The following is a 57,671-nucleotide window of genomic DNA, read 5'->3' as shown; positions in this document are numbered from 1 at the left end:
TGTATCTTTACCATCTGAAAGAAAGGGCAGACGAATTGAAAAAGGTTTATGAGAATTCCGAGTTTAAAATAACCGATGCATTTCCTCCGGAAAAAAGTCAGGAAGCACTGATCCCATTTATAGAATCGATCGTAAGTAAAAAAGCGTCAAGACTTATATTAAATGTGCCAAACAAAGGATCGATAGAAGGTTTGCCTGACGATGTGATGGTTGAGATTCCTGTTAAGGTTGATGGCAAAGGTATATCCAATGAAAAGATAGGCAAATTGCCCTCTAAAGTCATGATCCATATCATGATGCCAAGATGGCAAAGAATGGAATGGATACTTCAGGCATTCAAAGATGGAGACAAGCAAAGTCTGATTCTCGGGCTTATGGAGGATCATAGGACGGAAACTTATGAACAGGCTAAAGCACTTGTGGATGATCTACTTTCACGGGAATGGAATTCGGAGTTAAAAAAGCACTATTCCTGAAGTGTATTTGAAAGTGTAACACATATTTTGAGGGAGGTATAAAATGAAAAAAGTAGGGATTTTGGTAGTGGTTTCCATGCTGATTTTAGGAATGTTCATCTTTGCAGACAACGTGAAGTACGGTGGAGTTGTAAATCTCGGGGGAAGCGCTCCAACTTACATGGCGGCAAATTTCAATCCATTTTTGCTGTTTTCCGGTGCCGCAGATCCAGGAACGGTCTTTGTGTATGAACCTTTGATGTATGTGAATCCATTGAATGGGGCCGTAACTCCTTTGCTCGGCACCGCATATCAATGGAAAGACAACAATCTTAAGATGGTCGTCACGATAAGAAAGGGTGTGAAATGGAATGACGGCGTACCTTTTACACCCGAAGACGTGGTCTTTACATTTAATTTGATAAAAAAATATCCCGCTCTTGATGCCAATGGAATATGGTCAGACATCTCTGGCCTTCAAAGCGTTGAAGCAAGTGGTGACGATGTGGTTTTCACATTCTCAAAGCCAGATACTCCTATGGATTATTATATCTTGCGTAACACACGCATAGTACCTGAACATGTCTGGTCTACTGTCGAAGATCCGACTACTTACATAAACGCCGATAATCCCGTTGGAACAGGACCTTTTTTGAGAACAAATTACAGCGTATCGAATAACACGGAGTATTTTTCTAAGAACCCAAATTACTGGTGGCAAGGAAGGCCTTACATCGATGGAATAAGGATGATCGGCAATGTTTCTAACGAGGCGGCATTCTTGCAAATGCTTAAAGGCGAAACTGACGAAAATGATATAGCAATAGCAGATCCTATGCGTACATGGATTAACAAAGATCCTCAAAACAATCTTATGTTCTGGCCAACTTATTCTTCAAATATTCTCCTCATGAATGATGCAAAAACTCCATTTAACAATGCCACTTTCAGGAAGGCCCTTTCTTTAGCAATAGACAAAAAACTGCTTGAAGATAGAGCGTACTGGGGAACCGGTGGATATGATATAAGCCAAACTCAGATAATACCGGCACAAAGATCTGAATGGTATGACACTAATTTGGCGTCAGAGGATGCCTATCTTAACAGTTACAATCCTAACGAGGCACAAAAATTTCTTGAATCCGTAGGGTACAAGAAAAATAGTGCCGGTGTACTTGTGGGTCCAGATGGGAAAACATTACCCACTTTCAATATACTTGTGGGTACCGGATGGACTGACTTCATAACGATGGCCCAAAACATTTCTCAGGAACTTAAATCAATAGGTATAAACACAACTATAGTTCAGCAATCTTACTCCACTTATATGACCCTGTTGATGACAGGCAATTTTGATATGGTGATATTAAACGGAACTCCTCAAATAGGACCAAATCCATTTAACGCCTACTATTCTGAATTTTACCCGGGTTTTTCAGCACCATTAGGTCAATCTGCGATCTCTGATTACAGTCGATACACCAATTCTGACATAACAAAAGCACTGAATGATTTCATGGCTTCATCTGATCCATCCGTTCAAAGACAGGCAATGTACACGATAGAGAAGGTACTGCTTGATGATTTACCTATGATAGTACTCACAAACAGAACCGGCTTCGATCTTTACAGTCAAAAAACCTTCGTCGGTTGGCCAACTATTGAAAATCCTTACAGCAATGGTTGGAATACCGACGGAATCGACATGGAATTAGTTGTTTTGAACATTCATCTTAAATGAATTAAGAAAATGGGGAGGGGTAATTTAGCCCCTCTCCTCTTATACTTTGAAAGGAAGCGATCTTGATTGAAGTACATTCTTAGGAAAGTTTTGATATTCATTGTAACTTTGTGGGTAGCCATGACAATAAATTTCATCTTACCAAGAATGATGCCGGGTAATCCGGCAGAGGCTTTAATTGCGAGATCTAAGGGTCGTATAAGTGCTCAGGCTTTGCAATCACTTGAGATCGCTTTTGGCGTTAACGTTCATCAAAATATATTCGTTCAATATTTTGAATATCTTGGCCGTACTTTAACTGGCAATTTCGGTATCTCAATAACGTATTACCCTTCTACCGTCATGTACGAAATAGAGATACACATGCCATGGACCCTTGCACTTATAGGAATAACGACTGTCCTTGCTTTTGCATTTGGAACGATACTTGGGATAAGCACCGCATGGAAGCGTGAATCTCTTGCAAGTACGATTAGTCTGCCTGTAAGCATTTTCTTCAACAGTGTGCCTTATTTCTGGCTTGCTTTATTATTTCAATATTTGCTGGCTTTTATACTTGGCTGGTTTCCAATCTCGGGGGCCTTTTCAGCCACAGGGCCTCAGGGAATCGCTCTTATCGGTTCAATTTTATACCATGCGATTTTGCCTGCTTCAACGATATTCGTAACGGCTTTGGGAGGATGGGTTTTGACGATGAGAAATAACATGATAAGCGTACTTTCAGAAGATTTTGTGACATTTGCCTACGCTGGTGGTTTACCGGATAGCGTTATAGAGTACAATTATGCAGCACGAAATGCAATTTTGCCAAATTTCACAGGTTTTGCAATGGCAATAGGGTTTGTCGTGAGCGGTGCTTTACTTGTTGAAATGGTATTTTCATATCCAGGAATTGGATATCTACTCTATCAATCCGTCGTAAATCTTGATTATCCTTTGATGCAAGCGCTCTTTTTCTTCATAACCGTGACTGTACTTGTCGCAAATTTCATAGCGGATATGACATACGTCTTTGTCGATCCAAGAGTAAGGGTGTGATGAAATGAATTATTTAAAATTATTTTTTAAAGATAAAAAAGCAGCGGTTGGCACGATCATGCTTTTATTCTTTGCCGTTTTGGCTATCTTTGCACCGTACATAGCCCCCTATTCCCCGACGTATATGGGCTTCACGCCTATGGAAGGATCGTCTTGGAGGCATATTTTGGGAACGACGGCAAATGGACAGGATGTTTTTTCTCAGATTATTTGGGGAACGAGAATATCCCTTGTGGTTGGTTTGATAGTCGGAGCCTTAACCACCGTTATCTCTGTGGTAATAGGCTTTCTTGCTGGATATTTCCCGGGTGCGATAGATGAAACCCTTAATTTGCTTACCAATGTGTTTTTAATAATTCCAGGACTTCCTTTGATGATAGTGCTTGCCGCTTACATGCCGAGCAGGGGAATGTGGACAATCATCTTTGTAATCACCGTCACAGGCTGGGCCTGGGGGGCAAGGGTTTTACGCCCTCAGGTGATGAGCCTCAAAAGCCGCGAGTTTGTCAATGCGTCAATTGTTGTTGGCGAAAGTTCATTTCACATAATCTTTTACGATATACTTCCTAACACGGCAGGATTGATAGCCGCAAACTTTTTTGGCTCGGCAATTTACGGAGTTTTAAGTGAGGCAGGTCTTGAATTCATAGGCCTTGGTAATGCCAATGCCATTTCATGGGGTACGGTACTTTATTGGGCACAAAACGATCAGGCGCTATTTTTTGGATTATGGGGATGGTTATTGGTGCCGGGATTGCTTATAGCATTACTCGGGACATCATTTGCCCTTATGAATTTTGCAGTTGACGAGATAACGAATCCAAGGTTGAGGAAGCGATAAGATGAGATCAATAGGAATAGATGGTGGAGGCACGCACACGAAATTTGTGCTTTACGATGAAGATAAAGGAGTTCTCGATTTTAAAGAGATAAATTCTCCGACAAATTATCATTCTGTTGGCATTGAAAAAGCAAAAAAAGTGCTTTTGAACGGTATCAAAGACGTCGGTAAAAATGGTTTTGATATCGTTGGTGCAGGATTGAGCAGCGTTGATACCAAAAAAGATCTTGAGATCATGAAAAAGATATTCAAAGATATCGGAATCAAAAATGCTGTCATCGCAAATGACGGAGTCGCTGCTTTATGGGGGGCTACCGGAGGAGTTGGCATTCTCATGGTGGCCGGCACCGGTTCGATAGTCATAGGAAGAAATTTTGATGGAACTATGGCAAGGGGCGGTGGATGGGGATACATTTTTGAAGAATATTGCGGTGGCTTTTGGCTTACAAAACAGGCAACCATTGCAATTCTAAACCATAAAGACGGTATAGGCCCATTCACAAAGTTAGAAGAGGACCTGTTGAAGTACTTCAACCTGAAAACAAATGATGAGATCATAAGTCTTTATTACCCTCATACGGATGTTTCAAAAATTTCTTCTGCCGCAAAGATCGTGTTGGACGATGCCGAATCAGGAGACAAAATTGCCATGTCAATAGTAAAAAAAGGCATAAAAAAATCCATGAAAATCATCAAATCGGTAAAATCGAGATGCAAACTCGAAGATGATTTTACATTTTCTTACACGGGAGGAATTTTCAGTTCAAAATATTTTTTTGAAGAATTCAAAGCGGATTTCAAAAAAATTTTTCCGCAGGCGAATTTCGTAAATCCCAAATTTCAACCTGAAATAGGAGCAGCACTTATGGCCATTAAATCTGAAAAGGAGTGCATCCATGGAAGAATACATAAATGAGATTAAAGAGATACTTCAACTTCCCAAAATAGAAGATTGTCAAAATGTGTTATGCGTTCAACCTCATCCGGATGACGGAGATATATCATCAGGTGCAACCATTGCAAAATTAACCTCTTTAGGGAAAAAAGTTACATACCTGTTCGTAACAGATGGAAGTGCGGGAATAAATGGAAAAAGCAGATCGGAAACGGCCAAAATTAGAAAAAATGAAGAAATCAACGCCGCAAAGATACTTGGCGTTAGAGATTTAATCTGGCTGGATCATCCGGATGCCGGAGAGTATTCCGTATCCGATCTCAAAAGTGAGATAATAGCAGTGATAAGAAAATTGAAGCCGGATCTCATCATGACCGTTGATCCTTTTTTACCCTACGAATTTCATCCAGATCACATTTCAACAGGCATCGCAACAGCGCAAGCCGCTTTGTTTTACAACAATTCAATCGTCAAAGCGACCGATAAAGATTACGATCCATATGCACTTAGGGCAATAGCGTTTTTCTTTACGGCCTTTCCGAATCAATTCGTTTGCGTTGATGATCAATGGGAAACTAAATTTCAAGCCATCTTCGAGCACAAAAGCCAGATCAATCCCGAAACTTTCAAATTGTACAGAAAATACTTTGATATCAAAGGAAAATTTTACGGAGAAAAGATAGGATGCAAGTATGCAGAGGGTTTCAAAGTTTTGATTCCTGAGATGTTTCACGCTTTTGCCGAAAATTTGTGGATTTAAAAACAGTGTTGAGGAGGGAAATGGTATGAAAAAATTTTTGGTGTTGTTCGTCGTGATAGTCTTTGTTTTAAATCTATCCGCACTTGGAGAAAATATAAAATATGGAGGGACGCTAAGAGTCGTTAACGCCATAGGAGGGAATTTGGTTCCCAATTTTAATCCATTTAGTCCGTCTGCCGTCAGTATACTACCTGTGATATATGAAACGTTGTTTTCTGTTAACATTTTAAATGGCGAAATAGTGCCGATGCTTGGTACATCTTACAAATGGGAAGATAATAACCTTAAACTTGTCATTACGACAAGAAACGGTGTGAAATGGTCGGATGGAACGCCTTTTACGGCAAAAGATGTGGCCTTCACTTTCAACTATCTTAAAGAAAATCCGGCTCTCGATCAAAGTGGCATATGGTCACCGTTGTCAGGCCTTCAAAGTGTTGAAGCAAGCGGAGACAGTGTGGTTGTTTTTACCTTTGCAAAGCAAAATACGCCTGTGTTCTTTTACATCGTCGAACAATCTATAATTCCTGCACATATATGGTCTGACGTTAAAGACCCTTCTACATGGACAAATCCAAATCCGGTTGGAACCGGACCATTTGAACTTGAAAGTATCAACATACCAAACAACACTCTAACTCTTACCAAAAATACGAATTATTGGATGAAGGACAAACCCTACATAGACAAAATATCTTACTCGGCCGTTTTATCCAACACCACGGCTTTTGAAATGTTGCTCAGCGATAAAGCAGATATGGTAGGCGCATTTCTTCCAAACATTCAAAAAGCATGGGCAGATAAAAATCCATCTGTAAACAAATACTGGTGGCTTGTTTACGATACAAATGTTTTGCTTTTCAATACGCTAAAATATCCATTCGACAATCCGGACTTGAGAAAAGCGATCGCACTCTCCATAGACAAAAATTCGCTTGAAGAAAAGGCTTATTACAACGTTGGTGGCGTTGCAAATCAACTGGGTATAGTTCCGACCCAATTGGATGAGTGGCTGGATCCCACACTTAAAGATCTTCTAAATTCATTTACTTACAATCCCGCAGTCGCTCAAAAACTTTTGGAATCGGCCGGATTCAAAGAAAATACTCAAGGCCAACTTTGTGATTTGTCCGGTAAACCTTTCCCGACGTTCAAAATACTCGTTCCGGCAGGTGCAACTGATTTTATAACGATGGCCCAGATAATATCTGAAAATCTCAAAGCGATAGGTCTTAGCACGGTTATAGATCAAGAAGCCGGAAATACGTATATGTCTTCCGTGATGAGCGGAACTTATGATATAGCCGTATGCTGGGGCACAGGCTTTGGACCAACCCCTTACTATTTTTATTACGGTGAATTCAATCCTTTCTTTTCTGCACCAATCGGGAAAATGGCCATTTCGGATTATGGCCGATACACAAACCCACTTATAACATCTGCCCTTGATGTTTATTCCCAGACAAGCGATACAAATTTGCAAAAACAGGCTATATACACGATAGAGCGTATATTTTTGATGGATACGCCTTTTGTTCCTTTGACAAATAGAACCATGTTTGGCGAATGGTCTGAAAGCAGATTTACCGGATGGCCATCTGATTCAAATCCTTATTGCGGATACAGTGAATTTGGCTATGCCGGTGGTTTGAGTGCCGGAGAACTTATATCTTTAAACGTGCATTTAAAATAAAGAAAGGAGATTTTTCTGTGAAAATTCTAAAATTGCCAGAAAACAGGATACAGGAATCTATCGACCTTGCAAACAGGGTATTCAGAAAAGACGGAGGAGACATGGGCAAAGATTATCCTGCACTTTTTTCGGTCGAGAATGCCCAAAACGTTTTATGTATCGAAGAGGATGGGAAGATAGTCTCTATCTTTGGCCTTTTGTTCAAAGATGTGCAGATCTTCTCGGCGAGGATAAAAACATCGCTTGTCGGCTCCGTTTGCACCGATGAGAGATATCGCGGGCGTGGATATTCAACCCTTTTGATGAATGAGGCTGGCAACTATTCAAGAAAAAAAGGTGCTTCTCTTATGATGATCTCCGGCGATAATTCGATATACAGAAAGTTCGGAGCAGTTGATGCCGGAGTTTATTACGCACATTTTGTCGATGGAGATAGCACCGTCGAATATCATGAGGCTACCCTTGATGATCTCGATAATTTGATGATCTTCCACGCAAAAGATCCCATCAGGTTTGTAAGAGATAAAAAAACTTTCAAGATGATGTTAGAAACGTCGAAGGCAGACAACATGCCGGCCAAAATATTTGTCTCCGATAAGGCTTACATCGTTGTAACTGAAGGAGTTGTCGAAAAAGACAACGAGAACAGATACCACTGTGTTGATCACGGTGGATGTCAGATCGATGTTGCAAATCTTGTAAGAGCGGTTGCGAATCGGATGAAGCCCATGATAATTCACACAACATCTGCCGATTGCATCTTGAACGACATATTTGCATCTGAGAAAAGTATCAGAAGGAGATTTATCGGCACCGTCAAAATTTTGGACTCTAAACTCTTTTTAAATCAGTTAAAGCCGTACCTTGAAGAATTGCCATACGATGTAAAAATCACAGATGATTTAAGCGAGATGACAAAATACGTCTTTGGATCGACAGAATACGAAAGTTCTAAATCTTTGCAAATACCTCTTCCGGACTATGGTCTGGACTACGTTTAGGGTGTGATAAAAATGATGATAGTTCCCGAACCTAAAATGATTAAGATTGGCAAGAAACGTTATTTCTTTGATGGATTTTCAAATCTACCGGCATTTTTGAAACGAGAATTCGAAATAAAAAGCGGAAAATGGAAGATAGAAAAGATAGACAAAGCCGGAAACGGTCTGAAGATAACCGACGGTAAAGTCCAGATCTGGGGAGACGAGTTTACCTCTTATGCGACCTTGATCCAGATCGTGCGTCAGTCTGGTGATGTGCTTCCCGAAATTGAGATGGAAGAATCTTTCAATTTCAAATTCAGAGGATACCATCTTGACATAGCGCGCGGGGGAGTGCCAAATCTCAACACCTTAAAATCATTGCTCAGATGGCTGTTTTTGACAAAATACAATTACTTTGCGATATACTTTGAAGATTTATTCCCATGGAAAATAGATCCGGAGATAGGAAAGCGCAGAGGAAGGCTGACGGCAGATGAGGTTGAAGAGATCATCGATTACGGTAAATCTTTGGGCATAGAGGTTTTCCCGTCACTGGAATTAACCGGTCATATGGAGCATATATTATCGCTTCCAAAATATCGTGACTTCAGCGAATGGCACAGACCTTCGGAAGGATGCCTTGACCTTTCAAACAAATCGGCATCTGATTTTGCGATGAAATTACTCGAAGAGGTCGTTGAATTTTTTCCGTCAAAGCACATCCACATAGGCGGAGATGAGACATGGGCTTTGGGACGCGGGAAAAGTTTGAACAAAAACTGGGAATTCCAGGGCCACAAATTGTACGAGTCCCATTACGATCGCATGATAAAAGTTGTAAAGTCTCACGGCAAGACGCCCATGATGTGGGGAGACATGCTGACGGGGATGTATCTAAGCAAGGCCGAAAGTGAAAAATGGCAAGAAGTTTTGAAAAGCAAGATCTGGGATGAAGTGGATATCGCAAACTGGGATTATTCATCAAATAAAAAAACATTTTTCAAAGACAAGATAAATTCTTTTGGGAAGAGAACTCAAATAGCATGTCCAGGCCTTTCAGATTGGAATACATTTTATCCGGATTTTAAGACTGCCATCTCAAACGTTAAAAACTTCATAGGTGCTGCCAAAGATGAAAATCTGCCCGGCTTTATGGTAACATCATGGGGAGACGACGGCCAGGAATGCCTTTTCTCATTTTTAAATCCTTTGATTTTGGCAACTATGGATATTGCCGAAGGAAATGGAAGATGGGAAGAAAAATGGATCGCCTTAAGCGGTGAGAATGAAAAGATAACAAATGTCAGAAAGATCTTTGGCAATTCTGAAATTTCAACCATGACGCTTAAGCGTGTACTTTTTGGAGACCTTTATCCTCTTTACAAAATCAAAGATGAAGATCGAAAGATAAAAGATGGATTTGAAAGAGTGCTTGATGAGACAAAAGATATCATCCTTCCGGACGATCTTGAATTCGTAAGGCAGATGATCGAAGTTGCAATATCGGTAATGAACAACAAATCACGCGCCTCTGACTTCATATCTCTGTTTAACACGTACTCAAAATTATGGCTTAAAGAAAGAAAGCCTGAAGGATTGGAATACCTGCTTCCGAGATTCTGGGGAATGGCGGGTGTAGTTGACTTAACGGATAACGGTTGATTTATCGATTATCGATTTTATCAGGGATATACCCCAAGGCGATCATTTTCTTGGGATCCAAAGCATTTTCGACCATATCTTTGGATAACCCTGATTCGATAAGCAATTCTTTAACGTCGCGATTCGTATCGATTGATTTTTTGACTATTTCGGCAACTTTTTCGTATCCAAGTATTGGCACAAAGCAAGTGGCGAGCATGGCGCTTTTTTCAAGGTTTTCTCTGCATCTTTGAGAATTCGCCTTAAGATCATCAACGCAATTTCTAAGTGCTTTTACGGCCAAGATAAGGTCGTCGAAAGAATCGTAAAGTGTATATTGTATCAGAGGCAAAAAAGCGTTTAATTCGAGATTTCCTGAAAAAACAGCCAGGTTAATGGCCACGTCGTTTGCAATTGCCTTCATCGCCAACTGAATCGCATATTCCAAAAGTACCGGATTTGCCTTTCCTGCCATTATGGAACTACCCGCCTGGACAGTTTTTAAAGTTATCTCTCCTATTCCGCCGGCAGGACCGCTTGACAGAAATCTCAGATCATTTGATATCTTTACGATGTTTGTTGCAAGCGTTTTTAAAAGTCCATGAACTTCGGCAAATACATCTGTATTCTGCGTTGACTCTATTAAGTTTTCGGCACGAACGAGTCCAATTTTAACGCGTTCGGAAAGTTTTCTGATAACCACGAAAGAAAATTTCTGCGGTGCATCTATGCCTGTGCCAATCGCCGTACCTCCAAGATTAACAAAGCGAATTCTTTCTTCAACTTTGTAAAGTCTCCATCTATCTCTTGCTATTGCTTCGGCATAGGCGCCAAATTCCTGGCCGAGTGTCATCGGGACGGCATCCTGCATTTCAGTCCTTCCAACTTTTATAACATCATCGAAGGCTTTTTCTTTCAACTGTAAACTTTGTTGAAGATTTGCAACTTCATCTACAAGTGTCCTCAGAAGTTTTATCGCTCCAACCTTTATCGCGGTCGGATAAACATCGTTCGTCGACTGAGATCTGTTGACATGATCCAATGGATTCACCAGATAATCTCCGATCTTTCCACCGAGAATTTCAGTTGCCCTGTTGGCTATTATCTCGTTTATGTTCATGTTCAAAGATGTTCCTGCCCCACCGGACAGCGGATCAACAACGAACCATTTTGAAAATACCTCTATATCATCGCAAGATTTTTTTATGGCCTCGGCAATTTTGGGTGCTATCATCCCAAGTTCCGCATTTGTGGACGCGCAAGCCCATTTCACATCCACAAGAGCATTTAAAAGCATAGGATGTACAGATCTTTTTGGTGGAAAATTTAAAATCGTTCTTGCCGTAAAAGCACCGTAATAGGCATCGTCAGGAACTTCGATTTCTCCCAATGAATCAAACTCTTTGCGCATTTACATCATCCCATGCCATTTTAGCCTCAGGAAAAGGTTCCAACACCCTTGGAATAGCCCCATGAAGGTAAGAAATTATTACACCGTAATTCACAATTGGAATTCCAAGTGTTTTTGCCTGTCTTATACGCTCGATCATCATTCTCCTTGTTATAACACATCCACCGCAGTGAAGAATCAATTTGTATTTTTGAAGATTTTCGGGATATTCACGTCCGGAGTGCACTTCGAAATTCAAATGTTTTCCCGTGAAATTTTCCAGCCATCTTGGAATTTTTACACGTGCGATATCGTCGGCAAGTGTCCTATGGCTACATGCTTCAGAAATCAATACGTTATCGCCATCTTCAAGGTGTCTTATTATCCTTAGACCATTGACAAGTTCGGCGATATCTCCCTTATGCCTTGCCTCAAGAATCGAAAAGGTTGTAAGAGGTATATCTGCTGGCACATCGGCCATGACCTTCATCACAGCCTGAGAATCCGTTACAACAAGTTTTGGCTTTGATTTAAGTCCATCCAATGTCCATCTCAATTCTCTTTCTTTGGTAACGATTGGAATTGCCTCAGCATCTAAACATTCTCTTATGGCTTCAACCTGAGGCGTTATAAGCCTTCCCTTAGGCGCTTCGAGATCTATTGGAACTACAAGCACAACAAAATCCCCACCATCGACAAGGTCTTCGATAAGAGGAGGTTCATATGGTTTTTGTGCCACACTGCCTACCGTTTTTCTTAAATCATCGATAGATTGTTCATCATCTACGCAGACAACTTTATATGGATAATTTTTAGATTGTATGAATTTTATAAGCGATTCGTTGATACCAAGATCTGATTTTGACAAAACGATCAAGAACGGGACTTCTCTGTTTTCCAGATCGACGATCAACTTTTCCTCGTAATCGCTCCAATCGCCGTTTGCCTCTATCACGATGCAAACGATGTCTGCTTTGTAGAGGGTTGAAAGTGTCTTTGAGACTCTTAATTTTCCGATCTGATCTTCATCATCAAGGCCCGCTGTGTCAATCAAAGTCACGGGACCGATTGGCAGGAGTTCCATCGATTTGTAAACGGGATCTGTCGTTGTGCCAGGGCGATCTGAAACTATGGCAATTTTGGATCCAACAAAAGCGTTGAAAAGAGATGATTTTCCGGCATTCCTTCTTCCGGCAAAGATCACATGCGTTCTGGATGATTCTGGAGTTTTCATTTTTGCCTCCTTGATGTCAGTAAACCTCCATCTCAGATATACTATCTTTTAAAAGTGAAATGCAAATTTAAGCAAGTACACATGTGAATTATAGCACAATATGACAAAAAATAAAACCTCAAATTTAAAATGTGGCAGAGACGGTGAAAATCAAAAAGCAAGGTGCCCATGAAAAAGCCTGCACTTTGCACGGACAGACCAATGGGCACCTGCCTAAAAAATTATTGCGAAACTTTAGTATTTTGGAACAATTATAACTTCACCTGTTTGAAGTGTATTGTTTTTCAATGCATTTAAACCGATTATCTTCTGAACGCTTGTGTTGAATTTGATTGCCAAATTTTCCAATGTATCTCCCTGTGAAATTGTGTATGTTTGGAAGAGATCCTCAAATGGTTGGGTTATCACTTCCCAGTTTTGATCTACAGAAGGACATATCATCTTTTGATTTCTAATGTAATCGGCCATCAATTCAGAAACTTCCATCATAACGCTTTTAACAACAGGCTTACCTTTGAACATCATGTAATTACCGCCACCACCTGCCCTGTAATTGTTTAAGACGATTTCATAAGTTGCTTCATCGCTTAAAGGTTTTCCATCGTATGCAAGCCACACAATTCTATGACCAACGGGCTTTGTAAGATCAATCACGTAAGAAATTCCCTCGTACATATCGTAATTGTATGCAGGCATATTGGATACTCCAACTTTACCGTTTTCAAATGTAAAGTAAGAAGCCGTTTGTTCCAGGGCGGCACGTAAATCTTTTCCATTAACCGTTATCACGTTAAGCGTATTTGGATATATGTAAACTGCCATGACATCTCTCATCGTGACCGGTCCTTTTTTCCATCCCCGAACATCGTTACTGAAAAGGGCAGTTGATGAAATCTGAGATCCTGTGTAATACATTTGAACGGTGTTGACAAATTGAATCAACGCGTTATCTCTCATACGAGTGTACATAGGATTTGACACGTAAAAATCTCCGAGTGATTGTCCAAGCGGCTGATCAAGCCATTTTTGGGTTGCATCTTCCTCACTTTGCGCTATTGCCATCACAGTGGCATCCGGCGTCACACCTTTTGCAGAAATCAGAGTTGCATCGCTCGATGTGATGACCCATTTACCATTTTCATTCGAGATGTTCAAAGTTATCTTTCCGAGAGCATTACCCCAGTAAGAAGCCATCACAACGGGAAGATTTCCGATTTTAAGCGCATATGAAAGATGTTGATGCCCCAACAAAAGCGCTGATATACCATTGACCTGTGTTGCTATGGCATACCCTTCGTTTTCTCCCGTCAATTCCTCTGTTGGCTTTCCATTTGCTGGATTTCTTTCAAGTCCTCCATGGTAACCGACTATTATCACATCCACACCCATTGATTTCAGTAAATCAACGTATTTTTGCGCGGTATTTACTGCATCAAGAAAGTCAAGACCTTTGATATGACTTGGTTCTTCCCAGTTTGGTATATATTGGGTTGTAAGTGCTATATATCCGACCCTTGGTCCATCCTTCATGTTGAATATCACATAGCCGTTGCCATATTCAGGTTTCATCGTCTCAGAATTCACTACATTAGCGGAAGTTATCGGGAAGTTTGCTTCTTTTATGGCTTTTCTGAGAACATCTTGTCCGTAATTGAATTCATGATTTCCAAGCGTCATAGCGTTGTAGTTGAGATAATTCATGATGGCTATCATAGGATCAATCCCGCTGTTGTCTATCGCTGCGTGGTAATATTCAAGGGGCGATCCTTGAATGAGATCTCCGTCATCAAAGAGCAAAACATTCGGTTGCTGTGATCTGATCTTCTGGATCAGAGTGGCGATTCTTGCCAAGCCGTAATTGGTTGTCATGTTGTTGGAATAGTCCACCGGGTAGATATGACCGTGAAGATCCGTTGTTTCGAGAATTGTGAGCGTGTAAGCGCTGACGACAGAAAGCACAAAAGCAAGCACGAGAAAAAGTACCAGAAACTTTTTCATACAAAATCCCCTCCTATCTGTGTCAAAAATTATATCATTTTTAGTCAAAGAATGATCTATATCATCGCTCTGGCAGGCGCCCTGAATTATAAGGGGTAGTTGACTTTAATGTGATTATGTGTTATAGTTAGGTATAACACTATAACAAGAGGTGGGAGCATGGTGAAATATCCGATTATCTTTAGAACATCTTTGGCAATTGCGTTAGGCCTGTTGGCAGTTTTGATTCCATTTCTGCCGTTGAAAATAATCTTTGGCGTGAGCGCTTTGATAATTTTTGCCATCAACATGAGAAGGTACGCTGCCTTTCTGATTGTGATATCCGTGATATTCGCAGTTGTCGTTGCGATAAGAGTTGCGGTGCCTTACGATGTTTCTTCAAATTTTAACTTCTTTCCATCGATCGCACCTTCACAAACTCTTTATCCTGACAAATACATCCAGGGTGCCGGATACCTTTCTGTAAATGTCACCGGCCTTGATATGACCTTCGATCCATCGACAAGCACGATATACATACCATCTTCTTTGAAGATCACAAGAAGCGGAAACACACTCGATATATCGTCTCAAGGCCAAAATAACGCTACTTTCAGGATTGTCGTGGGTACGAAAGACAAATTTGTCGATGCAAGTTTTCACACGACTGGCCTTAAGGTTAACGGAAATATATCGGGAGAGGAAATTACCTTCAATTCTGTCGGTATAGACATGAATTCATCGATAAGTGCAAGGACGCTTTCGATAAACGGCGTTGGAATAAATTTAAATGGCACCCTTAACGCATCAAGTGTGGAAATAAATGGTACGGGGGACAAAATAGATCTTATGGTCTCTGCAAACACGATGAAAATAAACGGCGTTTCTGTTGATGGCAATTTGAAATACACCGATGAATGGACCGGATCAAGATCGCTTTTTGTAAACGCGATAGGTGGAAATTTATCCGTTTACACGGTAACGTCGAATCAAGGAAGTCTCGACATTCAAAATACCGGCGGGTTTTTGAAGATCAACAGGATAAGGTATTGACATGTTTGAGAAAGTGAATAAGCACAACGGCATTCCGGCATACATTCAGGTTATAGACATAATAAAAAAAGAAATATTGCTTGGAAATTTAAAATCAGAAGATCAACTTCCACCGGTGAGAGAATTACAGGAAATTTTTGATGTCAACGTCAACACAATTTTAAAGGCACTTGAACGCTTGCAATTAGAAGGGATAGTTGAATCCAAGCATGGCATCGGATATTTTGTGACATCTGTCAAAAGCGCGAAAGCAGATGTGATAAAACTTTTGAACGAGACCGTCGAAAAACTAAAAACGATGGGCATAGATTTAAATACAGCCATTTTAATAATGGAGGAGGTTTGGAAAAATGATTCAAAAACTTGAAGCGTATTTCATGAAAGATTTCATAGAAAGAGGAGGCGCTCTCGCCGTCTTCGCAATTCTCATGTTCATACCCGTTAGTTTTGTAAGAAGCATTTTCATGATTCTGATGATAACCGTCATTTTGTCACACATGGATCCGCACAGGCACCACAGAGAATCAATTTCGGAGTTGACGGCATTGCCTTTTTCTTACTCACAAATATTCTGGTTTCCTTTCGTCTCTTTGATCACGATAGTGACAATCGTACAACTCGCCGTTAGCGGCATAATTGGACTTTCAATTTACATCGCTTTTTCCCAAATTGCGTACTCTCTGATTTTTCTTACGGCCTACTACGGACTTTTCAACATCTTTGCAGTTGCCGGACTAAGCGGCAGTGGTTTCATATGGCTTTTCTGGGTTGCGGATATAATTTTCGGATCTATAGAGCCGCAATCTCAAAATTTGTACCGTATGATAAGTCCAATTTATCAGGAAAATGAGATCGCGGCTCTTTTATTTGCCGTGGCAATTGTGGCCATATCTTCGTACCTGTTTTCAAAGAAAGGAGTGACGAAAAAATGGCAGAAAAGATTGTCGATGTGAAAAACATCGTAAAAAGATTCGGTGAAAAAACAGTCTTAAACAACGTGAATTTTTCCGTCGACTATGGAGAAATATTCTCTTTGATAGGTCCAAACGGTGCGGGTAAAACGACGACTTTGAGATGTTTGTACGGAGATATCTTTCCGAATCAGGGGACAATAGATATCTTTGGCGTTAAATTCAGTCAACATTTAAAGGATAGAATAGCAGTCCTAACAGAAAACAGAATCTCATTTTCAAGATTCAAAGGCGAAGATTACAGAAGACTATGGAGCATGCTTTACCCTGAATGGAATGATGAGATCTTCAACAAATTCATAATGCATTATAACCTTGATCTCAGAGAACGCGTTGAAAATTATTCAACAGGCATGAAAGTCATAATGAACTTGGCCTTAACGGTGTCAAGCGGTGCCGAACTTCTGATTCTCGATGAACCGACGCTTAACCTTGATCCCGTTGTCAGAACAGACGTGTTGAGAGTTTTGAAAGATTTTGTCAAACAGGACAAAAGATCGATTGTCATCTCTTCACACGAAATATACGAATTGGAAGAGATCGCGGACGCATTCGCGATAATAAAAGAGGGCAGGATAATTTACACCGATACCGTCGATGATGCCAAATCAAAGCACAGAATAGGTGGAAGAAATGAAAAGATAGGCGGTGAAATTATAGGTGCCGTCGGCGATGAAATTCTTTACAGAACGGATAAAGACGAAGGAAGATATCCCACTTTGATGGAGATATCGATTGCATATATTCAAGGACAAAGGCGATTTAGCCCATTTGAAAGGAGTGATTTGTGATGTACTACGGAGGACCTTACTGGTTTGGCTGGGGTTTTGGCTGGATACAGGCAATAATCGGCATTCTGGTTTTCGTATTTTTTTTGTGGATCATCTTCCATGTGATAAGATCATTTAGATGGAATAATGTCTATCGCCACTATCACAGATGGTGGTATGATGATGAAGATGCGTTTGAAATACTCAGGAAAAGATACGCAAAAGGTGAGATTTCCAAAGAAGAATACGAAAAGATAAAAGCAGATCTCGAAAAAGATTTAAAGAGGTAAAAAATGAAGGGATCAATTTTAGAAGTTGAAAATCTCAAGAAATACTATGCGGATGTCAAAGCCGTCGATGGAATTTCCTTTAAAGTCCTGGAGGGTGAAGTTTTCACCCTCCTTGGTCCAAATGGTGCGGGAAAGACAACCACACTTGAAATTTTGGAAGGATTAAAAGATTACGACGATGGACAGATAACGCTTTTTGGAGAAAAAGTTGAAAAGAAAGTGCCCAGAAACCTCCGAGAAAGAATCGGAGTTATGCTTCAGGAAAATAATTTCATAGACCATCTTACCACTTTGGAAATTTTGAAGATGTTCAGATCTCTTTACCAAAAAGGTCTGGATGTCAAAGATGTGCTAAAAGAGATAAGTCTTGAAGATAAATCAAGTGCAAAAGTTGAGAAACTCTCAGGAGGGCAAAAGCAAAGACTTGCCATAGGGACAGCGCTCGTTGGCGATCCGGAGATGATCTTCATGGATGAACCAACCACGGGTCTTGATCCTCAGGCAAGAAGAAATGTCTGGGACATGATAGATAAACTCAGAAATAGCGGAAAAACGGTTTTTTTGACGACGCATTACATGGAAGAGGCTCAATACCTTTCAGATTACATATACGTCATGGATCACGGAAAGATAATCGCAAAGGGTACGCCGGAAGAACTCATCTCGACTTTTGGCGGTGAGAAGATCATAGAGATCGATTTAGGATCGGAAAAATTCGATCTATCGTCTTTCAAGTCGGAATTTCAAAAAGTCAACGCGGAAGGTTCAAAGATCATGATAGTGACATCATCTTTGCCGTCCGACATGAAAAAGGCACTTGACCTTTTCGATCAAAAATTCATAAAAGTCAATGATATAATTGTAAGACAGCCGAATCTTGAAGATGTCTTTTTGAATCTTACGGGAAGAAAATTGAGGGATTGAAGTGAAAAGAATTGTTTCCATTTTCAAAGCGCTTATGATTTCTTCCATAAGATCGCCATCTGTGATCTTCTGGAATATTTTCTTTCCCGTTATTTTGCTTCTCATACTTGCGTCTATATTCACAAATATCGGAAAGGGCGTTTCGGTCAAAATCGCGCTTGTGAATGAAGCAACGACTTTTCAAAATACCAACATGAACTTTGCTTCCTACATCTCCGATGCTTTTAAATCTTTGTCTGTTGCGACAGACGGGAAAACTCCGATCTTGACTTTGGAGGCGGGATCGACACAGCAATTTCTCAACGAATCGCTTGAGAAATTGAAAAACGGAAAGATAAACGCGGTTGTTGTCATACCGCAACTTTTCAACACACAAGTTTACACAACTTTACTTCAGCAAAAAAGTGGATTAAGTCTTTTCTCAAAGCCTCAAGTTGAGATATACACACTTCAAAACAGTCAGACTTCAGACGTGGCATTTACGATTTTGTCGTCCGTTTTGGAATCTTTTAACTCGGAATTCCTCAAAAGTTCAGGAAATAATTCTGACTTCGTTTCTCCTGTCACAGAATACATTTCAAAAAGCGGACAAAATTTCTCTTACGTCGATTTCGTGGTGCCAGGGATTTTGATAATGGCCGTTATGACGGTTTCACTTTTCGGAATAACCGACGATTTGCTCGTTCAAAGGGAAAAGAAAGTTTTGAGGAAACTTTTTGTTGCCCCTTTAAACAAGAGTGAATACTTTTTTGCCATGATCTTTTCAAACATCGTCATAGAGATAATTCAGATAAGCATAATAATCGCAATAGGCTTTTGGTTGGGAGCAACGCTTAATTTCAACGGATGGTCTATCTTTTACGTGATTTTCACGATAGTCGCAACCCTGCCACTTGGATTTTTCATAGCGAGTTTTGCGAAAAGTGCCGATAGCGGAAATGCAATGGCAAATATCTTCAATTTTCTTTTCATGTTTTTGGGTGGGCTTTTCTTTCCGATAACCAGCGTACCTTTTGCTGTAAAGGCCGTCGCTTACGCACTTCCGACAACCTATCTCGGTAACGGCCTGAGATCGGCAATGGGAATAATGTCATCTCCGACGCCGGCCTATCTTAACGTGATCGTACCGGCAGCATGGGCAATCGTGATGGGAATATACAGCATTAAGACATTCAAATGGGAGGCATGAAATGAGATTTTCGGCAATTTTAAAGGCCATGACTTTTCATTCCGTTAGAGATAGAATGAATCTTTTTTTCAACCTCTTTTTTCCCCTTGTGACTTTGCTTGTCTTTGGCTATGTCTTTTCAGGCATATACTCTCCTCAAGGTTCAATGAACGTTGGATATTACGGACAGGTCCTTCCGGCCGTTTCAGGTGTAAAATACGTTGAATATCCGACACTGTCATCACTTCAGGAGGCTGTCAATTCCGGTAAAATCGATCTTGGACTTACCTTAGACGGCACCTCGCTCATCACGTATGTGAGCCCTGCAAACCTTCAATCTTCAGATTACTACACCTCCATATCCAAAAGTGTTGCAGACGAGATAAACAAATCAAAAGGCATAACAAATATCATAAATGTGAAAAGAAACGACGTCTCATTTTCCGGAAAGCAAATAAATTATCTTGACAATTTGATTCCGGGCATACTCGCATTGAGTATCTTCTCTGCCGGTATATTTTCTATAACGGCATCTCTTGCCCACTTCAGAGACAAAAAGGTGATTAAAAAATTCTGGACAACTCCACTTGCAAAATGGGAATTTTACGCCGCTTTCTTATTCGAAAAGATGATCGAGAGTTTTCTTTCCATAATTTTACTTTTTTTCGTTGCGATGGTATTCTTTCATCCACCTTATTCCATAGATTGGTTGAGATTCATAGTGACAACTTTAGCAGGCACCTTCGGCATGATGGGTATAGGCATGATCATCCTTTTACTCTCTCCGAGTGCAAGGGTGGCAAGTGAAATCTCATCGGTACTTTACACCGTTATAATGTTTTTCTCGGGAGTTTATTTTCCGCTGGATCTTTTGCCCAAATTTTTGCAGGATATAGCATATGGATTGCCACTTACCTACATAGTCATAGCCATGAAATCAGCCATGGGCATAGCGCCCATGTCTGTACTTTCGTATTGGCTTACGATTGCCATAATGTTTTTCGGTGCAGTACTGGTTCTGCTTGGATTTAGTAGAATTTTTAAAATAGACTGAACTCATACTAAGTTCACTTTAGATTCCGAATGATTTTCAGTTCCGGCAGGCGTCCCCTCGATGTCTGGTCCTCGCTGCGCAGCGTCGGCCACCTTGAGGCATCCTGCCCTCCGCTATGATAAATAGACGTTCAATTTTTGAAGTAAATTTAGCATATTAACTTATGTGCTTAAGATCTTCTATCATTTTCAGAATATCTTTGAAATGTCTTTTCTCCTCTTCAACGATCTTTTGAATCGTTTCTTTTTGAGGTGCGTATTTCGCCAGTTCTTCGTAAAAGACGACGCTGTCTTTTTCAACATCAAGGGCAACCTGAAGTGCTTCTTCAAGATCTTCAGGTACATCTTGTTCTATCTCTGGAAAGATCGACGTTTCGGCAAAAATTTTCAGATATCCAACTGCCTCTTCGTTCAAAGGTTGCAATCCGCTTTTTTCTTTTGACTGCGCCACTATCTTTTCAAATGTCTTCATGTGGTCTCTTTCTTGTTCGGCAAGTTTTTTAAACAATTCTTTGTTTTTGGTGCTTCGATTTGCAAGAGTGGTGTAGAATTCATATCCGCTACCTTCGATCTTCAAAGCAACACCTAAAAGTTCTTCGAGACTGACCATTTCATTCACCTCCAGAATTTGTGAAAAGAATCACATTCATTCAAAATTCAATGCCTCTAAAGCACTCGATATCACACATATTATACCAAACAAAGTTCAAATTCCAAGATGTAATCTGTAATCAGAAAAAGGGCATGCTGCCCTCCGCAGCGGTTAACGATATTTTTTGAAGTTGACATTTTTTGAATCAAGTTGTATATTTGATAAAAGCGATTGAAAGAAAAGAGGGAAATAATGACAGAAACGGATAGGTATTCTGCACAGGATGGTTTTATGAACTACGCAAAAAGCAACAACGTGACGATCAAATTTTACCTGATCGAGAATATTCAAATGAAGGGAAAGATAAAGCATTTTGATATGTACTCCGTGATACTTGAAAATGAAGAAACTGGAAATGATAACCTGATATTCAAACATGCCATAATTGCCATGATACCTTCCGGTAAATTTTCAATAGAGTACACAGCCCAAACTGCCAAGCATAGTTAGAAAAATTCATGGCTGAAGCAAAGATATCGATCATAGCCGATACCGGCTGCGATCTCGATGAAAAATTTGTTTCCGATCACAACGTAAAACTCATTCCTTTCAGGATCATATCGGATGACGGCCACGAATACAGAGATCGATTTGATATAAGCGCACCCGATGTTGTAAAGTTGCTCGAAAATCACGATTTAAAAACATCTTTGCCTGCAATCGGAGACATAAAAAAAACCTTTGACGAGGTAAAAGCGGAAGGTTATGATCAGGCGATAGTTATAACGATATCTTCTAAACTCAGCGGAACCTATTCAGCCATAAGCATGACCGCAAAAGATTACAAAGATATGAAAATATCGGTTGTGGATTCTCTAACTTTGTCTATGGCCGAAGGATTTCTTGTCATGGATGCGTGCGATATGGTGAAATCCATGAACTTTGATGATATCGTTAAAAAAATAGAGTCGAGAAGAGCATCTGTCAAGGCTCATTTTGTTTTAGACACGATTAAGTACCTCAAAAAAAGCGGGAGAATGCCCGAAGCGGCTTTGAGTTTGAGCGAAATCTTGAACCTTAAGCCTGTTTTCACGATAAAAGAAGGTCACATAAGTTTAGAATCTATATCTTTAGGGAAGAAACATGCACTTAAAGTGCTTGAGAAAAAATTAGATCCTAACGCCACAAAATGTGCCATTGCTTACACAGGATCGAAAGATGAATCGGAACTTTTTGCAAATCGATTTTCAAATTTCAAAGATATCATAGTTTACTATCTTGGCCCTGCGCTTTCTCTTCATGGAGGGAAAGGAACAATAGGATTAATTTATACTTGATGTGTAAAGTACGGTAAATGACAAAAACACAGAGAGGGCAGGATGCCTCAAGGTGGCCTCCGCAGCGGAGCAATGAAATTGATAAACTGTAAATGAGGTGATGAGATGGGTAGGTTACGTGTGGCTCTTGTGGCTCATGATAAAAAGAAAATAGACATGGTCATTTTTGTCAAAGAGCATCTCGATGTCCTGTCAAAATGCGAACTTTACGCGACGAATACAACCGGAACAGTTTTAGAAGACAAATTGAAGATAAAAGTGAACAAAATGCTCTCCGGCCCTCTTGGAGGAGATCTTCAAATAGGTGCCATGATAGCGTCTTCCAAAATAGATTACGTGATATTTTTGAGAGATCCGCTCACGGCACAACCACATGAACCAGATGTATCCGCACTCTTGAGAGTTTGCGATGTTCATAACGTCCCTTTGGCGACAAATCTCGCCAGCGCAACGGCGATAATTGAAAAGATAATAACGGATCTCAATGAAGAAAATTCCACAAATAATAGCCCAAAACCTTGATGACCTTTTTGTCGTCGGTGGTGCTGTAAGAGACACAATTTTAGGCACGGAACCAAAAGAGTACGATCTCATAACCACAACTGCTTTTGAGAAGATCAAATTCAAAACCTTTAAAGAATCGAAAACCGGCGAAACCGTAGGAACCTTCATAAAAGGTGTTAAGTACGATATTTCAAGATATGAATCTCTCGATTACGATCTCAAAAGGCGTGATTTTACAATAAATTCAATGGCTTTTCCGGTTCAAAAGAACGGTGAAATTCTGATTTCTCACGTTGTTGATCCAACCAACGGCATTGAAGATCTCAAAAACAAAATTCTGCGATCATTCAATCCATACGAAAATATCAAATCAGATCCCGTCAGAATTTTACGTGGTTTGAGGTTCATCTCGAATTACGATCTTGACGTGGAAGAAAAGACTTTAACTGCAATGAAAACTTTCATGCCTCTTGTACAAAGAATTTCAAAAGAAAGGCTTTTTATGCCTTTGGATGGTTTCGTTAAGGGCAAATATTTTTCGAAAGCATCTCAAATAGCAAAAGCATTGAATTTGGAAGCATACCTTGGAATACCATCTGTGAATTTTGAAATTGCCGATAAGGTAGATCATCAATGCAGATGGCAGGCAATTTTTGCCAGAACAAAATCAGCGGACACTTTCAAAGAAAAAGCCTTTCCGCCATCAAAAATCATAAAGTCTATCATGAGAATGAATGATTTTGTCGATCAAATAGAGAATCAAAGGTATGATTGGACGATAAAGATAAAAGATGAAGAGGCAGAATGCCTTTGTCAAATTCTGTCCATATTAAAAATAGATTCCGGCATCGTGAGAAAAAGAATGAGCACAAAACTCGAAGTTACTCCGGAAATGCTTAAAAAAAGGAATATTGAAGGAAAAGAAATAGCAAAGAAAATGATCGAGATGTGGAAAGACATTCTCAATCAACCTTAGATTTCGAATGGACTATTTCTCCAAAGACGGTAAATTCTCAAGATCAATTTCGTTGCCATCTTTAGACTTTAGATGTTTTCGGCTCAGCCAGACAAAACCTTTATCAAATGTTATAACTGCAACATCAACATGGCCCCCAACGCCGGTTATGCCACCCGGATCCATGAGTACCCCATCGCTGAAACGTTGAATGGCGGTGGTGGTATCGATGGCAAGTTGGCAGAAGTCGACGGCATCCTGCATGGTCATGGTACCCCATTGAATGCTGTATTCCATACCCCGTAATTGTTGCTGAATTGCGCTCTCACCGATCTTGGCCGATGCTTCGCGAACGAAGGGAATTCCCTGCATGTGTGGATCAAAACCTAAGACAATGCGTGTTACGACATCTGTTTGACCGATCCAGCCTGCACCGAATTCTTTACCTTGTTGGCGGCTGTCCCGAACCTGTTCGACGGTGCCGGGAATGTATATCATGTAAACTTCGCTGCTTCTGTTTTTGTTGTAACCTGCGAGGATGAACTGCAATCCGTCCGGTGCGGCAATTGCTTCCTGTAACTGACCTTCCCGATTTTTGAAATGAAATACGACTCTTGTCGGTTCTTCTTTGAGATCTACCAACTCCATTCCCTGTCTCGCTAAATCTGTTTTTATGCTTTCAGGCATGTGCTTGATCTGTTCACGATAAGGAACAATGGTATCAAAATACTGGGAAATTTCTTTTGCGACATCTCCAACCGACATTTTATCAACTGGCTTTGTCTGACGAAATTCATCGATAAAACCGCTGACGTTCTTCATAACACCTTGCTGCGGCAAAAACGCAAGGCCTGAAATGACCAATCCCATGCGTGAACCGATACGAAATACCTTCGAGGCCGAATCTGAACCGATGCGTGCCATTCCCTTTTGATTTCTGTAAGTCTGGCGACTGTCTGCTGCAAGCACAATTCCTTCCGGGATCATAACGCTAATTCCAAGCGACATGGTGAACCTCCCTTGCGAAATATACTAACTTAAAACAATTTTATACCAAACAAAATTCAAATTCCGAATCATCGCTCCAGCAGGTGCCCCACTCGATGTCTGGTCCTCGCAGGCTGCGGAGGCCATCTCGAGGGCATCCTGCTCTCCGCTCATGGTAAATAAGCATTCGGCTTTTAAAGTGAGTTAAGTATAGTATATCAAATCACTTGTAAAAATGTAAAAATCGAATTCCTAATGACTATAATCTTCCAATTGTGCTAAAATATTAAAGGGTGAGTATGTTGTCTGGTCTTTTGATGATCGTAGACATGCAAAATGATTTTGTGACGAAAAACGGATCGCTTTACTTTCCTCAAGCGGAAAAGGTTAAACCTGTCGTTATTGATATCGTTAAAGACAGGATGAAAAGAGAATACGATTTAATCTTCACAAAAGATTGGCACGATCCGAATGATCTTGAGTTTAAGCGCTTTCCGGTACATTGCATCAAAGAAACCTATGGTGCGGAGATTTTCGATGATCTGAAGTTTATCATCAGAGATTACTCAAAGATCAATTTTGTCATGAAAAAAAGATTTTCAGCCTTTTACGGAACGAATTTTGATGATATTTTGAAAAATTTATCTCCAAAGCATGTGGAAATTTGCGGCGTTGATACAAACATATGCGTCATGTACACGGTCGAAGAGTTGAAAAACAGAGATTACGATGTTGTAATTTACGAAAACGGTGTTGCCTCTTACGATGAAAAGTTACATGAATTTGCAATTTCCCAAATGAGAGATGTGTTGGGGGCTAAGATCGAAAAATGGAGGTCTTTTAATGCGCAGCATTAGACTTGATCCGAGAGTGTTTAAGGTTCCGATAGACAGAATTCGTGCGGGATATTATTCAGATAAATATTTCACGAGATACACCGAGGTATTGAAAAAAGACAATTATCATCCAAATGTACTTTATCAATTCTTTCCGAGAAAAGATGCTGTAGTTGTTGGCATTGATGAAGCACTTGCGATCTTAAAACTTTGCACGGGGTACTTTAAGGATGAAGAAAAGGCACAATCTTTGTTTCAGGAACTACTTGTGGCGGAAAGAGATTTGCAAAATTCCGTGTTTGACATGGACAGAAAAAATATAGAAAGCATAAACAGGAAGAGATGGGATTTGCGCGATGCCATGAATGCACTTTGGGTTGATAAATTTTCAGAGATCGAGGTAAAAGCCCTTTACGATGGAGAAGAGGCAAAGGATATGGAACCCATAATGACGATAGAAGGCGACCCGATTTATTTTGGTTACCTCGAAACGGTTCTGCTTGGCGTAATAGCCCGCGGCACTTCTTCGGCAACTGCCGTCAAACGTGTCGTTAAGGCTGCAAACGGAAAACAAATACTTTATTTTTCTGCAAGATTTGATCACTACTGGGTTCAGGCAACTGATGGTTACGCGGCTTTCAAAGCCGGCGCTGAAGTAGTTTCAACAGACGCCAATGCCGATTACTGGGGAGCAAAAGGCATTGGGACTGTGCCTCACGCTTTGATAGCGGCATATCATGGATCAACATCTATGGCGGCGATAAAGTTTGACGAGTATGTACCTTCCGATGTCAACAGAATAATTCTTGTCGATTGGGACAACGATGTGATAGGCACGACGAAACGTATGATGATAGATTTTTACGAACATCTGACAGGCAAAAAATATTCTGTTTCTTCGTCAAATATCGATTCCGTCATAGGATCAGGCAAAGGTAAAATATGGGGAGTGAGATTTGACACGTCCGGAACGCTTAGAGACACATCTGTTACTCCCATCAATGAAAATTCTTTGGGAGTGTGTCCGGAACTTGTCTGGAAAGCAAGACGTGAATTTGATGAGATGGGAATGAAAAATTTAAAGATAGTCGTTTCGGGAGGGTTCAATTCAGAGAAGATATCTTTATTCGAGAAGTTAGGAGTGCCCGTCGACGCTTACGGAGTTGGATCATCCCTTTTGAGAGAAAAAATTGATATAACTGCGGATATAGTCGAAGTTGATGGAGAACCATGCGCAAAAGTTGGAAGAAAAAAAGGAAATCTTTCAAGACTTGAAAAGGTTAATTTGTGAGGAGGTGTTTTAAATGGCAGAAAAAGGTACCTGGGTTATAAAAGAAGGATTTGCGGACATGTTCAAAAATGGCGTCATAATGGACGTGACGACGCCGGAACAGGCAAAGATCGCTGAAGATGCCGGAGCAGTTGCGGTGATGGCGCTCGAAAGAGTACCGGCGGACATAAGGAAGGCTGGCGGTGTCGCGAGAATGGCAGATGTCGGTTTGATACGACGTATAATGGAAACGGTCTCGATACCTGTTATGGCAAAGGTCAGAATAGGCCACATAGCGGAAGCAAGAATTTTGGAGGCACTTGGAGTTGACTTTATAGATGAAAGTGAAGTTTTAACTCCGGCAGATGATAAGTTTCACATAAACAAACATGATTTTAAAGTTCCATTCGTGTGTGGCGCAAGGGATCTCGGAGAAGCGTTGAGAAGAATCGCAGAAGGCGCCGCGATGATAAGGACAAAGGGCGAGGCTGGAACCGGAAACATCGTCGAGGCCGTCAAGCATATGCGCACTGTCATGGATGCCATAAGACGTGTCAAAACGATGGCCGAGGAAGAACTCGTGGGTTACTCAAAAGAAATAGCGTCTCCAGTGGAAATAGTAAGAATGGTCAAAGAACGTGGCAGACTGCCGGTCGTGAATTTTGCCGCCGGTGGCGTTGCGACTCCTGCCGACGCTGCGCTCATGATGATTTTGGGTGCCGATGGAGTTTTCGTCGGATCCGGAATTTTCAAATCATCAAATCCGGCCAAAATGGCAAACGCGATAGTTCAATCTGTTTTGCATTACGATGATCCTGAAGAACTTGTCAGAATAAGCGAAGATATAGGCACGGCCATGGAAGGCCAGGAAATTGCCACTTTGACTGAGAAATTACAGGAAAGAGGCTGGTGAAAGAGCGTAGATCATGAAAATAGGCATACTTGGAATGCAAGGTGATATAGAAGAACACCTTGCAATTATGGAAAAGATCGGTGTAGATTCCATACGCGTGAAATCCGTTAAAACGCTCGAAGCAGTTGATGGCCTCATAATGCCGGGCGGCGAAAGCACCACGATGTTAAAACTCTTAAAATTGACAGGCCTTTTTGATGTGTTAAAGGCAAAAATAGAAAAAGGGTTTCCGGTTTATGGAACGTGTGCCGGCTTGATATTGTTAGCAAACGAAGTTGAACACCCAGCACAGGATTCTTTGGATGTTTTAGACCTTTCTGTCAGCAGAAATGGATACGGAAGGCAGATAAATTCTTTTCATGCCGAAATTTCCATTCCTGTCATCGGAGACAAACCTTTTGATGCGGTCTTCATAAGGGCACCTGTGATAACTAAAGTTGGAAAGATCGATGTGCTTGCAAGTTACAACCACGCACCTGTTTTTGTAAGGCATGAAAATATCATTGCCTCAACTTTTCATCCAGAACTTTCTGACGATACGAGAATTCATGAATTTTTTGTGGAGATGGTCAAAAATGCTACTCGCAATTGATGTCGGTAATACAACCGTCGTGATGGGATTCATGAACGGCAACAAATCTTTCGATGTATGGAGGATAAGCACAAAAAACATCTCCACGGAAGATGAATTGTCCGTCCACATAAAAAATTTTCTTGATTTTTCAGGTTACAAACCATCAAGCATAGATGATATTTGCGTGGCCTCCGTTGTGCCGAGTATGAACGATGTTTTCAAATACTATGCAAGAAAGTACATGAATAAAAACCCGACTTTTGTGAAGATCAAAGATGTAAACTGGATCGAGTGGGATGTCTGGACTCCGAACGAACTCGGAGCGGACAGGATCGCAAATGTTATAAGTGCCAAAGCAAATTACGGAGAAAATGTCATCGTGGTGGATTTTGGGACGGCAATAACGATCGATATTTTGACCGATAAATATGAAGGTGGCGTTATCTTACCCGGTCCGAGGACGGCAATTCAGTCACTTTTCACAAACACCGCAAAATTGCCTTCCGTTGAGGCTAAGTTCCCCGATTCACCCGTTGGTAAAGATACGATAACAAACATTCAATCCGGTATCATGCTTGGAACGATGTTTGCGATAGATGGTCTTGTCTCACTCTTTGAAGATCAATTTTCTAAGCGCTTCAAAGTCATATCAACAGGCGGATACGGTGCTGAAATTTCCAAAAGTTCTACAAAGATAGAAGAATACATTCCGGATCTCACGCTTATCGGAATATCCATTTTTTACTCTCGAAAAAATGAAAGCGCTTTTAGTTAATCCTTACATACATGACGTTTCGGCTTACGATTTTTGGTTAAAACCCGTAGGACTTTTGTACATCGCGAAGGCTCTGCGGGTTTCAAATTTTGATGTTAAATTGCTCGATCTGCTTGACAGGAATTTGCCCGGCAACGACGCACACGATGGGCCTTATGGAACCGGAAAATTTCATTCCGAAATAATCGGAAGTTTAAAAACTTACGGCATTCCGAGATACATGAAAAGGTACGGCGCACCGCTTTCCATTTTCGACGAAATCGATTTTGATCCCGATGTGATTCTCGTAACTTCTATGATGACATACTGGTACGGTGGCGTTTTCGAAACGATAAAACTTCTAAAAGAAAGATTTAAGGTACCTGTAATCCTCGGTGGAAATTACGTCACGCTGCTTCCGGATCACGCGAAGAAATCTGGTGCGGATTTCGTAATTTCTGGAGATGGAATTCCGAAAATTTACGAAGTTTTAGAGAAGATATTTCGAAAAAAAATACCCGAACCTGTAGGAATAGATTGGTTTGAAAAGATCACGCCTGATTACTCACTTTATGACAAATTGGATGCCGCCGTTGTACACACAACTTATGGATGCCCTTTCAGATGCACATACTGTGTGGCATGGCAAAGAGGATTCAAATCAAGAAGTGTCGGTTCCGTGATAGAAGAAATAGAATCTTTGAAAAAGATGGGCATCAAAGACCTTGCCTTTTACGATGATGCCATCCTTGTCGATAAAGTAAGATTCAAAGAGATATTGAAAGCATTGCCGTCCGGCATAAGGTATCATCTTCCCAACGGCATTCATGCAATTTACGTTGACGAAGAAATAGCCGCTTTGATGATGAAAAAGAATTTCAAAACGATAAGAATCGGATATGAAACCGGAGATCCATACCTTCAAAAGCAGACGGGTGGAAAGGTTACAAATGCGGCCTTCGAAAAAGCCGTCGATATTCTCAAAAACAATGGATTTACCAATAAAGAATTGGGAGCATACCTGATAATCGGTCTGCCGGGTCAGACCTTTGAATCTGCAATGGAAGACGTAAAATCCGTTATAGACCTTGGAGTAAAACCTTTTTTGAACGAATACACTCTCATCCCCGGTTCCGTTGACTGGGAAGAGGCGGTTTCGAAAGGCGAGGTTTCAAAAGACTTAGATCCGCTTGTTTTGAAGGGTGCTCTCATACATTACTGGTGGAAGAATTCCATGGGCATAAAGCACATAGAAAAAATAAAAAGAAAAGTTCAAGAATTTTACCTATCAGATCGTTTATAGTTATACCACACAAAGTTCAAATTCCGACTCTCCGCCTCCGTCTGTCATTCCAGTCGAAGAACTGGAATCGCTTTTTGTTTTTGACTGCTTACTCGTTACCGATCACACGTTACTATTTTTTCTACATGCTACCCGCTACCCGCCACATGCCGTTTTACTGATTACGCATCACCCGTTACAGATCATTGCTTTTCCTCTAATGTCTAATTCCTAATCTCTGTTTTTGCCATTGTCAATTCGGGTTATTTCACCTTTCCATTTTTATGGTATAATTTCAGAAATAACTGGCAAGGGAGGTACGGGCAATGAAAAAGATTGTATTGGTTATGCTGGTATTTCTTTTTGCTCTTGTTGGATTTGCATTCTCCAAAACCTACATAGTCGGAACTTCTGCTGATTTTCCACCATTTGAATACGTACAAAACGGACAGTACGTTGGTTTTGACGTGGATCTTATACAGGCAATAGGTAAAGTCGAGGGTTTTCAGGTTCAGATAAGAGATATGTCATTTGATTCTCTTATACCTGCTTTGAAATCCGGAATAATTGACATTGCCATTGCCGGTATGACCATAACCCCTGATAGGCTTCAGGTTGTCGATTTTTCAGATCCTTACTGGTCTGCAGATCAAGACGTGATAGTCAAAAAAGATTCAAATTACAACCTTACAGTGCTTTTTGGAAATAACAAAATTGGCGTGCAAACAGGTACGACCGGAGATTTATGGGTAAGCGATAATCTCATTAAAACCGGCATTCTCAAGAATATAGTCAGATATGAAAGTTTTATCTACGCGCTTCAGGCTCTCATCAACGGTGAGGTTAACGCTGTCGTACTGGACAGTCCCGTTGCGCAAAGATTTGCCCAGACACAACCTGTGTCAATAGTCGGAGTGATAATAACAAATGAAAATTACGGAATAGCCGTTAACAAAGGAAATAAAACGCTGCTTGATATGATCAACGACGGTCTGGCCAAAGTCAAAGCATCGGGTCAATTGTCTCAACTTGTAGATAAATATTTTGGTAAATGAAGATGGATCTTGTATCCACCTTGAAAGTTTTACTTGACGGTACCATCGTGACGGTCGAACTGACCGTCATCTCATTTGTGATCGCTTTTTCGATCGCAATTGTCGTATCACTTGCACAGATTTATGGAAATATTCCTCTGAAGATAATTGCCACAGTTTACGAAAGAGTTTTGAGGAGCATACCTTTGCTCGTCGTGATGTTCATATTGTTTTTTGGTCTTCCTTCTTTTGGGATCAGATTCAACCCATTTATGGCAGCGATCTTGTCTTTGGGCCTTTGCAGTTCAGCATATCAATCGCAGATATTCCGCGGTGCCATACTTTCTGTCCCGAAAGGTCAGACACTTGCCGCTCAATCGATAGGAATGAATGGCACGCAAATATTCCTTCATGTTACACTTCCTCAGGCTTTAAGATTTGCCGTTGCTCCTCTTACAAATGAATTCACGATAGTGCTAAAAGACACGTCTTTCGCTTACGCACTTGGAGTTACGGAATTGCTTCGAGAAGGCACCTATATAGTATCCACAACTTATGAGCCTTTGTTGATTTATCTGTTTTGCGCCGCCATTTATTTTACTGTAACCTTCTCAACGAACACGGTTGTAAGAAGAATCGAAAAGCGATTCGCACTTCCGGGCTTTGAGTTCAGAGGTGAAAGGGCATGAAGGTACTGCAAATAAAAAATTTGAAGAAGCGTTACGGAGAAAAAGAGATAATCAAAGGCATTTCTTTTGAGATGGAAAAAGGTGAAACAGTCGTCGTTATAGGTCCTTCAGGCACAGGTAAATCTACGATGTTGATGTGCATAAACAGACTTACAGAGCCCGATGGCGGAGAAATTTATCTTAACGAGAGTCAGATAACAGGATCAAAGCATCCTGAAATTTTCAGACAAAAAATAGGGATGGTTTTTCAAGAATTCAATTTGTTCAACCATTTGACGGTTTTGAACAACGTAATGATAGGTCCTATGAGGGTGAAAAAATTTTCTCGCGAAAAAGCCGAAAGTATAGCCAAAGAAAATCTCAAAAAAGTGGGGCTCGAATTGCAAATGCATGCCTATCCGGCGCAACTTTCCGGAGGCCAAAAGCAACGTGTCGGAATTGCAAGGGCACTTGCCATGGAACCGGATCTCATTCTTTTTGATGAGCCCACATCGGCACTCGACCCGGAACTTGTCGGCGAAGTGTTAGAGGTTATAAAGAAACTCGCGCGCGAAGGCATGACGATGCTCATAGTCACACATGAGATAGGTTTTGCGAAAGATGTCGCGGATAGAATTATTTTCATGGAAAATGGCGAGATAATAGAAGAAGGAATTCCATCTTTGATCTTGAATAATCCTTCGCAAGAAAGAACACGTCAGTTTTTGGCCAAATTCATGGAGGGAAGATGATCCGTTTCATAAATGTCTTCGTGAACGCTTTTCCGTTTTTGATGGACGGACTTGTTTTCACCGTAGAACTTGCGCTTTCTTCAATAGCGATTGGCTTTGTGATAGGAATCATCGTCGGCATATCGAGGAGTTATGGCAAAAAATGGTCTTACACCATATCGACGGCCTTTGTCGAGGTGATAAGAGGTACGCCTTTGCTTGTTCAACTTTTCATCTTTTACTTTGCACTCCCTCAGATCGGAATACGCCTTTCTCCGATAATCGCTTCGATAATAAGTTTTTCCATAAACAGCGGCGCCTATCAGGCAGAATACATAAGAGGGTCCATTCAATCCGTCGATACAGGTCAGATGAAAGCCGCACTTTCGATCGGGATGACGAAATGGCAGGCAATAACAAGGGTCATCATGCCTCAAGCACTTATAAAAGTCATACCGTCGTGGACAAATGAATTCGTCTATCTCATAAAATACACGTCTGTCGCATACCTTGTTGGGGTTCCGGAACTCATGGCTCAAGGGGAATTCATCGCAAGCAGGAACTTTGAATTTATGAATGTTTTTCTCAGCGTTGCGATTATCTACCTTGTAATTGTCATGGTTATAACATGGGGTTTTTCAAGAATTGAGAAGATGGTAAGAATGCCAGGCGTATGATATTTTTTAAACAGAATTATTATATAATTGATTGACAACATATAAAATACGTTAACCATTAGGAGGCAGTCGTGGAAAAAATTCTTGACAAATACGCAAAATTTTTGCCCGTAAATGAAAATACTCCTGTTATAACTTTAGGAGAAGGTTTCACACCGCTTATAAAGACAAAGCATCTCGGAAAGATGTTAGGTATCGATCTCTATCTAAAATATGAAGGTATGAATCCAACCGGCTCTTTCAAAGATAGAGGGATGGTCGTTGCCATTGCAAAATCCATTGAAGAAGGGGCAAAAACCGTTATATGTGCGTCAACGGGCAATACCTCTGCTTCTGCCGCTGCATACGCGACGGCTTTTGATTTGAAGGCCATTGTTGTCATACCTTCGGGCAAAATTGCGATAGGCAAACTTGCCCAGTCTTTGATATACGGGGCAAAGGTCGTTCAGATAAACGGAAACTTCGATGATTGTCTTAAAATGGTCAGACTTGCAAGTGAAAAATTTCCTGTGACAGTTGTCAATTCGATAAATCCTTACAGACTTCAAGGACAAAAAACCGCGGCCTTTGAGATCGTCGACGAACTTGGAGAGGCACCCGATTACCATTTTCTTCCGGTTGGAAATGCCGGTAACATAACCGCATACTGGATGGGATACAAAGAGTACAGATCATACGGTAAATCGTCTAAATTACCACACATGATGGGGTTTCAGGCCGAAGGTGCTGCGCCCATTGTCAAAGGATACCCCATAGAAAATCCTGAAACCATAGCGACCGCTATAAGGATAGGAAATCCTGCAAGTTGGCAAAAGGCCATCTCGGCAAGGGATGAATCCAAAGGCATGATAGGCACTGTCACGGACAAAGAAATACTGCACGCTCAGCAATTGATCGCCGTGAATGAAGGCATATTCTGCGAACCGGCGTCGGCAGCGTCCGTTGCCGGCATTTTGAAGATGAAAGACATGTTCAGGGGTGGGGAAACAATTGTCGCGACGTTGACAGGTAATGGACTTAAAGATCCAAACGTCGTTGATCACGAATACGCAGATAGAATAAAAACAATACCTGTTGACTTCGAAATATTTTCGAGGGAGGTGAGTTCATGAAACTTTTAGTTTCGGTGCCCGCATCGATAGCAAATCTCGGAAGCGGATTCGATACTTTTGGCCTTGCCATAGATCTCCGAAACGAAGTTGAGATAGAGTACGACACAGAACTCTCTATCACCGAAATGGGTATAAAAGTTGAAGGAGAAGATCTGTTTTTTAAAGCCTTCAAAGAAGTGATGGAAAGTAACGGCATAGACTGGAGATACAAGATAAAAAAAATATCGATGATACCACCTCAGAAAGGTCTCGGTTCAAGTGCCGCCTCTATAATTCTCGGTATAGCAGCCGCGATGGAAATAAATAGACATTTTTCAAGGCAACAGATATTTGAAATGGCGACTAAAATAGAAGGTCATCCGGATAACGTGGCCGCTTCAGTTTTCGGTGGCTTTACGGTGAGCGCGCATCTCAAAAGCGGTTACGGCGCCGTTTCGATGCAACCCATGTGCAGAGAGATTACAATTGTGATTCCACCATTTTCAACTCCAACTCAAGAAGCAAGAAAAATTTTACCCAAAATGGTGCCTCTTGAAGATGCCGTTTTTAACCTTCAACGTGCCACAATGGTGCTTGCAAATTACAGAGACAGAAGGATGCTTCAAGAGTTTTTTGAAGATAGACTTCATCAGGATTTAAGGCTTTCTCTTCATCCTGAATTGAAGGCTTTTTTTGAGGAAACGAAATCCAAGGTTGAAGATCCGATCTTTCTTTGCGGTTCCGGTACGGCAATCGCCATCATGGGCACACACGATATAGCGGTCCCACAGGGATGGCAACTGCTTCACAAAAAAACATCCATAGAAGGCATCATCGTTCGATATCTGTAAAGTACTCCAAAATTCTCACAGCGTTTGTCGCAGCGCCTACTCTGACGTTGTCCGCAACGTTCCAGAACATCAGAGCGCCGTTTGAAGAGATTCTGGGTCTTCCGATGTGAGAAAGATCACTTCCTTTTATCTCTATCGGGGTGGGATAGTCGTCCCATACTTTCAAGTATGGAGATGCTTTCCAGGCTTTTAAAACCGTTCCCAAATCCACCTTGCTTTTAAATTCGGCAAGCACTGACTCCGAATGCCCATAAAACACAGGAACTCTTACGGTAGTCGCTTCAACGATGCAATCACATTCCATTATCTTCCTTGTTTCGTTGAACATTTTCATCTCTTCTTCCGAAAAGCCGTTATCGAAGATGGGACCAATTTGAGGAATGCAATTGTAAGCGATTTCTCGGGGATAAACTTTCGGAGATCCTGTACCTTTCATTTCCATTTCGAGTTCTTCTATTCCTTTATGCCCGCTTCCCGAAACTGCTTGCATCGTCGTCACGACAACCCTTTTAAGGTTGTAAATATCGTGAATAGGCTTAAGTGCCATCACAAGTTGTATCGTCGAACAATTCGGATTCGCAATTATCCCTTTGTATCCTTTCAAAACGTGAGGGTTGACATCTGGAACGACAAGTGGAATTTTCGGATCCATTCTGAAGGCAGAAGAATTGTCTATGATAGTTGTTCCATGCGCCGATGCTATCGGTGCAAAATGTTTGGATATATCCTTTCCGGCGGAAAAGAGTAAAAAATCAAAGCCAGCCTTCATCGACTCTTCCGTCAAAGTCTCAACTTCTATCTCTTTGCCATGAAATGGGATTTTAACGCCGCGCGACCTTTCGGAAGCAAAAAGTCTTAAACTGCCAAATTCATGATTCCTCTCTTCAAGCACTTTTACCATCGTTCTGCCAACTTCGCCAGTGGCACCAACAACTCCTATTTTCATCTTATTCCTCCAATCCGAATCTTTTTGAAACGACCTTTGCCACTTCTCTTAATTTTTCCCTTTTTATCACGCAAGATATCCTGCTGTTGGAAGTGCTTATCATGTCTATGTTGACTCCTATCGAGGCTATGGCATCGAACATGTTGTAAACTATTTCAGATGATCCTATTATGTTCACTCCAACGATCGATATCTTTGCCATCGTATCGTCTGAATGGATATTACCTGCTTTAATCTCCTCTTTCACATGATTGACGGCTTCCAAAGCATCTTTGAATTCTTCTTTCGAGACGGTGAATGCGATATCATTTTTTCCGTCTCTATGCATGCTTTGAACTATCATGTCCAAAGAGACATGCCCGTCCGAAAGTTGTTTAAAGGTTCTGGCCGCTATTCCGGGTATGTCAGGCACATCTTCTATGACTATTTTCACTATGCCTTCATCGACAGTTAAAGATCTAACCAAAGGTTCTTCCAATCGTCCAACCTCCTCTATGATCGTACCTTCAGATTTCATGTGAGCATGTTTAACGACAAGTTTCACGTGATACCTGCGCGCAAGTTCAACGGACCTTAGGTGAAGTACCTTTGCACCGTGCGCTGCCATTTCTATCATCTCGTCGTAAGAAATTTTATCGATTTTCTTGGGTTTGTCAACGTATCTCGGATCGGCGGCATACACCCCGTCAACATCCGTGTATATCTCACACAGATCGGCACCTATGCCATAGGCAACGGCGACGGCAGTCGTGTCAGAACCACCGCGTCCAAGCGTCGTGATATCTCCCGACGGGCTAATCCCTTGGAAACCGGCAACTACCGGTATGATTCCATCATCTATGAGAGACATCAACTTCCCTCTGTACACCCTTTTCAAAGCAGCCCTCGAGTAAGTCGAATCGGTATCTATTCCCGCTTGGAAGCCCGTTAAAGACACGGATCTTTTCCCGTACCTCGAAAGTGCCGAGGCCATAAGCGCAATGGATATTTGCTCGCCTGTTGACGCTATCATATCGTATTCCCTCGAATTGGCATTTGGATTGACCTGATCGAGCAAATTTATAAGATAGTTTGTCGTCTTACCCATGGCCGAAACGACGACGACGATTTTATCGCCGCGATCGTAATCCTGAGCAATTTTTTCGGCTATCTTGAGTATCTTTTCGGTAGTCTCAACAGATGTACCGCCGTATTTTTGAACTACAAGCATCTTATCCTCCGCCTCCGTCCGTCTTTTCCACGTGCTACCGGCTACCCGCTGTTTTACTGATTACCGATTACGTGTCACCCGTTACTGTTTTTTTCTCTAATCTCCAATTTCTAATGTCTCTTCCTTGCCATGCGCTTTTTTGTACGTCGGCTCCAGCATTCGCCCTTCGGTGTCTGGTCCTCGCCTTGCTGCGGAGGCCACCTCTCGGCATCATGCTCTCCGCCTCCGTCTGTCATTCCAGTCGAAGAACTGGAATCGCCTTTTGTTTTTGACTGCTTACTCGTTACCGATCACACGTTACTATTTTTTCCACGTGCTACCCGCTACGCGCTGTTTTAAATGAATTTTATCATCTATTTTTTAAATAAAAACTGTCAATCAAATTACAAAAAGAAAACTTATCAAACAATTTTTTCAATTCAGAAAAATTTGCGACTGTGAGCGCAGGGCAGGATGCCCTCGAGATGGCCTCCGCAGCAGCGCGAGGACCAGACATCGAGTAGGGCCGCGCCTGCCATCGCTACGATTCGGAATTTGAACTTTGTTTGGTATATAATTCTAATGAAAAACTTTAAAAGAAAAGGTGAAAGAAATGATAGCCGTTATAACAGATCATGGATCAGACGAATTATTCATGGGGGTGTTGAAGGGAAATTTTTCTGCCCTTGCTCCAAAGGAAGAAATCATAGAGGTAACGCGTCCAATTGAATTCGGAGATGTGTACACTGCGTCGTGCATAGCGGAACGTCTTGCGTGCCATCTTCCAAAATCAACGATATTCATGATAATCGTCGATGGCCAAAACGAAAGCGCGCGCAGACCGATAGGCCTAAGAACCAAAGATGACCGTTTGTTCATAGGATTCGATAACGGGACATTCACGTTGCCGATTGAAAGGTTCGGTATCAAACAAATAAGAGAGATGAACATTTCAAAAACCAAATTTTCTTTGTCTTTCACAAGATCCGTGCTTGATATACTCATACCCGTGGCCATTGAATTTTCAAATGGAAAAACTTTTGAGAGTATCGGAAGTGTTTACATGACTTTTTACGATTTAAAGCATAAAAAGGCAATCATAGATGATAAAAAAATAGATGGCGAAATTTCTTTTGTAAACGATCTTGGAGATCTTTCAACCAACATCCCCTTCGATTATCTCGAAAAGGTGGGAGTGCATCAAGAAGATAAACTCATGATAAACGGAAAGCCATCGAGTATCATGCTTGACAGAAGAGCGGGACGAAAAAATGAACTCATAGTTTGCGAAGGCCTTGGAGGATATCTTGAAATTACTTCAAGATACGCAAGGGCCTGCGATATACTCAAACTTTCTCCGAGATCCAATTTGATTCTGGAGGTTTGAAATTTTGAAAATTTGGCCATTTTCAAGAAGTGAAAGTTCAACATCTTACGGTACCGTTATACTCATATTTTTGATGTCGGTGCTGGGTTTTATTGAATTTTTCATGTACGTGCTCTTTTTTCCGCCTCCCCTTCAGTACTGGCTGATAATGATTTCCATCGATCTTGTCATTTATTTCGCATCGTCGATCTTTCTCTTTCAATTTCTCAGTGAACCGCTTATTCAACTGCTTAACAGGGTCAAGCATACCTCTATAACGCTCAGCCCTATGGAGAAAAAAGGACTGAGAGGGGAATTCGGAGAGATTTTAAACGATGTGGATAGACTCGCCGAGACTCTTAAAAGAGAAAGAGAGGGCTTGCTTGAAACCTACGGCGAATACAGGAATATAGTCGAATCGCTGGAAGAAGGCATTCTCACAATTGACAAAAACAGCAAGATAACGACGATGAATCGTGGAATCGAGAATATATTTTCGACAACCAGAGGTGAATGGAGAGGAAGAGAGTTTGAAGATTTTTTGCGCTTTTACGGCATCATATTAGATGAAACGAAAAACGTGGTGAGAGTGAAAGCACTCGACAAAAGGCTTATTTTTCAGGAAATACCGATAGAAAACGCTTCTAATCCTGTAACACTTTACATCTTTGGGGATATAACCATGCTTTCCAACCTTGAAAAAGCCCTCGGTCGGGCAGAACAACTCGCGCTTTTGGGAAAAATGACTGCATCAATAGCGCATGAGATAAAAACACCGGTTGCCTCGATGAAACTTTCCGTGCAGTTGTTAAAAAAGCAACTCGGCCAGATACCGGATGAACCCGCAGAAACTTTGGAAATTCTCGATAAAGAGATAAGACGGCTTGAAGAAAGATCCATGCAATTTTTAACTTTTTCAAAGATAACCTTTGATCTGAAAACTCTGAACGTGATCGAGGTTCTGGAAGAGTCGATCAAACTCGCAAGGATAAGGGCCAGAGAGAGAGGCATAACGATAGATTTTGCGACACCATTCAATCAAATCATGATAGATGGAGATGATAACGCCTTGAACTCGGCTTTTTTGAACGTACTTGTCAATGGAATGGATGCCTCGAATGAAAACGGGAAAATAGAGGTAAGAGTCGAACAGATCAAAAATTACGTTTCGATCACTTTCACGGATCACGGAAACGGGATATCTCCGGATCACATGGATTACATTTTTGAACCTTTTTTCACGCTTAAAACCAACGGAACAGGCCTTGGCATGAGTATCGTCAAGAGGGTCATAAACTCGCACGGCGGAAAGGTTGAGATAAAAAGTCAGGAAGGAATAGGGACAACTGTTTTTATAAGGTTGCCGCTTTCGAGGTGATTCGATGGGAAGAATACTTGTTGTCGAGGACGATTTAAGCCTTAACAGGTTAATTTCGAGATCCCTCGATATCGAAGGGCATTTGGTAAAAAGCGTGAAAACGAAGGCCGAAGCGATCAAAGAGTTAGAAAATTCACCCTACGATCTCGTGCTTCTTGATCTTATGCTGCCGGATGGAAACGGTATGGACATAATCGAGAAGGTTGTAAAAGATGCGTCCGTCATAGTCATAAGCGCCCATGCAGATGTTACCGTTGCCGTCAAAGCCGTTCAACTTGGAGCGTTCAATTTCGTTCCGAAACCATTCGAACTCGAAAATCTCATAATCGAAGTCAACAGGGCCATAGAAAGCAGAACTCTAAAACTCGAAAATATCTCATTAAAGTTGCCCACGAAGATAATAGGAGAGAGCCAATCAATAAGAAAGTTAAGGGATATAATAGAAGTCATCGCGTCAAGAGATGTGCCTGTTTTGATAACCGGCGAATCCGGTACGGGCAAAGAACTCGTTGCAAGATCGATATGGGAACTCAGCGCAAGGGCAAAAAACGATTTCGTCGCCGTCAATTGCGGAGCCATACCGGCAGACCTTTTCGAGTCCGAACTTTTCGGGTATGAGCGCGGCGCTTTCACGGGTGCAAATGTGGCCAAGCCCGGAAAGTTTGAGTTGGCAAACAATGGCGTGATCTTCTTGGATGAAATAGGCGAACTTCCGAAAAACGTCCAGGTAAAACTTTTAAGGGTGCTCGAAAATTCCACTTTTGAAAGGCTTGGTGGTGTTAATCCCATTCACGTAAACGTGCGCGTGATATCGGCGACGAACAGATCTCTCGAAGACGAAGTTAAAAACGGGAACTTCAGAGACGATCTTTATTACAGGATAAACGTCGTCAAAATAGAAGTTCCGCCGCTTCGCGACAGAGTTGAAGATATTTCGGTACTTATAGATTATTTTTCAAAATTCTATTCAAAACAAATGCAAACCGATTACAAAAAATTTTCCCCAAAGGCGATAGAATTTTTGAAATCTTACCCTTTTCCGGGAAATGTCAGAGAATTGCAAAATATAGTCAGATCGGCGCTTATATTCGCCAAAGGAAATGAAGTTGAGGTTGACGATCTTTCCTTGCAAGTCCAAGACGTTGAAAGGAATTACGTGAAATTGCAGATAGGAGAAAGTTTAGAATCGGCGGAAAAACGTTTCATAGAAGCGACTCTCGAATACTTTGACGGTAACAAGACGCAGGCTGCAAAGGTGCTTAACATAGGTTTGAGCACCCTGCACAACAAGATAAATCAATGGAAGGAGAACAAAAGTGGAGAAGATCAAAGTTCTTGACAAAGGATACGTTGAACTTGTGGATTTTTTTGGAGGTGACAAGGCAGTTGCCATGGCGGCAAGGATATCTTACATGTCAAAATCAAATTCAATCGAAGAAGATAAACGTCTCATAGAGTTACTTGCAAAATTGGGCCATGAATCTCCATTTGAACATATCGTTTTCACCTTTCATGTCAAAGCACCGATCTTCGTGGCCCGCCAGTGGATGCGCCACAGGATCGCAAGCATAAACGAAAGATCCGGCAGATTCACGGAATTCGAAGAGGAATTTTACGTGCCCACAGATGAAAGGGCCGGAAATTCATCCGAGATAATGGAAAAATCGATGAAAAATGCTTTTGAAACTTACAACTTACTGATTTCAAGCGGTGTAAAAAAAGAGGTTGCGAGAATGGTACTGCCTTTAAGCCTTTACACCGAATGGTACTGGACGATAAACGCGCGAAGCCTTATGAATTTCTTAAATCAGAGGGCAGATTCCCACGCACAGTACGAAATTCAAAGATATGCCGTTGCCGTGGCACGATGTTTCCAAATTTCATGTCCCGTAACTTATTCGGCTTTTGTGAAAAATCTATACAAAGGTAACCTTCTGGAGGTTTAACTGGGAATGGACGATGTTGAAGAAATTTTGAAGATTTTAAAAATAGACAAGATGATACCTTTTCCGGAATACTTTCGCTGTGCGATAACTCACAGTTCTTACGCCAATGAAAACGGGACGGATTCTTACGAAAGGCTGGAATTTCTCGGTGATGCGATGGTTGGACTCGTGATAGCGCACAAGACTTTTGAACTTTTCAAAAACATAAGAGAAGGAGAACTTGCAAAGATCAAAGCGGTTGTGGGAAGCGAAAAGGTGCTTGCTGACATAAGCAAAAAAATTGGCCTTGCGAATCTTGTCCTCGTTGGCAAAAGTTTGAGTTCGGCCTCTCCGGATGAACTTGATTCGATTTACGCCGATACTTTTGAATCGACGATAGCGGCGGTTTTTTTGAATTTTGGCTTTGAAACAACCGAAAACATCGTGTCAAATTTGTTGGCCGAGAAAATAATGGATGTGGCACAGAAAAAACTGTTTTTCGATTACAAGACCGCCCTTCAGGAATACACCCAGAACAAATTCGCGACTCTGCCGGAATACATCTTGATCGAAGAAAGCGGGCCTGCCCATAAAAAGCATTACGTCTTCGAAGTTAGAGTCAACGGTGATTTTTACGGACAGGGAAAGGGAAAATCCAAAAAGGAAGCCGAGCAGTTGGCGGCAAAAATGGCATACGAAAGGCTGATAAAGTGAAAGTAATTCCAATTTTTTTCCCAAATGCCGGATGCAAGCACAGATGCACTTTTTGCAACGAATGGATGGCAACGATGAAATCGCCTCCTTACTCGATAAGAGAAGAGATTCTGAAATCTTATGCGCTTTACCATGGAGATGAAAATTCCGAAATAGGCCTGTACGGCGGCACATTTACGGCCATCAAAAACTGGAAAGAGATTTTAAAAGCGGTCAATTCGGTTGTGCACGAAATGGGCATGAAAGGAATAAGAATATCCACAAGACCCGATGAGATCGAAGACGTTGACTTTTTAGCGGATAACGGGGTCTCACTCGTCGAGATAGGCGCTCAATCGATGGTTCAAAAAGTACTTGACGCAGCCGGACGGGATCATACCGTCGAGGATGTAAGACATGCGGTTGAACGGATCAAAAAGAAAAGGATAAAGGTCTCGGTGCATCTCATGACGGGTCTTCCGCTTGATTCCAAAAGAGACGATATCTTTTCCGCCTTTGAGGTTGCCAAACTTTCTCCTGACGGTGTTAGAATTCATCCAACTTTGGTTTTAAAAGAAACCCAACTTGAAAAAATGTATTTGAACGGTACTTACCGGCCGCAAAGCGTTGAGGAAGCGATAGATGTAGTTTCCGATATGGTCTCGATTTTCAAAAATGATAAAATACAGATAGAAAGAACTGGGATGTATCAAGACGCGGAAACGATCAAAAATGTCATAGCGGGCCCTTACCATCCCGCGTTCGGGGAACTCGTCATTTCGGCGATTTACGAGAAATTTTTGAAGACAACGGGAGCGGTAAAAGTTTACGGTCCGCAGAATTTGAGGTCCCAGATCGTTGGAAGAAAAAAAATAAGAAATGTTATTTTTGAAACCGCAAATGAAATCTCGATCGTGAACGCAGACGGAACGGTTTATTTTGACAGGTGGCTTTCGGAATACGTTTCTCATCTTAAGGAGTTGATCGGATGAAACTCGTAAGATTGGAGATTGAAGGATTTAAATCTTTTGGTTCTCATGTGAATTTTGAAATAAAAGACGGCATAGTTTCGATCGTCGGTCCAAACGGATCCGGAAAGTCGAACATAGTCGATGCCGTAAGATGGCTTTTCGGAGAAAGGGCAAACTCAAAGTTGAGAATGTCCGACACGACGGATGTGCTTTACTTTGGATCGAATTCGATGAAAAAAGCGGATAAAGCCTCTGTTAAAGCCATCTTCTATGATGAAGGGAAAGAAATATCCGTGGAGAGGATCTATCAGGCAGACGGTAAGAGCAATTACCTCATGAACGGGACGGTATCTCGTTTGAAAGATATAGAAGAGGTATTTTTCGGTACCGGCACGGGAAAAGATTTTTACTCAATAGTGGGCCAGGGAGAGATATCGAACCTCGTTAACTCCTCTCCGATGCAGATAAAAGCACTTGTCGAGGAAGCGGCCGGCGTTTTAATTTACAAAGAGCGTAAAAACGAAGCCCTTTCCAAACTCAAAGAAGTCAACGAAAATCTTGAAAAACTCAGAACCGTCATGGATGAAGTGGATCATACCATGAAATCGCTTAATTTGAAATCAAAAAGGGCAAAAAAATACAAAGAATACGAAACTATCATAGCGGAAAAAAAGCGGCTGTATTTCGGACATCTTTTAAGTGTCGGCATGAAAGCGAATGAAGAGTTGAAGTTGAAGATCGACGATCGCACCAAAAAAGTCGAAGAACTTCAAAAAGCACTCTTCGGCCTTGAGATAGAGACCTCAAAACTCAAAGAATTCTCTGCAAATGCCCAAGAAGACATAAAGAGATTCGAAAACGAAATGGGAACTTACAGGCAAAGAGAAAGAACCTTGTCCGATCTGAAAGATTCGATATCGGCCAAACTCTCAACGATGAGATCCGCTTACGTCGAACTCGGTACAAAAAAAGATGGAATGAAAAGTGAAATTGAAAGAAGCAACGTAAGGCTTGAAGAATTGAGAAGGCTTGTCTCAAGTCTTAAATCCGAAGAAGACAAGATCTCTTCCAACCTAAAAGAAACCGGAGATCGTTACAACGCCATGGTTGAAGAGGTAAGCAAAGAACAGAAAAAACGCGCCTCGATCGAAAGCAGGATATCAGCACTCACAAAGGAAAGAAATTCCAAAGAAGTCGAAAGATCGAAAGTTTTCGAAAACACGAAAGATTTAAGGCAGCGTCTCGACATACTCAACGCCCAGATACGGGAAAAGACGGATAACGCCTCAAAGATCTCCGAAAACCTTGATAAATTCTCAACAGAAGAGTCTAAATTCCTTGCGAGCGTTGAAAGCAAGAGCAAAAGGCTTCAGGAAATAGACGTTGAAAGAAAGCAATTGGAAGATGACGTAAAGGCGACAAAAAACAGGAAGGATAGCCTTTCTTCGAAATTAGTGGAGTTGAAATCAAAACATGAAGTTTTGTTGAAAAACATAGAAAGTTACGCTGGATATTCGAATGCCACGAGAGTCGTCATGGGATCGGGGATAAAAGGCATCATCGATGTCGTTGCCAACATGATAGATGTTCCCGTAGACGTTGAAGTTGCGGTCTCCGTACTTTTGGGCGGAAGGATGCAAAACATAGTGGTGAAAAATTCCGACGTCGCCAAGGCATGTGTCGAATTTCTAAAGCAAAACGATGCCGGCCGCACTACCTTCATCCCTCTCGACATGGTCGATCTCAAAGAACCCGGCATTCAATCATCCGTAATTGCGTTTAAGGGCGTCGTGGGTTACGGATTCAAGATAGTCAGGGCTGTAAAGGGATACGAATCACTTGTCAATTTTTTGTTTGGAACGGATCTCATAGTCAAAACCCTTGATGATGCCATAGAGGTAAAAAGGCATTTCAATTTCAGATCGAGAATCGTGAGTTTGGATGGACAACTCATCTCTCCGACCGGCACCATAACGGGCGGCAGTATGGACAGATCCGAGCGCACAGATCTGATCTCCCAAAGAAGGGTAATGAAAGACATTGAAAACGAGATCATAAGCGTATCTAAAGAAATAGAAAAGATCGAAGCGCGTTTATCCGAGTCTCAATCCAGAATGGAAGAAATTCTTTACGAAAGGAAAGAAATTGAAAGTGCGCTGCTTAAAGAAAACATATCGCTCAACAACTCAAGGGGAAATAAAAATGCTTTACTTTCCAAACTCGCGGAACTCCAAAAAGAGGTAGACAATCTTGAGAAAATGAGAAATGATTACGCTGCAAGACTTGAAAAGAACGAAAAGGCAGTTTCGGAATCGGAAGAGAGAATAAGAAACATCGACTCAGAACTTTCTGAGTTAGAACTTGTCAAAAGAAACGATTCGACAGAAGATATAAGAAGACGTCAGGAAATGGAAAAACTTCAGGAACAGATGATAGATCTGAAGATGCAGTTGAATTCGATAAGAGAGCGTTTCAGCGGATATTCCGGAGAAAAGACGAGATTATCTTCGAGAGTCGAAGAACTGTCCGCCGATGTTTCTGCGATAGAAAATCAACTCAACAACTTAATTGCAGAAATAACTGCGTCTGAAGAAAGACTGAAGAACTCGGAAAAAGAACTTGAATCTGTCAGAAAAGATGCAGAAAAACTTTTTGAGAGATCGAAAGACACGCGCGGAGACAGGGAAGAATTGCTCAAAAAGATGGAAGAGATGGATAAAACTTCAACCCAAAAAAGAGATGAAATTTCATCTGTCAGAGAAGAGTTGCACGCTTTTGACGTTGAAAGGGTTTCTATCGAATCATCGATACAAAACACGCTTGCCGAACTTCAAAAGGTACAGGGACAGATCGAAGACGCAAAGGCACTCGACGATCAGACATTCGAAAATCTTGGGAAAGAAATAGAAGATTACGAAAGAAAATTGAAATTTTTAGGGCCTGTGGATCTTTCTTCGATCGAAGAGTACGATGAAACCGAAAAGCGCTTTAACGAACTAAAAATCCAAAAAGATGACCTTGAAAATTCCTACAATTCACTTCAGGACGTCATAAAAAAGACTGATGAAGAGGCAAGAATAAGGCTTACCGCAACCATCGAGCACATAAACGAAAATTTCGGTCGCATGATCTCCGTACTCTTTTCAGAAGGCACGGGCATGCTGTCTTTTACCGAAGGGCTGGATATACTCGATGCACCCGTTGAGATAAGCGTGAAGATACCGGGGAAAAAAATGCAAAAACTTTACACGATGTCAGGCGGAGAGAAATCTTTGGTTGGAATTGCCTTCATTTTTTCGCTTTTGATGATAAATCCGAGCCCGTTTTACATACTCGACGAAGTTGACGCCGCTTTGGATGATTTTAGCACGCAAAGGTTCATAGACTTGCTCGAGGAATATTCAAAAAAGGCAACCTTCATAGTGATAACCCACAACAAATTCATAATGGAAAGGGCAAACATGCTTTACGGCATAACGATGATCGACGGCACATCGACGATAATACCCGTCGAACTTTCGGAATTTTCTCCCGCAAAGGTAGATGAATGAAATGTACGAACGTAAATTCATAAGAAACATATCGATAATAGCCCACATAGATCACGGAAAGTCCACTTTGGCAGACAGGATATTGGAGATGACGCATTCAATAGAATTGAGAAAGATGCGCGATCAATATCTCGATAACATGGACATAGAAAGGGAAAGAGGCATCACCATAAAGGCGCAGCCTGTCAAGGTGATGTACGATTCCGATGATGGAAATCGTTACGAGATAAACCTTATAGATACCCCAGGACATGTGGACTTCACCTATGAGGTTTCAAGAAGTTTAGCGGCATGCGAGGGCGTCATATTGCTTGTGGATGCCACTCAGGGAGTCGAGGCTCAGACGATAGCAAACGCCTACCTTGCGATAGACAACAACCTTGAGATCGTAACGGCCATAAACAAAATAGACATGCCAAATGCCAACATAGATGAAACGCAAAGAGAACTTTACGATACTCTCGGCATAAGACCTGAAGAAACATTACTCGTAAGCGCCAAAACGGGACAGGGCGTTCGCGACTTGATGGAAGAAATCGTAAAAAAAGTACCGCCTCCTGCCGGATCGGAAGATGCGAAGTTGCGCGCGCTTATCTTCGGTGCGAATTACGATGCTTACAAGGGCGCGGTGGCGCACATCAAAATATTCGACGGTAAACTTTCTAAGAACGACGTTATCAAGATGATGTCTTCAGGTCAATCCCATGAGATCTCGGAAATAGGCATCTTCGTTCCCGATATGGTGCCGACAGATTCGCTTTCGGCAGGTGAGGTTGGCTATTTGGCCGCCAACATGAAAGAGGTCTCTCAGGCAAGGCTTGGAGATACCATCACGCTCAATTCGGATCCGGCCGAAAAACCGCTTTCAGGTTACAAAGAAGTGAAATCGGTCGTTTACGCGGGAATATATCCTTCAGATCCTCAAGATTACGAAAATTTGAGAAAGGCGATAGAAAGGTACAAGTTAAACGATGCGGCCTTTACATTTGAGCCGGACAATTCCACCGCTCTGGGTTTCGGGTTTAGATGCGGATTCTTAGGGTTGCTTCACATGGAGATAGTTGTTGAACGCCTCGAAGACGAATACGATCTCGACATCATAGCGACGGCGCCAAACGTCATATACGAAATAATCATGTTGGATGGATCGATGAAGAAAATAACAGATCCTTCAAAAATTCCACCGGAAGGCACCTATATCGAGATAAGAGAACCTTACGTCGATTTGACCGTGATAACTCCGGTCAATTCAATGGGAGATCTTGTCAACTTCATTCAAAACGAAAAAAGGGGAGAATTCGTTTCAACCGAAAATGCCGGTAAAAACAGAGTTGCGTTGCATTTCAAGATGCCGATGGGAGAGATGATCTTCGATTTCTTCGATAAGATAAAAGCCATAAGTCACGGATACGCGTCTATGGATTACGAAATCGAGGAATACAGAAAATCAGATCTCGTCGTGATTGGAGTGCTTGTCAACAGAGAGCGCGTTGAAGCGCTGGATACGGTTGTGCATGCTTCAAAGGCTTTCAGCGTTGCAAAATCACTGGTCGAGAGCATAGCCGACAGCATACCGCGCCATCAATTTGAAATACCCATTCAGGCGACCGCTCATGGTAGAATAATTGCAAGGGCGACCGTCAATCCATTCAGGAAAGATGTGCTTGCCAAATGCTACGGCGGGGATGTCACAAGAAAGATGAAACTGCTAAAAAAGCAAAAAGAAGGAAAGAAAAAGATGAAGATGCTCGGAAATGTTGAAATACCCAAAGAAACCTTTTTGTCCATACTCAGCATAGGAAAGGAGAATAAAAGTTGAAACTTTCGATAGAACTCAAGATCCTTATAGGTTTCATAGCCGTTGCGATTGTCATGTGGCTTATTTTCGCTTTGGGAGATACGCCCGACAAAGTCATAAACAACGTTTTTCTTTCAAACGGAAAGGCAAACATCGAAAATGTAGATCCGGTTTACACAAATGCCATGATCAACGCCAAAACTTATGGCCTTGTGAATAAGACGATAACCGTTTCCGAAATACCTCAACTTTTCTTTTCAACTTACATAGGCACGGCGGTGAAAAATTTAAACGTGGTGAGTAAAAAGAGTATCGGCGCAACCGAAATAGCGAATATCTTTTCAAATTACACCTTTGTGAATCCATCAACCTTTAAAATGATGAAAAGTCTCGGAATAGTCCAATCCGGCAGTGCGACTGCGCTTAATTCCAGTTTTCAAAATTACAACATCGCATCGATCCAGTCAATGCTCGCGGCAAGAGAGAAAATTCCACAATTTGCGGCCTACACTTACACAATCGAAGTTCAACTTGCTTCGGGATCGAAAGAGACGTTTCACGCGATCATCATGAGGGCAATTTCTTCCGCGACCGGAGAACCTTATAAACATGTCAGATGGGTGGTGAGTTACGTATATTAAGCACCGAAAAAATGACTGAAATTCAAAAATCTCTCGTCAAAGAGATAAAATTAGATCCTATGACTTACGTTCCTGCAAAAATAGCAGGCTTTGATCTGTCTTACCCATCCAAAAATACGGCCATAGCAGTTTGTGTCGTGATGACGTATCCAGACCTTGAACTTTGCGAGATGAAATGGACCGAGGCAGAGATAGACACGCCTTACATTCCCACCTTTCTTGCGTTCAGAGAAGGGCCGGCCATAGAAAAAGTTTACTCCATGATCGATGAAGTGCCTGATTTACTTTTCTTCGACGGTCAGGGCATCGCTCACCCTCGGGGCCTTGGAATCGCCGCATACATGTCTTTGAAATTTCAAAAGCCTTCCATCGGAGTCGCGAAATCCCATCTCTTTGGACAATACAAAGTGCCATCTTCAAACAAAGGCGCTTTTGAATACATCTACGATCATGACAATGTCATAGGTGCGGTGTTAAGAACGAAATCAAACGTAAAGCCACTTTTTGTGTCTCCTGGAAGTTTCGTCAGCGTTCAAGATTCGATAGATTACACGCTCAAAACGTGCAAAGGGTACAGATTGCCAGAGCCGACAAGGTTAGCCGATATGTATTCGAAGCGCTTAAGAAAAGAGGTGAATACATGAGCAAAGAAGATTGGGAAAAAGAAAAAAAGGTGTTAAAAGGATCTGCGGATCAAATCTTTACCGTTTCGGCAATATGGGGTGAAATAATCATATGGTTATTCATTTTTTTGCTCGTTTATTCCGAATTCATACTCAGCGAATCTTTTTCGAAAAATCTGATCAAAATTCTTATAGTCGGCGGAATAATAGTGTTTTTAACATGGCTTGGTGTGTTTTTAATCATAAGATCAAGAAAATGGCTTAGAAAAAGGGAGATAGAAGATGACAGAGACGATAAGTAAAAAAAGACTCGGAGTTATCGCAATTGTTATAAAAGACAGAAACGAATCTTATACCGCGGTGAATGACATTTTGCACCTTTACGGAAAGATAGTCGTTGGAAGAATGGGAATTCCTTACAAAGACAGGAACCTCTCGATCATGGCCATAATTGTAGACGGGACAACGGATGAAATCGGCGCCATGACCGGAAAACTCGGCAGGGTAAGAGATGTAGAGGTTAAAAGTATGCTGACTGACAAAGATGATCAAGGGGATGATTAAATGAAAAGAATTATCTTGTTGCTTTTTATTTTGGCCATTTCGACCGTTGCGCTGGCTCAGAGCGTAACTTTTATAAACCCACTCGGTCCGACAACGATACCCATCGCTCCGATCATGAAAGGTGTTATCACCGGTAACGCAACGATAAACGTAAAACTCTGGCAGAGCAGCGATGAGGCGATAGCGATGATAGCCGCAAAACAAGCCAACTTCGCAGTTTTGCCCGTTACCCTCGGTGCAATTCTCTACTCAAAGGGCATAAAGATATCCCTGCTTGGCGTTTACGAATGGAATGTCTTCTATTTGGTCGTTTCGAACAATGCAACCTTTACGGGATGGAAAAGTCTTGTCGGAAAAGCCGTTTACACACCAGAGGGCCGCGGCCAGACCGTCGACATACTCATGAGATACATGATGTCGCAGGATGGTGTGACGCCTGACAAAGACGTGAAGATATATTACCTGCAACCACAGGAGATAGTGGCGCTTTTCAGATCAGGAAAAATTGATTACGCAGCCCTGCCCGAACCATTTGTGACGATGGCGATTTCGGGAGGATACGGAAAAATAGCGCTTGATTTTCAAAAAGCGTGGGGAGCAGAGATGCACCTTCCCGACAGAATACCGATAGCGGGCCTTTTTGTGATGGATGACTTTGCACAGTTACACCCTCAAACAGTCACGGATGTTGAACAAACCTTTGAGAAATCGATAGACTGGATGAATCAAAATATCGATCAGGCACTTGAACTTTCGAAATCATACCTTGCCATACCGATCCCGATTTTGAAAGAATCGATGAATAGAACGTCATTTTATTACGTGCCTATCTCAAAATGCAAAGCGGATGTGGAGACTTTTCTTTCAAAATTGAATGAACTTTACCCTGAAGGCATGCCATCCGTTCCGGGAGCGGGCTTTTACGGAGATTGAAAATACTTCTTGGCATTCTCATCTTTTTGATCGCCTGGCAGGTTTTTTCAGTTGTGCTTAACGTACCTTTGATTCTTCCTTCTCCTTATTTGACCTTTGAATCTCTTTCTCACCTTGCAGTCCAGTCAGATACCTATCAGGCGATCCTTAGCACCGTGTGGAAGAGCCTTTTGGTACTTTTAACGGTCATAGCGGTCGGCATTCCGGTAGGCTTCTTTATGGGCATCAACGAAAGCGTGTACGAAATTTTCAGACCGGCAGTTACGGTTGTTCAGGCCGTGCCAGTTATATCGTGGCTTGCACTTGTGATCTTCGTGTGGGGAATAGGATGGAAAGGACCCGTCGTGATAGGCTTTTTATCGCTTCTGCCAATCTCGATTTTCACGACAGCGGCGGGAGTAAGAAGTACCGACAAAAATCTCATAGAAATGGCCAAGGTTTACAGAGTCTCTAAAGTTAAAATTGTGAAAACCATATACCTTGGTTCTTTGGTGCCTTTTATATTTTCAACCGTTGAAGTGATCATAGGAGACGTGTGGAAAGTCATCGTTGTTGCGGAATACCTGTGCGGATCAGGCGGAATAGGCGTCTTGATCTCGTGGGCAAGGCAATACGTGGATGTTCCGAAAATTTATGCCCTTACGATCATCACCGTTGCGCTTGGCATAGCCTCTGAAAGGGTTGCAAAGATGGCTTTCCGAAAAATACTCGGCAAATGGCAGATACCATCTTAAGAGTTGAAAATCTGAAAAAAGATTTCGGCACTTTGCCCGTTATAGACGGCTGGAATCTTGAATTGTTGAAAGAAGAACGCATCGCGATGATCGGGCCTTCCGGTTGCGGCAAAACCACGTTTTTAAAGATAATAGTCGATCTCGACAGAAATTTTTCCGGCAACGTCGAGCGGAATTTCGAAAGGGTCGGCTTTGTCTTTCAGGAACCCAGACTGATTCCATGGATAAGTGTGATGGAGAATCTGACTTTCGTTTCACCCGATGAAGATAAGATCATCTTCTTTCTTAAAGCGATGCGTCTTGAAGGATTTGAAAATTACCTGCCATCCCAACTCAGCGGCGGAATGAAACAGAGGGTGAATCTTGTCAGAGCACTTGTAGTGGATCCGGAAATTCTCATTCTCGACGAACCTTTCGCATCGTTGGACATGCCGGTTAAATTTGCGATAATAGAAGATATAAATGCACTTAGAAGCCAAAAAAGATTCGCCATCATCATGATCACGCATGACACAAAAGAAGCCATATCGATGGCCGATAGGGTCTTGATACTTTCAAAACGTCCTTCCAAAATCGTTGAAGATGTGAAAATTAACCTTCAGGAAGGTGAAAGGGACATATCAAACACGGAATTCATAAAAATAGAAAGCAACCTTATGAAAAAGATCTTTTTGTACTGACTTATGATATTTGATTTTTCTAAAGACTTCAGTGCGATCCCGCATCGGGTGAGGGATGATGGACGGAGCGCAGGGCAGGATGCCCTCGAGATGGCCTCCGCAGCGCAGCGAGGACCAGACATCGAGCGGGGCGCCTGCCGGAAGCGCGGAGCCTAAATAAAAATTCACTTTTTGAGAGGTGAACTTCATGATTCCGGAATTTTTGACACTTTCGGATTACGAACGAGAAACACTTAACCGTTATGAGCCACTTCTATCCAAAGTGGCCTATGAATTCGCATCAAAAGTGTACGAAACGGTTTTAAACGACCAAATTCTATCTCCTTTAATTCGCGATTTATCCGTCGAAGATGCCAAAGCGCGGATCAAAAAATATCTTGAAATTTTTTCGGCAGAAGATCAACAATGCAAAGTGATCGCCGATTCAATAAGTGACTTCAAAAACTTTGAAATTTCAACCGCTAAAATCATAGATATTTGCAACGCGTATCACAAAGAGATCCTCAACGCGATAAATTCCATCTCATCTTTTGCAGACAGACAAATTTTGACCTTTGCCGTTTTCAAGCGCATAAATTTCATCATGTTTTTTCATACCGATAAATTTTTGAAAGTACAAAATTCAAGGCTTAAAAAGCGAGAAGAAATTTACCATGCCCTTGTGGATGTAAGCCGATTGTGGAATGAAAATGATCAAATGGCTTTGGATGAAATTCTCAAATTGACGGCCGAAATGCTCGTAAAAGATCTCAATTTGGGTCTTGTGTGGGTGGGAAATGTGGGCGAAGACGGATGGGTAAAGATAAGAGGATCTGCCGGAGATGCCATTGGATACACACACAACCTGCGCGTATCGATAGACGAAAAAAGTCCGTACGGGGAAGGACCGGCCGGTGTTTCGCTACGATCCGGCAAAACCTCAATACTAAGAGATTTCGACGATCCGAAATTTAAAGTTTGGCGTCAAATGGCAAAGACTTATGGACTCGGCCAAGCCGCGGGCGTGCCTTTTGAGGATTTCTACGGTCGAAAATGGATAACGATGATGTATGCCAGAGTTGATCGGGAAATGCCAGAATACATCGAAGACCTGCTTGACGATCTCTCCAAAAATCTCAAGATTTTCGTGGATCGAAGACTAAGTTATCTTGAAATTCAAAGACTTAAAGGATATCAAGAGGCCCTTACACAAATCCAAAGAGAACTCATAAAAAATCCTCCTCCGGATGCAATCTACAAACTTGCGGTTGAAATGATAACACAATACACGGATGCGCTTACCGCCCGTGTTTCCGTTCCCGATCCTGATTCCGAGTGGATGAAAGTTATATCTGCGTCGGGAAAGCATGCCGATACATTTTTGAATCAAAAAATAGCGTCTAAAGATCCTGCAAATCATCCTTACGGCAACACTTCAACCGGACGTGCTTTCAGGGATAAAAAGCCCGTCATAGTCGATAATCCGCAAGCAGATCCTTCCTTTCAGGAACTATGGTCGATACATCCCGAACTAAAAATTGGTGCCGTGGGCAGTTGGCCTATTTTTTCCGAAAAAGACACGTTACCCGTCGCGGTGCTCACAATACACAGCCTTAATCCAAGATATTTCAATCAAGAACTTAGAATGCTTGTCGAACAGGTAATTTCAAGCATCGAAACGGCAATAAAGCAGTACGACGCGAAAAAGCAAATAGAATGGATGGCACTTCACGATGCACTGACGGGTCTTACGAACAGAAGGTATTTCGAACAATCCGTGATAAGCGCTATGAAACGGGCCAAAAGAGAAAAGCGATATCTCGCAATAGGTATTGCCGATCTCGATGACTTTAAGTTGTGGAACGATACCTTCGGCCATATCGTCGGAGATGAATTGCTGAAGAAAATAGGCAACGTCTTTCAATCCATCTTACGTGGTGGAGATATCGTCTCGAGAATGGGAGGAGACGAATTCCTTTTTCACGTTATGATTGATAACGTCGAAGATTTAGAGATCATCTCGAAACGTGTGCTTAAATCGATATACGATCTCGAAATGCCTCAAATGAAAATCACGTGCAGTTTAGGATGGGCAATTTATCCTGAAGATGGAGAGAATTTAGAAAATCTTATCAATCTTGCCGACAAAGTTTCATACACGATAAAACAAAAGGGCGGAAATGATTATGGAATTTTGAACAAAGCATGGATGGATAAATTTCAAAGAGCAGATAAAGTACATCTTGAATTTCATAAAGCCATTGAGAAAGGTGACATACAATTTTTTTTGCAGCCGAAATGCGATTGCTTTGAAGGGAAGATATACGGCGTGGAAATGCTTGCAAGATGGAAAACAGAAAATGGGTGGATACCGCCGGATGAATTCATAGACGTCGTTGAAAAAGATCACGATTTGATCCGCACACTTGACTGTTATGTGCTTGAAAAGGCCTTTGAACTCAGAGAAAAAATTAAAACAACAGGTATATCCGAAATATCTTTCAACATAGGTGCAAAACATTTTCTTGATAAAAATTTTTTGAAAGATGTCACAGACAGAATAAATGATGGACATGATTTGAAAATAGAGATCACCGAAAGTTCTGCCGTAAAAGATATGGAAATGACAAAATACACGATAGAATCACTCAAAGAGATGGGATTTGCCTTTTCTTTGGATGATTTCGGAACGGGTTACTCTTCTCTAATTCACGCGAATTTACCCGTTGATGAGATAAAATTAGACAAATTTTTCGTTCAGGCACTCAGAACAAATGCAAATGCTTTCACAGTGGCGGTATCGGTTTTGACACTTGGCGCACTTTCAGGCAGGCATGTTGTTGCGGAAGGCATTGAAACGGCACAAGATATGGAGTTGTGGATGAGGATGAGGGGCAGATATGTTCAGGGATATTTCGTCGCAAAACCGATGGAAGAGGAAGAACTCTTCAAATGGATAAACACTTCCAAGCATTTGAACTATAAAAAATTAAGGCCATTTTTATTCACGGATTTTATAATTCTAAAATACGCTTTTACGGACACAGAACATATGAAAACATGTTACTGCCATTCGGAATTTTCGAAGTGCCCGATGACATTATGGTTTGAAAAAAGAAGATTGATCTACGGTATTTTGGATCATTTTAAAGAAGCCGAAGAAATTCACAAACGGATTCATGAAAAGGTAAAGTCAAATACTTTAAAAAAATCTGACATCGAGACGATGCATGCGATATTTCATAATTTGTACCTCGAAATTGCACAGATGGTCGATGTGTGAGATTTACCGAACGAGCATATTTCATCCGGCCATGTTATAATTTTGACGTCAACGTCCCACCACCTTTAGAGGTGGGGGCTTGTAAAAGCCCTTGTTGATTAGCCTAAGTCGCAAGACTACGTTATCCGTGTCATGACACCCTGAGATGCTGCTCAAGTTTCAGGCTCTGTCGTTTACCATTAAACAGTTCTGATGGGTAGGAACAGTGTGGTAAGCCTAAAAGCACGGATAACATTGGCGATGAGCACCTAACAGTCGCAAGACTGAATTATCTAAGGGAGATTGAAGATGGTTTACGTAATAAGCAAATCAGGAAAACCTTTGATGCCAACGAAAAGGTATGGCAAGGTAAGAAGAATGCTTAAATCCGGAATGGCAAAAGTGGTAAAACGTACTCCATTCACGATTCAGTTGTTGTATGACTCAGAAGAATACACGCAGGACACAACGGTAGGAATGGACATAGGATCACGTCATGCAGGAG

At 41.5% G+C, this 57,671-nt stretch carries 57 protein-coding genes (1 of these 57 running past the window's edge); 50 read left to right on the top strand and 7 right to left on the bottom strand.

All coding sequences use genetic code 11. The annotated features are described in order from the left end of the window. The 9 genes from ACP5NR_RS04280 to ACP5NR_RS04240 form a co-directional block, all read left to right on the top strand. Positions 1-476 carry the 3' end of an alpha-glucosidase/alpha-galactosidase gene (locus ACP5NR_RS04280; RefSeq protein WP_428004638.1) on the top strand. 880 nt of this gene lie to the left of the window's left edge, so 476 of the gene's 1,356 nt are visible here — the last part of the coding sequence; the start codon falls outside the window, past its left edge; it ends in the stop codon at positions 474-476. Positions 477-519: 43 nt separating this feature from the next. Further along, a complete protein-coding gene (locus ACP5NR_RS04275) occupies positions 520-2,196 on the top strand; it encodes an ABC transporter substrate-binding protein (protein WP_428006013.1) in 1,677 nt (558 codons plus the stop codon). Positions 2,197-2,262: 66 nt separating this feature from the next. Continuing rightward, entirely contained in the window at positions 2,263-3,234 is a 972-nt protein-coding gene (locus ACP5NR_RS04270) for an ABC transporter permease (protein ID WP_428004636.1), read from the top strand. A 4-nt stretch (positions 3,235-3,238) separates the two neighbouring features. Continuing rightward, the gene (locus ACP5NR_RS04265) at positions 3,239-4,075 is read left to right on the top strand and encodes an ABC transporter permease (protein ID WP_428004635.1); all 837 of its coding nucleotides are present in this window, start codon (positions 3,239-3,241) and stop codon (positions 4,073-4,075) included. 1 nt (position 4,076) lies between these two features. Beyond that, positions 4,077-4,991, top strand: coding sequence for a BadF/BadG/BcrA/BcrD ATPase family protein (locus ACP5NR_RS04260; RefSeq protein WP_428004634.1), 915 nt, complete (start codon positions 4,077-4,079; stop codon positions 4,989-4,991). Next, positions 4,972-5,730 carry a PIG-L deacetylase family protein gene (locus ACP5NR_RS04255; protein WP_428004633.1) on the top strand — a complete coding sequence of 253 codons (759 nt, stop codon included), beginning with the start codon at positions 4,972-4,974 and terminating at the stop codon, positions 5,728-5,730. Before ACP5NR_RS04260 ends, ACP5NR_RS04255 begins: the two co-directional genes overlap by 20 nt. Positions 5,731-5,755: 25 nt before the next feature. After that, positions 5,756-7,423 (top strand): ABC transporter substrate-binding protein, encoded by a 1,668-nt coding sequence (locus ACP5NR_RS04250; protein ID WP_428004632.1) that lies wholly within the window; start codon positions 5,756-5,758, stop codon positions 7,421-7,423. A 17-nt stretch (positions 7,424-7,440) separates the two neighbouring features. Then, complete coding sequence (locus ACP5NR_RS04245; RefSeq protein ID WP_428004631.1) at positions 7,441-8,424, top strand: GNAT family N-acetyltransferase; 984 nt, start codon at positions 7,441-7,443, stop codon at positions 8,422-8,424. Between the two features lie 12 nt (positions 8,425-8,436). Further along, positions 8,437-10,068: a beta-N-acetylhexosaminidase gene (locus ACP5NR_RS04240; RefSeq protein ID WP_428004630.1), complete on the top strand. Its 1,632-nt coding sequence runs from the start codon at positions 8,437-8,439 to the stop codon at positions 10,066-10,068. A 1-nt stretch (position 10,069) separates the two neighbouring features. Here ACP5NR_RS04240 and ACP5NR_RS04235 read toward each other — a convergent pair whose 3' ends face one another. From ACP5NR_RS04235 to ACP5NR_RS04225, 3 genes are all read right to left on the bottom strand, one after another. Beyond that, a complete protein-coding gene (locus ACP5NR_RS04235; protein WP_428004629.1) occupies positions 10,070-11,458 on the bottom strand; it encodes an aspartate ammonia-lyase in 1,389 nt (462 codons plus the stop codon). Beyond that, positions 11,442-12,671: a [FeFe] hydrogenase H-cluster maturation GTPase HydF gene (gene hydF, locus ACP5NR_RS04230; protein WP_428004628.1), complete on the bottom strand. Its 1,230-nt coding sequence runs from the start codon at positions 12,669-12,671 to the stop codon at positions 11,442-11,444. The genes ACP5NR_RS04235 and hydF overlap by 17 nt, the downstream gene beginning before the upstream one ends. Before the next feature lie 234 nt (positions 12,672-12,905). Further along, the gene (locus ACP5NR_RS04225; protein WP_428004627.1) at positions 12,906-14,669 is read right to left on the bottom strand and encodes a 5'-nucleotidase C-terminal domain-containing protein; all 1,764 of its coding nucleotides are present in this window, start codon (positions 14,667-14,669) and stop codon (positions 12,906-12,908) included. Between the two features lie 162 nt (positions 14,670-14,831). Between ACP5NR_RS04225 and ACP5NR_RS04220 the strand changes: the two genes are divergently transcribed. From ACP5NR_RS04220 to ACP5NR_RS04185, 8 genes are read left to right on the top strand one after another with little or no spacing between them, the layout of a single operon-like run. Further along, positions 14,832-15,701, top strand: coding sequence for a hypothetical protein (locus tag ACP5NR_RS04220; protein WP_428004626.1), 870 nt, complete (start codon positions 14,832-14,834; stop codon positions 15,699-15,701). A 1-nt stretch (position 15,702) separates the two neighbouring features. Continuing rightward, positions 15,703-16,068: a GntR family transcriptional regulator gene (locus ACP5NR_RS04215; RefSeq protein WP_428004625.1), complete on the top strand. Its 366-nt coding sequence runs from the start codon at positions 15,703-15,705 to the stop codon at positions 16,066-16,068. Beyond that, positions 16,052-16,654 (top strand): hypothetical protein, encoded by a 603-nt coding sequence (locus ACP5NR_RS04210; RefSeq protein ID WP_428004624.1) that lies wholly within the window; start codon positions 16,052-16,054, stop codon positions 16,652-16,654. Before ACP5NR_RS04215 ends, ACP5NR_RS04210 begins: the two co-directional genes overlap by 17 nt. Beyond that, positions 16,630-17,463: an ABC transporter ATP-binding protein gene (locus ACP5NR_RS04205; RefSeq protein WP_428004623.1), complete on the top strand. Its 834-nt coding sequence runs from the start codon at positions 16,630-16,632 to the stop codon at positions 17,461-17,463. The genes ACP5NR_RS04210 and ACP5NR_RS04205 overlap by 25 nt, the downstream gene beginning before the upstream one ends. Continuing rightward, complete coding sequence (locus ACP5NR_RS04200; protein ID WP_428004622.1) at positions 17,463-17,732, top strand: SHOCT domain-containing protein; 270 nt, start codon at positions 17,463-17,465, stop codon at positions 17,730-17,732. The genes ACP5NR_RS04205 and ACP5NR_RS04200 overlap by 1 nt, the downstream gene beginning before the upstream one ends. Before the next feature lie 3 nt (positions 17,733-17,735). After that, positions 17,736-18,656: an ABC transporter ATP-binding protein gene (locus ACP5NR_RS04195; protein ID WP_428004621.1), complete on the top strand. Its 921-nt coding sequence runs from the start codon at positions 17,736-17,738 to the stop codon at positions 18,654-18,656. A gap of 1 nt (position 18,657) precedes the next feature. Then, a complete protein-coding gene (locus tag ACP5NR_RS04190; RefSeq protein WP_428004620.1) occupies positions 18,658-19,845 on the top strand; it encodes an ABC transporter permease in 1,188 nt (395 codons plus the stop codon). A 1-nt stretch (position 19,846) separates the two neighbouring features. Continuing rightward, on the top strand, positions 19,847-20,878 hold the full coding sequence (locus tag ACP5NR_RS04185) for an ABC transporter permease (protein ID WP_428004619.1): 1,032 nt from the start codon (positions 19,847-19,849) through the stop codon (positions 20,876-20,878). A gap of 156 nt (positions 20,879-21,034) precedes the next feature. Here ACP5NR_RS04185 and ACP5NR_RS04180 read toward each other — a convergent pair whose 3' ends face one another. Continuing rightward, positions 21,035-21,487: a ferritin-like domain-containing protein gene (locus ACP5NR_RS04180; protein ID WP_428004618.1), complete on the bottom strand. Its 453-nt coding sequence runs from the start codon at positions 21,485-21,487 to the stop codon at positions 21,035-21,037. A 234-nt stretch (positions 21,488-21,721) separates the two neighbouring features. Here ACP5NR_RS04180 and ACP5NR_RS04175 point away from each other — a divergent pair, with 234 nt between their 5' ends. From ACP5NR_RS04175 to ACP5NR_RS04160, 4 genes are all read left to right on the top strand, one after another. Further along, positions 21,722-21,979, top strand: a complete 258-nt coding sequence (locus tag ACP5NR_RS04175; RefSeq protein ID WP_428004617.1) for an RNA chaperone Hfq — start codon at positions 21,722-21,724, stop codon at positions 21,977-21,979. 8 nt (positions 21,980-21,987) lie between these two features. Further along, on the top strand, positions 21,988-22,806 hold the full coding sequence (locus tag ACP5NR_RS04170) for a DegV family protein (protein ID WP_428004616.1): 819 nt from the start codon (positions 21,988-21,990) through the stop codon (positions 22,804-22,806). A gap of 105 nt (positions 22,807-22,911) precedes the next feature. Continuing rightward, the gene (locus ACP5NR_RS04165; RefSeq protein ID WP_428004615.1) at positions 22,912-23,328 is read left to right on the top strand and encodes a methylglyoxal synthase; all 417 of its coding nucleotides are present in this window, start codon (positions 22,912-22,914) and stop codon (positions 23,326-23,328) included. After that, positions 23,291-24,286, top strand: a complete 996-nt coding sequence (locus tag ACP5NR_RS04160) for a hypothetical protein (RefSeq protein WP_428004614.1) — start codon at positions 23,291-23,293, stop codon at positions 24,284-24,286. The genes ACP5NR_RS04165 and ACP5NR_RS04160 overlap by 38 nt, the downstream gene beginning before the upstream one ends. A gap of 12 nt (positions 24,287-24,298) precedes the next feature. On the opposite strand, the gene ACP5NR_RS04155 is transcribed toward ACP5NR_RS04160, so the two are convergent. Then, positions 24,299-25,273: a hypothetical protein gene (locus tag ACP5NR_RS04155; protein WP_428004613.1), complete on the bottom strand. Its 975-nt coding sequence runs from the start codon at positions 25,271-25,273 to the stop codon at positions 24,299-24,301. A 281-nt stretch (positions 25,274-25,554) separates the two neighbouring features. Here ACP5NR_RS04155 and ACP5NR_RS04150 point away from each other — a divergent pair, with 281 nt between their 5' ends. The 12 genes from ACP5NR_RS04150 (at position 25,555) to thrB (ending at position 35,933) form a co-directional block, all read left to right on the top strand. After that, positions 25,555-26,109, top strand: coding sequence for a cysteine hydrolase family protein (locus ACP5NR_RS04150; protein ID WP_428006012.1), 555 nt, complete (start codon positions 25,555-25,557; stop codon positions 26,107-26,109). Beyond that, entirely contained in the window at positions 26,096-27,379 is a 1,284-nt protein-coding gene (locus ACP5NR_RS04145; RefSeq protein ID WP_428004611.1) for a nicotinate phosphoribosyltransferase, read from the top strand. Before ACP5NR_RS04150 ends, ACP5NR_RS04145 begins: the two co-directional genes overlap by 14 nt. A gap of 13 nt (positions 27,380-27,392) precedes the next feature. After that, positions 27,393-28,271 carry a pyridoxal 5'-phosphate synthase lyase subunit PdxS gene (pdxS, locus tag ACP5NR_RS04140; RefSeq protein ID WP_428004610.1) on the top strand — a complete coding sequence of 293 codons (879 nt, stop codon included), beginning with the start codon at positions 27,393-27,395 and terminating at the stop codon, positions 28,269-28,271. Positions 28,272-28,284: 13 nt separating this feature from the next. Continuing rightward, a complete protein-coding gene (pdxT, locus tag ACP5NR_RS04135) occupies positions 28,285-28,863 on the top strand; it encodes a pyridoxal 5'-phosphate synthase glutaminase subunit PdxT (RefSeq protein ID WP_428004609.1) in 579 nt (192 codons plus the stop codon). Then, on the top strand, positions 28,847-29,620 hold the full coding sequence (locus ACP5NR_RS04130; RefSeq protein ID WP_428004608.1) for a type III pantothenate kinase: 774 nt from the start codon (positions 28,847-28,849) through the stop codon (positions 29,618-29,620). The genes pdxT and ACP5NR_RS04130 overlap by 17 nt, the downstream gene beginning before the upstream one ends. Then, positions 29,601-30,902, top strand: coding sequence for a B12-binding domain-containing radical SAM protein (locus ACP5NR_RS04125; protein ID WP_428004607.1), 1,302 nt, complete (start codon positions 29,601-29,603; stop codon positions 30,900-30,902). The genes ACP5NR_RS04130 and ACP5NR_RS04125 overlap by 20 nt, the downstream gene beginning before the upstream one ends. Positions 30,903-31,207: 305 nt before the next feature. Beyond that, positions 31,208-31,936 (top strand): basic amino acid ABC transporter substrate-binding protein, encoded by a 729-nt coding sequence (locus ACP5NR_RS04120; protein ID WP_428005593.1) that lies wholly within the window; start codon positions 31,208-31,210, stop codon positions 31,934-31,936. A 20-nt stretch (positions 31,937-31,956) separates the two neighbouring features. Further along, positions 31,957-32,604: an amino acid ABC transporter permease gene (locus tag ACP5NR_RS04115; protein ID WP_428006011.1), complete on the top strand. Its 648-nt coding sequence runs from the start codon at positions 31,957-31,959 to the stop codon at positions 32,602-32,604. Continuing rightward, positions 32,601-33,335: an amino acid ABC transporter ATP-binding protein gene (locus ACP5NR_RS04110; protein WP_428005595.1), complete on the top strand. Its 735-nt coding sequence runs from the start codon at positions 32,601-32,603 to the stop codon at positions 33,333-33,335. The genes ACP5NR_RS04115 and ACP5NR_RS04110 overlap by 4 nt, the downstream gene beginning before the upstream one ends. Next, complete coding sequence (locus ACP5NR_RS04105; RefSeq protein ID WP_428005596.1) at positions 33,332-33,991, top strand: amino acid ABC transporter permease; 660 nt, start codon at positions 33,332-33,334, stop codon at positions 33,989-33,991. The genes ACP5NR_RS04110 and ACP5NR_RS04105 overlap by 4 nt, the downstream gene beginning before the upstream one ends. 71 nt (positions 33,992-34,062) lie before the next feature. Next, positions 34,063-35,103: a threonine synthase gene (thrC, locus tag ACP5NR_RS04100; protein WP_428005597.1), complete on the top strand. Its 1,041-nt coding sequence runs from the start codon at positions 34,063-34,065 to the stop codon at positions 35,101-35,103. Next, entirely contained in the window at positions 35,100-35,933 is an 834-nt protein-coding gene (gene thrB / locus ACP5NR_RS04095; protein WP_428005598.1) for a homoserine kinase, read from the top strand. The genes thrC and thrB overlap by 4 nt, the downstream gene beginning before the upstream one ends. Here the strand turns inward: thrB and ACP5NR_RS04090 are convergent. Together ACP5NR_RS04090 and ACP5NR_RS04085 are read right to left on the bottom strand one after the other, a co-directional pair. Further along, positions 35,914-36,879 (bottom strand): aspartate-semialdehyde dehydrogenase, encoded by a 966-nt coding sequence (locus tag ACP5NR_RS04090; RefSeq protein WP_428005599.1) that lies wholly within the window; start codon positions 36,877-36,879, stop codon positions 35,914-35,916. The two genes, thrB and ACP5NR_RS04090, sit on opposite strands and share 20 nt — an antisense overlap. A gap of 1 nt (position 36,880) precedes the next feature. Further along, positions 36,881-38,089, bottom strand: coding sequence for an aspartate kinase (locus ACP5NR_RS04085; RefSeq protein WP_428005600.1), 1,209 nt, complete (start codon positions 38,087-38,089; stop codon positions 36,881-36,883). A 592-nt stretch (positions 38,090-38,681) separates the two neighbouring features. On the opposite strand from ACP5NR_RS04085, the gene ACP5NR_RS04080 reads away from it, so the two are divergent. The 17 genes from ACP5NR_RS04080 to ACP5NR_RS04000 all read left to right on the top strand — a co-directional run. Further along, positions 38,682-39,455 carry an SAM hydrolase/SAM-dependent halogenase family protein gene (locus tag ACP5NR_RS04080; protein ID WP_428004654.1) on the top strand — a complete coding sequence of 258 codons (774 nt, stop codon included), beginning with the start codon at positions 38,682-38,684 and terminating at the stop codon, positions 39,453-39,455. Positions 39,456-39,459: 4 nt separating this feature from the next. Beyond that, the gene (locus ACP5NR_RS04075; RefSeq protein ID WP_428004606.1) at positions 39,460-40,812 is read left to right on the top strand and encodes a sensor histidine kinase; all 1,353 of its coding nucleotides are present in this window, start codon (positions 39,460-39,462) and stop codon (positions 40,810-40,812) included. A gap of 4 nt (positions 40,813-40,816) precedes the next feature. Beyond that, on the top strand, positions 40,817-42,151 hold the full coding sequence (locus ACP5NR_RS04070; RefSeq protein ID WP_428004605.1) for a sigma-54-dependent transcriptional regulator: 1,335 nt from the start codon (positions 40,817-40,819) through the stop codon (positions 42,149-42,151). Next, complete coding sequence (gene thyX / locus ACP5NR_RS04065) at positions 42,129-42,758, top strand: FAD-dependent thymidylate synthase (RefSeq protein WP_428004604.1); 630 nt, start codon at positions 42,129-42,131, stop codon at positions 42,756-42,758. The genes ACP5NR_RS04070 and thyX overlap by 23 nt, the downstream gene beginning before the upstream one ends. A gap of 6 nt (positions 42,759-42,764) precedes the next feature. Beyond that, entirely contained in the window at positions 42,765-43,451 is a 687-nt protein-coding gene (gene rnc, locus ACP5NR_RS04060) for a ribonuclease III (protein ID WP_428004603.1), read from the top strand. Then, positions 43,448-44,422 (top strand): elongator complex protein 3, encoded by a 975-nt coding sequence (locus ACP5NR_RS04055; protein WP_428004602.1) that lies wholly within the window; start codon positions 43,448-43,450, stop codon positions 44,420-44,422. Before rnc ends, ACP5NR_RS04055 begins: the two co-directional genes overlap by 4 nt. Further along, positions 44,419-47,952 carry a chromosome segregation protein SMC gene (gene smc, locus ACP5NR_RS04050; protein ID WP_428004601.1) on the top strand — a complete coding sequence of 1,178 codons (3,534 nt, stop codon included), beginning with the start codon at positions 44,419-44,421 and terminating at the stop codon, positions 47,950-47,952. Before ACP5NR_RS04055 ends, smc begins: the two co-directional genes overlap by 4 nt. A 1-nt stretch (position 47,953) precedes the next feature. Continuing rightward, positions 47,954-49,771 (top strand): translation elongation factor 4, encoded by a 1,818-nt coding sequence (gene lepA, locus ACP5NR_RS04045; RefSeq protein WP_428006010.1) that lies wholly within the window; start codon positions 47,954-47,956, stop codon positions 49,769-49,771. Further along, complete coding sequence (locus tag ACP5NR_RS04040) at positions 49,768-50,391, top strand: hypothetical protein (RefSeq protein WP_428006009.1); 624 nt, start codon at positions 49,768-49,770, stop codon at positions 50,389-50,391. The genes lepA and ACP5NR_RS04040 overlap by 4 nt, the downstream gene beginning before the upstream one ends. Positions 50,392-50,402: 11 nt before the next feature. Continuing rightward, positions 50,403-51,035: an endonuclease V gene (locus tag ACP5NR_RS04035; RefSeq protein ID WP_428006008.1), complete on the top strand. Its 633-nt coding sequence runs from the start codon at positions 50,403-50,405 to the stop codon at positions 51,033-51,035. Continuing rightward, on the top strand, positions 51,032-51,316 hold the full coding sequence (locus tag ACP5NR_RS04030; RefSeq protein WP_428006007.1) for a hypothetical protein: 285 nt from the start codon (positions 51,032-51,034) through the stop codon (positions 51,314-51,316). The genes ACP5NR_RS04035 and ACP5NR_RS04030 overlap by 4 nt, the downstream gene beginning before the upstream one ends. Beyond that, positions 51,297-51,578: a TM1266 family iron-only hydrogenase system putative regulator gene (locus tag ACP5NR_RS04025; protein WP_428006006.1), complete on the top strand. Its 282-nt coding sequence runs from the start codon at positions 51,297-51,299 to the stop codon at positions 51,576-51,578. The genes ACP5NR_RS04030 and ACP5NR_RS04025 overlap by 20 nt, the downstream gene beginning before the upstream one ends. Continuing rightward, positions 51,579-52,511, top strand: coding sequence for an ABC transporter substrate-binding protein (locus tag ACP5NR_RS04020; protein WP_428006005.1), 933 nt, complete (start codon positions 51,579-51,581; stop codon positions 52,509-52,511). Continuing rightward, positions 52,508-53,245, top strand: coding sequence for an ABC transporter permease (locus ACP5NR_RS04015; protein WP_428004595.1), 738 nt, complete (start codon positions 52,508-52,510; stop codon positions 53,243-53,245). Before ACP5NR_RS04020 ends, ACP5NR_RS04015 begins: the two co-directional genes overlap by 4 nt. After that, entirely contained in the window at positions 53,227-53,925 is a 699-nt protein-coding gene (locus ACP5NR_RS04010) for an ABC transporter ATP-binding protein (protein WP_428004594.1), read from the top strand. The genes ACP5NR_RS04015 and ACP5NR_RS04010 overlap by 19 nt, the downstream gene beginning before the upstream one ends. A gap of 187 nt (positions 53,926-54,112) precedes the next feature. Next, on the top strand, positions 54,113-57,187 hold the full coding sequence (locus ACP5NR_RS04005) for a sensor domain-containing phosphodiesterase (protein ID WP_428006004.1): 3,075 nt from the start codon (positions 54,113-54,115) through the stop codon (positions 57,185-57,187). Positions 57,188-57,475: 288 nt separating this feature from the next. Then, positions 57,476-57,671, top strand: a 196-nt coding sequence (locus ACP5NR_RS04000) for an RRXRR domain-containing protein (protein WP_428006003.1), incomplete at its 3' end; no start/stop codon positions are given.

Origin of the sequence: Athalassotoga sp. (assembly GCF_049965695.1) — a bacterium.
GTDB lineage: Bacteria > Thermotogota > Thermotogae > Mesoaciditogales > Mesoaciditogaceae > Athalassotoga.
Note: the sequence above shows the minus strand (reverse complement) of the source record. Positions and strands in the feature narration are given on the sequence as shown.

Bases quoted from the DNA above. Each gene is read 5' to 3' on its own strand.
- ACP5NR_RS04155 (WP_428004613.1), bottom strand. From the start codon at position 25,273: ATGTCGCTTGGAATTAGCGTTATGATCCCGGAAGGAATTGTGCTTGCA.
- pdxS (WP_428004610.1), top strand. From the start codon at position 27,393: ATGGCAGAAAAAGGTACCTGGGTTATAAAAGAAGGATTTGCGGACATG.
- ACP5NR_RS04195 (WP_428004621.1), top strand. From the start codon at position 17,736: ATGAAGGGATCAATTTTAGAAGTTGAAAATCTCAAGAAATACTATGCG.
- ACP5NR_RS04105 (WP_428005596.1), top strand. From the start codon at position 33,332: ATGATCCGTTTCATAAATGTCTTCGTGAACGCTTTTCCGTTTTTGATG.
- hydF (WP_428004628.1), bottom strand. From the start codon at position 12,671: ATGAAAACTCCAGAATCATCCAGAACGCATGTGATCTTTGCCGGAAGA.
- ACP5NR_RS04275 (WP_428006013.1), top strand. From the start codon at position 520: ATGAAAAAAGTAGGGATTTTGGTAGTGGTTTCCATGCTGATTTTAGGA.
- smc (WP_428004601.1), top strand. From the start codon at position 44,419: ATGAAACTCGTAAGATTGGAGATTGAAGGATTTAAATCTTTTGGTTCT.
- ACP5NR_RS04085 (WP_428005600.1), bottom strand. From the start codon at position 38,089: ATGCTTGTAGTTCAAAAATACGGCGGTACATCTGTTGAGACTACCGAA.
- ACP5NR_RS04120 (WP_428005593.1), top strand. From the start codon at position 31,208: ATGAAAAAGATTGTATTGGTTATGCTGGTATTTCTTTTTGCTCTTGTT.
- ACP5NR_RS04265 (WP_428004635.1), top strand. From the start codon at position 3,239: ATGAATTATTTAAAATTATTTTTTAAAGATAAAAAAGCAGCGGTTGGC.
- ACP5NR_RS04205 (WP_428004623.1), top strand. From the start codon at position 16,630: ATGGCAGAAAAGATTGTCGATGTGAAAAACATCGTAAAAAGATTCGGT.
- ACP5NR_RS04165 (WP_428004615.1), top strand. From the start codon at position 22,912: ATGGGTAGGTTACGTGTGGCTCTTGTGGCTCATGATAAAAAGAAAATA.
- pdxT (WP_428004609.1), top strand. From the start codon at position 28,285: ATGAAAATAGGCATACTTGGAATGCAAGGTGATATAGAAGAACACCTT.
- ACP5NR_RS04240 (WP_428004630.1), top strand. From the start codon at position 8,437: ATGATGATAGTTCCCGAACCTAAAATGATTAAGATTGGCAAGAAACGT.
- lepA (WP_428006010.1), top strand. From the start codon at position 47,954: ATGTACGAACGTAAATTCATAAGAAACATATCGATAATAGCCCACATA.
- ACP5NR_RS04125 (WP_428004607.1), top strand. From the start codon at position 29,601: ATGAAAGCGCTTTTAGTTAATCCTTACATACATGACGTTTCGGCTTAC.
- ACP5NR_RS04070 (WP_428004605.1), top strand. From the start codon at position 40,817: ATGGGAAGAATACTTGTTGTCGAGGACGATTTAAGCCTTAACAGGTTA.
- ACP5NR_RS04215 (WP_428004625.1), top strand. From the start codon at position 15,703: ATGTTTGAGAAAGTGAATAAGCACAACGGCATTCCGGCATACATTCAG.
- ACP5NR_RS04260 (WP_428004634.1), top strand. From the start codon at position 4,077: ATGAGATCAATAGGAATAGATGGTGGAGGCACGCACACGAAATTTGTG.
- ACP5NR_RS04170 (WP_428004616.1), top strand. From the start codon at position 21,988: ATGGCTGAAGCAAAGATATCGATCATAGCCGATACCGGCTGCGATCTC.
- ACP5NR_RS04185 (WP_428004619.1), top strand. From the start codon at position 19,847: ATGAGATTTTCGGCAATTTTAAAGGCCATGACTTTTCATTCCGTTAGA.
- ACP5NR_RS04030 (WP_428006007.1), top strand. From the start codon at position 51,032: ATGAGCAAAGAAGATTGGGAAAAAGAAAAAAAGGTGTTAAAAGGATCT.
- ACP5NR_RS04175 (WP_428004617.1), top strand. From the start codon at position 21,722: ATGACAGAAACGGATAGGTATTCTGCACAGGATGGTTTTATGAACTAC.
- ACP5NR_RS04020 (WP_428006005.1), top strand. From the start codon at position 51,579: ATGAAAAGAATTATCTTGTTGCTTTTTATTTTGGCCATTTCGACCGTT.
- ACP5NR_RS04235 (WP_428004629.1), bottom strand. From the start codon at position 11,458: ATGCGCAAAGAGTTTGATTCATTGGGAGAAATCGAAGTTCCTGACGAT.
- ACP5NR_RS04035 (WP_428006008.1), top strand. From the start codon at position 50,403: ATGACTGAAATTCAAAAATCTCTCGTCAAAGAGATAAAATTAGATCCT.
- ACP5NR_RS04005 (WP_428006004.1), top strand. From the start codon at position 54,113: ATGATTCCGGAATTTTTGACACTTTCGGATTACGAACGAGAAACACTT.
- ACP5NR_RS04080 (WP_428004654.1), top strand. From the start codon at position 38,682: ATGATAGCCGTTATAACAGATCATGGATCAGACGAATTATTCATGGGG.
- ACP5NR_RS04200 (WP_428004622.1), top strand. From the start codon at position 17,463: ATGTACTACGGAGGACCTTACTGGTTTGGCTGGGGTTTTGGCTGGATA.
- ACP5NR_RS04180 (WP_428004618.1), bottom strand. From the start codon at position 21,487: ATGGTCAGTCTCGAAGAACTTTTAGGTGTTGCTTTGAAGATCGAAGGT.
- ACP5NR_RS04130 (WP_428004608.1), top strand. From the start codon at position 28,847: ATGCTACTCGCAATTGATGTCGGTAATACAACCGTCGTGATGGGATTC.
- ACP5NR_RS04250 (WP_428004632.1), top strand. From the start codon at position 5,756: ATGAAAAAATTTTTGGTGTTGTTCGTCGTGATAGTCTTTGTTTTAAAT.
- ACP5NR_RS04010 (WP_428004594.1), top strand. From the start codon at position 53,227: ATGGCAGATACCATCTTAAGAGTTGAAAATCTGAAAAAAGATTTCGGC.
- ACP5NR_RS04110 (WP_428005595.1), top strand. From the start codon at position 32,601: ATGAAGGTACTGCAAATAAAAAATTTGAAGAAGCGTTACGGAGAAAAA.
- ACP5NR_RS04025 (WP_428006006.1), top strand. From the start codon at position 51,297: ATGACAGAGACGATAAGTAAAAAAAGACTCGGAGTTATCGCAATTGTT.
- ACP5NR_RS04225 (WP_428004627.1), bottom strand. From the start codon at position 14,669: ATGAAAAAGTTTCTGGTACTTTTTCTCGTGCTTGCTTTTGTGCTTTCT.
- thrB (WP_428005598.1), top strand. From the start codon at position 35,100: ATGAAACTTTTAGTTTCGGTGCCCGCATCGATAGCAAATCTCGGAAGC.
- ACP5NR_RS04255 (WP_428004633.1), top strand. From the start codon at position 4,972: ATGGAAGAATACATAAATGAGATTAAAGAGATACTTCAACTTCCCAAA.
- ACP5NR_RS04145 (WP_428004611.1), top strand. From the start codon at position 26,096: ATGCGCAGCATTAGACTTGATCCGAGAGTGTTTAAGGTTCCGATAGAC.
- ACP5NR_RS04210 (WP_428004624.1), top strand. From the start codon at position 16,052: ATGATTCAAAAACTTGAAGCGTATTTCATGAAAGATTTCATAGAAAGA.
- ACP5NR_RS04090 (WP_428005599.1), bottom strand. From the start codon at position 36,879: ATGAAAATAGGAGTTGTTGGTGCCACTGGCGAAGTTGGCAGAACGATG.
- ACP5NR_RS04160 (WP_428004614.1), top strand. From the start codon at position 23,291: ATGAAGAAAATTCCACAAATAATAGCCCAAAACCTTGATGACCTTTTT.
- rnc (WP_428004603.1), top strand. From the start codon at position 42,765: ATGGACGATGTTGAAGAAATTTTGAAGATTTTAAAAATAGACAAGATG.